Origin of the sequence: Rhodococcus sp. C-2 (assembly GCF_027854095.1) — a bacterium.
Classification (GTDB): domain Bacteria; phylum Actinomycetota; class Actinomycetes; order Mycobacteriales; family Mycobacteriaceae; genus Rhodococcus_F; species Rhodococcus_F qingshengii.
In genome coordinates this window covers 1-56,616 of sequence record NZ_JAQGFI010000016.1, presented here as the reverse complement: position 1 = coordinate 56,616, position 56,616 = coordinate 1, and the positions used below count along the sequence as shown (strand labels likewise).

Here is a 56,616-nt window from a genome sequence, read left to right as displayed (position 1 = left end):
CAGTGGAGCATCCAGTCGCCCGGGTTGTCGGCGATGAGATCGACAGCGACAGATTCCATCGGACGAACGATGACTGTGTCCTTACGAGGGCCGACACCGCCGTCACCTTTGACCACTTGGAACGTATGCCCGTGCAGATGCATGGGATGCCACATCATCGTCATGTTGGTGAACGTGAGCCGGGCTCGGTCCCCTTCTTTGACGGTCAGAGGTTCGGTTTGGTCGTAGTTCCGACCGTTGATCGTCCATTGGTAGCTCATCATGTCCCCCCCGAGGTCTGCCACGAGATCGACACCGGTGCCATCGCTTCGCGGCAGAACGACACTTTCGGCTGCAGTGAACGACTCGACCGTGCCCACTCGACCTGCCAATTCCCGAGGGAGGAACGACGCGTCGGGCGCAGCGCCCGAGCCTGTACGCAGCAGCGTCCGAGCCTGAGCGTTCTTACCCTCGGCCGCGGCGACGAGCGGGAATACACCGTCCTTGACCGTGACGATCACGTCGTAGCGCTCACCCATGCCGAGGAGAAGCGCATCGACTTCTGTCGGTACGACCGGAAAACCGTCCGTATGGGTCACGGACATCACGTGATCGGCAAGGGCGACTCGAAAAGCGGTATCCGCACCCGCGTTGATGATGCGAATACGCACACGCTGACCGGGAGCGGCCGAGAAAGTTGTCGGTGCAGAAGCTATCCGCCCGTTGATCAGATAGTACGGATAGCTGACGTCACCCGCGTCCCCACCGAGCAGAGCGCTTGATTCTACCGAGTTAGGGCCACCCGAGGTGGCGGGCAGCGTGGTTTCGGCCGACCCGTGGTTCATTCCACCCATGCCAGGCATGTTGCCCATCCCGGATCCGCCCATCGAACCCATGCCGTTTCCGGACTGAAGGTCGGAGAGGATCTGTTGCGGACTCGTGCCGACTCCATCCGTCCAGTCGTCGAGAACCACGATCCATTCGGCGTCGTAGTCGACGGGCTCGCGGGGGTCGTCGACGACGATGGGGAGATACAGGCCGTAGTCGGTGTCGAGACCGACATGCGGGTGAGCCCAATACGTTCCCGAATGAGGTACTGAGAACCGGTATGTGAAGTTCTGCCCCGATTCGATGTTCGGGCTTGCCGGCATGGCGCCGTCCATGTCGTTGCGAAGCGCGATGCCGTGCCAATGCACCGATGTCTGATGATCGAGTCCGTTGTTGACGGTGATCGCCAACTCGTCACCGACATTCGCGCGAATCAACGGACCGGGAACACTGTCGCCGTATGCCAGAGTGCGCACCGTGATGCCGCCGAGATCGATATCGGCACCCTGCGGATTGAGCGTGTAGTCCACGGTGCGACCGGTATGCGGGCGCGCTGCCTCAGCGGACGTGATGGCATTCTTGTCGAACGGCGGGGGGTTCGGGTTGGACGATCCGCTGGTGGTGCATGCGGTCAACGCCAGGCCACCCGCCCCCGCCGCCGTGGCGGCGAGAAACGTACGTCGACTGAAAGCCGATCCTGTGAACGGCGCAATAGCCATGATTGTGATTGTCCTTGTCTAGTCGTTGTGGAGAAACGGAACTGATACGCCACCGAGCCCGGGGCGCGCGTGCGGCAGAGGTCAACGACTCTCGTGTCGACGAGAGGATCGATCCAAAGCTTCACTGCGGGAGCGATACTCGTCATCGTCGATCTCGCCGCGGGCGTAGCGCTCATCCAACAGATGCTGCGCATTCGTACCACGGAGTTCGCTGCGGGTACTGCGCCTGGGACGAAACAAAGCAAGTAGGGCCGCAATGACCAACCCCCAAAATGCGATCATCGCCAGCGCCATCAGAATCCAGCTGACCCAACCCATTCCATAACCCGAATTCTCGCTCCACCACATCATGTCCGTTCACTCTCCTCACCTTCGACAGTGCTCGCCGAACCCTCTGGGATCGGTGTGCTTTCTATGAAGATTCGCTGAAGAGGTGACCGCATACCGTGTATCGCGTGCGCAGCGGCGACTGAGCAGTCCACGATGGTGGCATGGACAGTACGTCAACACGGTCAACCGACGGGTACGCAGGTTTTCGGGCACTGGTCGTCGACGACGAACGCCCACTGGCCTCGATCATCTCGAGTTACCTCGAACGAGAGTCATTCGAGGTGAGTGTGGCCTACAACGGTTTCGACGCTCTCGCCCTGGCACGTGAGGTCGATCCTGATGTGGTGGTCCTCGATCTCGGGTTGCCCGGTATCGACGGCATCGAGGTATGCCGGGAACTTCGTACATTTTCGGATGCATACGTGGTGATGCTGACTGCTCGCAGTGAGGAAGTGGACACCATCGTCGGGCTTTCTGTCGGTGCCGATGATTACATGAGCAAGCCGTTCAGCCCCCGAGAGTTGGTAGCGAGGATCCGCGCGATGATGCGCAGACCCCGCAGCGGAGTCGCGCACGGTACAACTGCGAGAGCGGTAACCCGAGACGAGGAGAGTCCGCCAATGACGTTCGGGGTGCTCAGGATCGACGTTGCCGGGCGAGAGGTCTCGGTCGCCGAGAAACCGGTTCTGCTGACTCGGACGGAATTCGACGTGTTGGCGGCATTGGCCGCTCGGCCGGGGATGGCGTTCAGCCGTCGGCAACTGATCGAAGCAGTGTGGGGTCCTGCGTGGACGGGGAACGAACATCTTGTCGATGTTCATATCGGTCATCTGCGCCGCAAACTCGGCGATGATCCCGCCGCGCCTTTGTATGTCAATACCGTGCGCGGCATCGGGTACCGAATGGGTTCCGGAAAATGACTACCCTGGAAGAACTTTCGTCTCATCAGGGGCGTACCCGCCGAGGACTCGGTGTCGGCGTGCGTTTGTTGATGGCCCAAACGCTGGTCTTGGTGGCAGGAGCGGCCACCTCATGGGTCGTTGCAGTCACTGTCGGTCCGAGTTTGTTCCGCGAGCATCTGCGCCGCGCGGGCGTGCCTCCGATGTCTGAGGAGCAAATGCATGCCGAGCAGGCATATCGCTCGGCAACTGCGGTCTCGTTGTCCGTGGCGATCGGCGCAGCTGCGTTGTGCGCGCTGGCTGTGACCTGGTATCTCAGTCGTCGGCTGCAGCGGTCGGTGACTGCGGTGTCAACTGCCGCCACGGCAGTCTCGGCGGGAAACTACGCGGCCAGAGTCCCGCCGCCGCAGCTCGGTGACGACTTCGACGCACTTGCGACGGCCTTCAACGAAATGGCGGTCCGTCTCGAGTCTGCCGAGTCGATGCGTCGACGGTTGCTGGCAGATCTCGCGCACGAGATCCGGACGCCGGTAGCTGTTCTCGAAGCATTCATGGAAGCGCTCGAAGACGGAGTGGAAGCTCTCGATGATCACACCATTGCGATGCTCAGAGATCAGACCCGACGTCTGGCACGGTTTTCCGGCGACGTCTCGGCGCTGTCCGATGCCGAGACGAATCGAGCTGCAATCGAACCGACATGGACCAGACCTGAGGTACTGGTGAGCTCAGCGGTAGCGGCGCACGAAGAACGATACGACACGAAAGCAGTCATTCTGAGCGTGGACGTCCCCGGAAATCTGCCGTCGGTGTGGCTGGACCCGGAGCGCATAGGGCAAGTGTTGAGCAATCTGCTCGACAACGCACTGCGCCACAGTCGATCACAGAGCACAGTGAAGGTGCGGGGACGGGTGAAAGGGGATCGGTTCATCCTCACACTCACCGACGAAGGCGATGGAGTCGCCGCCGAGCACCTCCCCTATCTGTTCGAGCGTTTCTATCGCGCCGACGCAGCACGCGATCGTGCTCACGGAGGGGCAGGGATCGGACTGTCCATCGCGAAAGCACTCGTCGAAGCACACGGTGGACAGATCACCGCCGCGAGTGACGGAGCCGGGCAAGGCACCACCTTCGTTATCGCGTTGCCAGTACATCGTCCGAAAGGGCGGCACATCGACTGCCGGGGAACTGTCGATGCGTGACATTCGACGCGACATTCGAGGTAATGGAAACGCTCCGGGAACACCCACTCACCCCGCCGCTACCGGCACACCTGGTCAAGAACTCGTGAGGTGAACCGATCAATGACGATTCAAGAGACCAGAGCGCAGAGGTGACCCGGCCCGGGGACTTACACTTCGATCGCTGTGACGTAGGCACTCGCGCACACCGAACCCGAGACCAGGAACCAACTACTCAGGCTCTCCCCTGAACTGTGATACCGCACGGTCACGTCGTTTCCCGCGGTGATGGGAGAGCGATATTCGAGAATCGCTCGGTAGGGGAGTGGATTTCGGGGTCCGGCCCAATCTCTGATCAGGTCTTCGACAGGCTGCCAATACGTGGCGTTGTTGACGTGGTTGAACGGATCGATATCGCTCGATCGTAAGACGAATGTCGTTTCCTCCCCATCGCCCGGATGAGCGGTGTGCCAGGGTTTCCACTTCAATCGGTGATCGTTGGCGGTCGAACCGAGTCCGGCCATGAAACTCTCTTCGATCCTGGAAGGCATCCCGTTGACCGGATTGAGATTTATCCAGAATCCTTCGGTCTCGATCAAGCCGCCGCCGTCGGATTCGATGCGGACACGCATCGTGCACCACCTGCTCGACAACCCCGAGCACCATCTGCGCATGCGCACACGAGCCGGCCAGCTGACCGGACGAATGACATCGATGACTGTGCGGCGCACGACCCACACCGGGTGGGCAGCCGCTGCGCCGCTCGCATCGAGATCGTCGAAACCGATGTCCTGCAGATAACGTGCAACGCCATCGAGTCGCACCGTCCCGGAGACGTCGATATCTCCCGTCCGTACCGGCCGAGAGGTTTCGAACACCGCGCCATTGGTCGGCAAATCCACCAGGCGGTGGTTGCGCATCGCGTCAGCTTCCATTTTGCAGATCCCTTAGATGTGATTGTTCGCTTCGATACTTTGCACACCCTTGCTGCAACGTAGTGCGATCCCTACGCCCAGTCCCGCATCAGCCGCCGGGTCTGCCGCAGTCGTACCCAGTAGTCCGTGCCCGGTCTCCGAACATGGTGAACAAGGAGCCTATCCAGTCTCGCAAACTACTACACTGTCCGCGCGATTGCCGGTTGACGTTCGATGTCCTTTCCAGGTCCTTCTTGAGTGTGCCCAAGATCGTTGCGGCACCATGGAATTCCCATATTCCTCGGCTCGGCCTCGAAGCGCCTCGTCTCGCCGCAGTGCCCACCCGCGCGTTCGCGCTCGACCTCTACCTACTATCCAGGTTCGTAGTTCAGCTACTATCGACCTTAGTAGTTCGGTGGGCATCCGCGCCAACCGAGAGATTGGGGCGACGGTGAGCAAAAAATCAACCAAAACCCGCGCGAAACAGCGGTCTACGACGCAGAGTCGAGCCCGACGCGCCACGTCACCGAAGCGGAACCCCACTTCACGACCGCACGACGAAGTCGGCACAACACCCCGTGCTAGGCCCAGTCCGGCCGGTAGTGCCGTGGAAGAACTGGCCGCAGCGGCCGCAGCGGCGTATCTGAGTAAAGCAGCGCCGACGCCAGCCTCGGCCTTGGCTCAAGCACCGCCGGCGCCGGCCATCGCCGAAAAGGCGATGCCCACCAAGCCATCGGGCACTGAACGCGTTGCCCGGCCATTGGGTGACGACGAGTCGACCGCTGCAACGGAACTCGCTGCGCCCGGCGGTGGGTGCGCTGAAGCGTTCACGCAGATAGAACCACAGGGGCTCGCAGCAACGTACTGGGGAGAATCGCCCGAGGTTACTTCCGATCTGTCGATTCTGTTCCGAGGAGCCCGCAACAGCCCGGGCAGCGAACCGGAACGTTTCGAGAGGGTCACCCACGTCAACGGTGTTCCAGCGGGGGAACGCTTCGCGGTGACTGCGAGAATCCGCGGAATCGCCACTGGTAGTTGGACTGTCAGTGCCGAGCGCATCGAAACTCCGGACGACACCACCGGGCAGTTCGACATCGCAGCTCCGCAGACCGCCACGGCCTGGACTACCGCAGCGCCATTGGTGCACGGGCCCGGCGTGCGACTCTGGACGTGGCCGCTGTTGGTCGGTTTGGGTGCAGTGTTCGCCATCGTCATGCAGGCACTGCTCTTGACCCGTATGAGCGAGAACGCCACTGCGGCAGTTCTCATTTCGATCCTCGGCTGCCTTCTCGGCTACGTGGGTGCGAAGCTCTGGTACTTGGCACTTCACCGCCAGAGCCTTCGAAAATTCGTCTCTGCCGGCGCATGCATACAAGGATTTTTGGTGGTGTCGCTCGCGGTATTGGTGCTCGGCGGAGCAGCCTTCGGTCTGGGCGTCGGTGTGTTACTGGACATGACAACGCCCGGGTTGTTTCTCGGGATTGCGATCGGGCGCCCGGGATGCTTTTTGACAGGATGCTGTTCGGGTCGACCTACCAGGTCGAGATGGGGAATGTGGGCTTCGGACCGGACTCTCGCGGTGCGCCGAATCCCCGTGCAACTGATCGAAGCGTTCGCAGGCTTGATCATCGGCCTCGCGACACTGATTTTCGTCCTCTACGGCACCGAAACGCCCTATGACGGAGCAGTATTCGTTGTCGCCGCGGCTATCTACACGTGGGTCCGTCAAGGGTTGTTCCCCTATCGTGCGGACCCTCATACACGGCGCGGGCGGCTTCTGACCAGCGCGGCATGCGGAATTGTCATCGTCGCGACGATTCTGCTGGGCGTGGTGTGATCGTGACCCAGAGTAGTAGCCTTTTGCGCTTTTCTGCCGATGCCACGTGCGCAGAAGGTGAGTCTCACGAAAATTGGGATGGCCACGAATCAAGTTTCGCGCGGGATCTGGCCAATTCGATTGGCGCCGCGTTCGGTGCATGAGGCCGGTTCAGTTCGAGGAGGGGGTGAACCGGCCTTGAGCACTGGCCCCCTGCGGGCCGGACTCCTTGTTCGTCCACGACCCGGTTTCGCACTGTTTCAAGCACCTGCTGCGCATGAAGCCATCGCCATCGCACCCAGTAGCGCCAGAAGAGGCGCCGCAGGTAGGACGATCGCCGTTCCGCAGGCAGCAAGGGTGCGGAGGTAGCGAATGGGCGCCGGGTGGTGGGTGCGGTGGGAGGACAGACGATCAAGTCGCAACGCCAGGCAATCCTGCGCTATTCCCAGAGCCGCCACGGGCACCTCGTGAGGTGTCATACTGCAGAGTGCGCGGTGCACGGATTCGCGCCCATGCTGACGAACGGCTCGGGAGTCGGCTTCGATTTCCACCAACGCACGGACCAATGGGGGCGAAGATCGCATGATCGGAAGCCACGGAAACGCGTAGGCGAGCGTTTGAGCTGCGCTGACGAGCAGATGGTGCCGCCCCGTGATGTGTGCTCGTTCATGTGCGAGTACTGCAGCAAGAGCCTCGGTGTCGAGTTGATCTCTCAATCCGTCGCTCGCAACTACAAGCGCGGGGCGCCCAGCGATACTGTAGGCGAAGGGCACAGAAACCGGGAGCCAGAGCAGTGACGAGGACCGTGCACCCCCCAGAATGCGCAGCAACCCGAGGTGCTGCTGGTGTAGCTCGCGGCGAGTGCGGGAGAAGCTGAACAGATGGACGGTGCCTCGCACCGCCCCGATGACCAGGGCTGACCCACCGAGTACACCCACCGCCGTCTCGAGCCTGGCCGGCGCGTCGTCGTGAAGGGCGAGCCAACAGCTGTGGGCGAATTCGATCAGCGACGAGACACCACCGTGACTGGGTAAAAGGCTCAAGATCACCGGGACACTGATACTCACTACAGTTCCGAGTGCCAGAGCGCCCCACAAGACGAGGACGACATGCGGATCAACGCCGCGACGCATCATCGATCCGAGGAACAGCGGGGAGAGTGCGGCAACGAGAAGGCCACCGACCGCCCACGCGAGGACGGCTGTCACTTCTTGCCTCGTTCACGCAATCCACGCGCCAGGATCTTCGATTCGACGTCGGATGTCCCGCGAACAAAATGCAACAGGACCCCGGTCGGGTCTCCGGTGGATTCGAGAAGTGCGCGCAACCCGTCAGCTGCCGCTTCCTCGCGGCTTCGCGTGGCTTCGTACCAGTACGCGCGCCCGTTTCGCTGACGATGCACCCAACCTTTGCGATGAAGATTGTCCATGACGGTCATCACCGTCGTGTACGCCGGTTCACGGTCGTCATCGAGGCCGTCGATGACGTCGCGCACACGGACCGGTTCGGTGGAGCGCCACAGCACATCCATCACCAGCGCCTCGAGCTCTCCCAGACCTTGCATTTTTCCTCCTCGTAGAGCTGCATTCGTCACCGCACCGTGCGAGTGCCCAACCTGCAACCTCCGTCGCTTTCGTACGGGGCCCAACCAGCGCTGTCGGTGATTCGTCGGTCACAGTGATGTGGGACCGCTCGATGAGGGTGTCGTGTCGACTCTGCACGCTGGAGGTTGCCGAGACGGCGAACCGAAGCCCTGTAGAAATACTATCTGTTCTGCTTCCCGTCGCCGCCCCGATACGGCGGCGGTGTCTGGCGACCTCCTCCCGTGACGATCTGCCGAACCCCTGTCAGCTCTGACAGTGTCAAAAGGTTTATCCAGCACTTTCGCGTCGACTACGGGAGAACGTCTCGCGCGGAGCTTCTGTTTGCGATTCAGCATCGTTTGCCGGCAGGGCGACAGGTCTTACAGCGCGCTGCCTTCCGACCATCGGTCCCACGGCACACTCCAGTCGCCGTTCTGCCACAATTCGAGAGGGGCGCCGCCGGTATTGCGTATCTCCACGACATCTCCGGGAAGCGAAAAATCATAGAACCATTGAGCATTGGCGCGACTGAGGTTCAAGCAGCCGTGTGAAACATTGGTATTGCCTTGCGCCCAGACTGTGTCTTCGAGTTCGTGAAGGTAAATTCCGTCGGTGCTTATTCGGGTGGCGTAGTTGATTTTTTCCTTGTACCCCAGCCGGGAATTGACGGGAAGTCCGTAGGTCGACGAGTCCATGATCACGGGGTTGGCCTGATCGAGGACGGTGTAAATGCCTGGTTGGGTCCAGAAGGAGATCGTTTGGCCGTTGACGAGCTCGGTTCCTCCCATGCCCATCGATGTCGGCATAGTGCGCACAGTTTTGCCGTTGCTCGTGACCGTCACTTGCTTGGTCGTATCGTCGGCGACGGCGATATGCGAGTCGCCGATGGTGAATGCAGTCGTGGCGTCTTCCTGTCCGAACAGTCCGCCACCGAGCGGGACGCCGAAGACCGCAGCCCGGACCGTGACCTCGGTGCCGGGGGGATAGTACGCACGAGGTCGCCAGTGAACATTCTGGTCATCCACCCAGTACCACGAGCCTTCGAGCGGCACCGACGTTTGCACAGTCAGGCTTTTCTCCGCCGCTGCACGATCGAGGATCGGCTCGTCGAAATGCGTGACAATAACGATCCCTACCCCGAAAGTGCCACCATCTGTGAGGAGGTTACCCCCGGCCGTCACGAAGGATGGTTTGGTCAGGTTCCGCGGCTTGACTGTGGAGAAGGTGCTGGACTGATCGAGACGTGAGCCATCGTTTTGGGTGGCTGACGCTGTCATCGTGTAGGTCTTCCCGTAGTCCAAGGACGCGCCGGGTTTCCACACCTGCCGGTCAGGGGTGAAGATGCCATCGACCACAGCCCCGCCCACTTCGGTGAGCACTACCGAGTCGAGCCTCCCGCCAACAGATTCCACCGTGACCGGATCAAGGGGGTTGACGGTATCTGTCCCCCCGGAAGGAGTCATCACCAGCGCGGAGACAGGAGAGTCGTTCTCGGCGGGCGCACCCGTGTCACTCGGTGCGGACTGCGGTGCTGTGGAGGTGCATCCTGTCAGCGTTGCGACCATAAGGACAAGGACGACTAACCCTGTATGCCGTGTTGAGGCCATAATTGTTCCTTCACGTCAGTGGGTGGGGAGCGCCGACGAAGACAGTGATTCGCAAGGGACGCAAGTAATCAGATGGAAGATCAGAGCGGACAACGAGAAGAGAGGCTTCGACGGACAGGCCTAGCCACTCGCCAGTTTCCGGATCAGTTCTGTTGCAAAAGTGCTTGCATCGCGGTGATCTCGGACTGCTGTGCGGCGATGATATCGGTAGCCAATTGCTTGGCGTCGGCGTTGTCGCCATCGGATAGTTCCGATTGGGCCGTCGCGATCGCGCCGGAGTGATGTTCGATCATCATCTTCAGCCACGCGGTGTCGAAGTCCCCATCGCGCAGTCCCTCCAATTGAGCGATCTGCTGCTGGGACATCATTCCTGAATCAACCCCGCCGTGGTCCATTTCATCCATGGAGTCCACAGGGGAGGTGGCGTCGGACGTAGGTTGACCCCATTGTTCGATGAGCGCTGCAATCTGATCCATTTCGGGCCCGCGAGCGGTTTGGATCGAAGCGGCGAGTTCGAGTATTCGAGGATTGGTGGTGCGACTGTCAACCATCTTTGCAATCTCGACGGCCTGTGCGTGATGTGGATACATCATCGCGACGAACTGCATATCCGCGCTGTTGGCGCCGTTGGGCTGCGAGGCCGCGGAGGAGTTGGACATGTTTCCGCTGTCGTTGCTCGACATTTGGCTCATGTCATGGCCGCCGCAGCCGGCGATCAGCATCAGACCGGCGGCAGACCCCGCTGAGACTGCGATACGTGTGGAAACAGCACGTGTAAGCATCATATTTTTCTCCTGGAATGTGTTGTTGTGCAAAAAATTCTTCTGGGGAGGGGCCGTCGACTCGGATGGTCAGTAGTTCCGCTATGAGCGTCTGTCGTATCCGCAGCGCCGACAGTTGGTTGTGTAGGGGCAAGGTGTCGTGCACGATGCACGTCTGCGGCAACAGGGGAACGTGCAACCCTCCACTCACGCGTGCCGGTATGATCCTTGTCTTCGCGCTCGATGACGACTGTCGCGGTGATCAGCGTGGTGTCGTGCGCGCCGGGCAGGACCAGCGAGGTGACGGTGGAACCTGCAATCAGAAGGTTGCGGTGATCAAGACAAGCGACAGCAGGGGATGAGTGGTTGAACAGACTGCAGGCCAGAGCCACCGCTACCGGTTCGTCACCCTGCGTATGCCGTAGGAATTTCGAAGGCCTGGGCGCGGCCAGTGCGCGGGTGCGACAGAACTGGCAGGGGTGAATGAACGAGTAAGGGGAGATCATCGCAGCTTCCGTTCCTATTGCACGGTGACAGTTCACTGGACGTGAATATCTCGTCAGTTCTCCCCCATCAGTTCACTTCGGGGTAGACGAAGGTGCGGGTGATGAGATGTTTTGCATCGCTTAGTGTTTCGGAAACTATTCGTCCAGTTTGGTCGAGGTCGAGCAGTACGTTCATACCCGCAGCCGGATAGCCCAATGCCAGACGGAGTTGCCGTCCGGCGCTGGGTAAGCGCACCGCGATGGGCGCAGTCCCGTCCGCATACGGCTCCTGGGCGAGGAAGAACTCGCTGGACAGACTTAGTTGCTGAGGTTCGGGTCCGACGTTTGCGGCATCACTGGTCACCGATTCGTAAAAGGTCAGATTCTTCTGAGTGCGGGTGATATCTACGGCTCGAGCGAGATCGGTGTCCCCGGACTGAACAGGCCATGGAATTAACATGCTGACCGTCCCGCCCAGCCACCCTGTCGCCGCGGCCTCGAGCGTGAGCATGCTTTCACCCAGTGGCCAATCGGCTTGCGCCACGAAGCATCCGGATCCGCACCCGCGCAAGGGAAGGGAAGTGTTCTGCCCGCTCGCCCGCAGTGCGCCGATCAAGGTGTATTCCTGGTCCGGTTCCTGAGCGTAGTAGTCGACGCGGCGCGGAGTCGACAGTCGAACCACCAGCTGCCCTTCGCTGGCGGCGACGCTCACCCCAATCTGTCCAGCCAATGTTCCCAGCGGCAGAACCGGACCGATGGCTGCAGGTGGTCCCGGCTGGGCGGGTGAATTGGCAGGCGCCGTCGAGACTAATGCAGCACTGATGGCGAGCACGGAGATCAGGAGGATGCTCTCGATACGAATCTGATTGCGCAGTTTGCCCACTTGTTCAGTTCTGCGCATCGTCCGCCGTGCAGATATCGCCACACCCGAGGCGGCGATGACGAAGAGTAGTTTGACCGTCAGAAGTTGCCCGTACGGGGTGGAAAACATTGCGGCAACGGGGATCAGCAACAATGCCGAGATCGTACCGGTGGTCACGACGACGATGAAGGTCCACAGCGCAAGTCGTGTGTAACCGGCCACGACCCACCGAACCGGGGCATGCTGACCCCGCCACGCGAATGCAGTGCGAACCGTGTGGAGCAAAGCGCCGACCCAGATTGCCGCTGCCGCGAGATGAACGGCGGTGAGAAACGCGCCCCATCCGGGAGCGACGACGTTTGCGTGCGAGCGCAGCCCTTCGGCGGCAATGACCAGCAGAAGGGCTGCGCTCGCAAGTCTGGGGCTCCCCGCGGCTTTCAGCGCCAAGGCCAACATGAGCCCACACGTCTCTACGAGCAAGATGATGCCCGCACGTTCTTGCCATAGCGCAGCAACGCTGGACGAAGCGGCGAGCGAAACCATAAGGCCTGCAACACCTACCAAAGCAATACAAGCGCCGGCCGGAAACCAGGTGCGCAACTTCTTCAACGAAGGGTTCTCGGCGTGCGGTACAGACGACAATCTCTCCGCGACAAGTGTCCCGAGCGCGAGGGCGAACCCGACGAACAGCAGCCACCGGAGCACGGTTTCCGTCCACGAGGTCGAGGCGCTGTCGTCGCCACCGCCACCGCCGCTGTCGGTCAAAGCGAGGCCGACGGCAAACCGAAAGTCTTCCTCGACGAGGTCACCATCTGCGCCGATCACTTGCCACCGGACGGTGTAGGTGCCCGGCGACGGAGCATCCGAGAGCCGGGAAGTGATTGCACGGCCACCTTTGGACGACTCTGCTGCCTCCATCGGGCTCTCACGGCCTGCGCCGTCCAGGACTTTGATCGCATCGGTCCCGGCGGTGACTTGTTCGTTGAAGATCAGGGTGATGGCTTGCGGAGGCTCGGAAACGGCAGTCTCCGAGCCAGGTTCGGTAAAGAGCAGCGTGGGGTGAGCGTTGGCGATGCCGGCGCCCAGAACCACAAGGACTCCCGCAACGAGCACAAGTGTGATGCTCTGGAACATTCGAACGAACAACGACATGTTCAGGTCAGTTCAAGGCATACAGAGACTGAGAAGTCGCCGCGTACGCGCTGTCGTAACTCGCCGCAGTCAACGCTTCGACTGCTCCGACATTAGCGCGCTTCTCCCAGCCTTTTCCCTCCCTGCTCCGCCAGGCGAATCCATCTTGATCGACCCCCCACAGTGCATCCGAGGAGCCCGCGATCAGCACCATGGACGGCGCTCCAGCGAACTTTGTGAAGGTGCGCCCGTCGTCGCTGCTGTACTGCAGCCCTGACGAGGTGACAGCCCATGTCCCACTCTCGGTGAGAGCGAGGGACGCCACACCCAGGGCACCGCCGGATTCCCACGACTTTCCCTGATCCTTCGACACCGTGACACCTCTGGCCCCGTCGAAGCCGACGAGTGTCGTGCCATCTGTAACCAGAGAATGAAAGTCGACCTGTCCCGCGAGCGAGCTATCCGTCCAGGTTCGGCCGCCGTCGTTGCTGGTGCGTAGGCCAAGTGGGTTGGCTGCGGTACTGGACGGTCCCGGGTGCCCTGAGGAAAAGAGCGTGTCACTGCCCGCCACGCCCGCCAACCCCATCAAATCGTCGTCGGAATCACCCACTCGCACTGTGTCGCCCGAATCTCCGATCGCGAACAGTCCGCGATGCGTACCCGCCAAGATGGTGCCATCGGCGTTGATATGCAACCCGTGCAGATGGTCAAGTTCGGGTGTGAGCTCCACCCCTGGTATGGGCGGGACGATGGACTGGCCGGCCTTGTCGTCGTTTCCCTGCGTCGAACAAGCCGCAAGAGAAACGGCGATGAGAGCGGCGCCGACGAGCCCCACGATTGGGGACGTTCGCGCACGACGACTATTGGGCATCTGGGTGTCTCGTCCTGTATTCGAAGGGATGGCAACATTTCCGGGCGACTGGTACCTTATCTACTAAGATGCATAGTAGATGAGGGTGTTGGCTGGCTGCGAATTCACCCCCTGCAATGGTCTAGTGCAAGGGAAATGCTCGCCGTCGAAGCCCCTGATCTGATACGGCAGGGAGGTGCAATTGGTCTGGTCCCACGCACGGGTCGACGGGATGACGGCGCATCGCGTCATTGGTGGCGCAACCGGCGGTGGGCAGGAAGTTTGAACACAGGGCGGGTGCAGCGGTACTGCCTAGCCCTGGTGGCAGGAATGATTGAGAGTTCTTCTCGTGTGGTCACTTACCCGGAGATCTTGCAGTTGGCGAAGCGCCCATACAGACGGGATGCTGCTCAACGTGCCTTCGTGTGTGCCACTGCTGCACTACACCGTAGCCAGGGCAGGTCCAATCGATTGTCGCCCACCATGGAGACGACGTGATTTCGCGTCTGGCCCACTACGGGCGACGAGACCAGGGGAATCTCGTGGGCACAACTAATCCGGTTGGTCCAGGCCGTCGTGACTATGCGACCCACGGATACATCAGCGCAAAGGACTTGTACCTCAAACGCCTCAAGCGTATTGAGGGTCAGTCGCGAGGGCTGCAGCGAATGGTTGAAGAAGAAAGGTGCTGCATTGACATCCTTACCCAAATATCGGCGATGAAAAAAGCGCTGCATGCAGTAGCTATGGAATTGCTCGAAGACCATCTCAGTCATTGTGTCGTCGATGCCGCCGCAAGAGGGGGCGCCGAATCCGACGCCAAGATCAGGGAGGCCGCCGAGGCGATCAGACGGCTCGTGAATTCGTGAGGACCCTCCCATCTGATGTCCGAAACGATCTACTAGTCGGTGGGGCGGAATTTCGATGCCGTTTTATCGAAAGTCATTTACTTAGAATGTAGTTACGATCGAATCATGTTTTTTGAATGCGGGAGCGGGCGGCACATAGGGAAGCACTCCGCATGTTCCGTATTCCGGAGCGATTTCTGCTCGCCACAACCGGGATCCGAGGTCCTCGACGGGAATCGAGTTCATGATGAGCGCGTGCGGTGGCAGTCCCCACCGGGTGGGGATCGCCGAAGCATCATGGTGGCGCACCCGGGCTTATCGTGGGCCTGGGGTATCTGACGGTGATGGGCTCGTCGTGGTGGTGCTCGGTGTCGAGGATCCGTCACTTATGTACAGGGTGATGGTGGAGCCCGGAAGTGCCGCTCCCGACGGAGCTGTCGCGGTTGCTGTCCCTCTCGCGCTCGGACTTGACGTGAGGGAGACCGTCACTTTGAACCCGGCGTTCTGCAACAGAGATGTTGCGGCGGACTCGGTCATCCCGACCACGTCGGGTACCTGATCCCCGGCCGAACCGCGAACATATTTCTGGTCCAGCGGGGGTAGCGTGATGGGTCCGAAGTTGCTCGCGATCGGTCCCATCGCGTTGTACCACGTTCGGGCAGGTTCATTGCCGCCGTACAAATCGTCATTGGTGAACTCGTTTCGCTTGTGCACTGGCACCGACACTGAATTACTATCATGCATAGTAATTCATGTTCTCGTTCTTTCACCCCGCCGAACCCGGTACATGCCTCTGAAGAGTGCCGAAGCGGCGAGAGAAAGCACGATCGCAGACAACGCGAGTTCCGGAATCGAACCCACACGTGTTGCCAACGTGAGATCGGAGCGAACGGCGATCTCGTCGGTCAATGCTTGTGCTGTGAAGATCTCGCTCTGTTGACGCACCACACCCGTTGGCGTGATGATTGCGCTGACACCGCTGGTTGCTGCGATCAGCACACTGCGGCCGTGTTCGACTGCCCGCACCCGCGACATGGCCAGCTGCTGAAAGGTCATCTCGGTCCGGCCGAAGGTCGCGTTGTTGGTGGGAACCGCGATGACGGTGGCTCCTGCCTTGACGGACTCGGTCACCAGATCGTCGAAGGCCACCTCGTAACACGTGGCAACAGCTACCTGAATTCCGTTGAGGTCGACGACGCCGTTCCCGTTCCCGGCAACGAAATTGCCCGCAGAATCGGCGTACGACGACACTGCACGAATGATCGATCGGAGCGGCAGGTACTCCCCGAAGGGCACAAGCTGCCGCTTGATGTGTTGCTGCCCAGGGCCGTCCGTCGGATCCCAGACCATGGCACTGTTGATCGATGTTCCTGGCTCGCCCTGCAGGACCGTACCGACCAGGATCGGGGCGCCGATAGAACGGGCTGCTCGGTCCAGTCGATCCGCCGCATCCCGATTCGTCAAAGGATCTATATCCGAAGCGTTTTCGGGCCAGATGACAAGTCGTGGCCGGGCTGCTCGGCCCGCTGTGACCTCAGCTGCGAGTTGTTCGGTGCGGGCAACATGATTGTCGAGCACAGCTCGGCGTTGGGCGTTGAAATCGAGGCCGAGTCGCGGCACGTTGCCCTGAACGACGGTCGCAGTGACGACCTCGTCAGGGGCGGCACCGGGAGAACCGGTCACCAATGCACTCACAAAGATGAGGACGATGCAAGCGCCACCTTTCGCCAATGCTTGCCATCGAACATTCAAGGGCCCAGCCAGTGACCAGGCGATGAGTGTTCCGATCAGTGCAGTCACGAAGGAAAGACCTGGCGCCCCCGCGATCGAAGCCAACGGCAGCAGCGGGCCGTCTGCCTGCCCGAAGGCCAAACGCCCCCACGGGAAACCGCCGAACGGAACTCGGCTACGAAGTGCTTCTGCGGTGACCCATGCACCCGCAATCCACACCGGGGAAAGCGGAGCGTGGCCGACGGCCACCGCCAGTACGCCGAACACTCCGAACGCGAGCGCTTCAATCGCCGCCAACGCCAACCAAGGCGTTGCACCCACGTACGCTCCGACCCATGGCAGCAAGGGAACGAAGAATCCCAGTCCCGCGGCATAGCCGAATCCGAAACCCGCACGGAGACTGCGCCCCTGGAGAACGACGGTCAGCAGGGCGATGGCTACAGGGGCGAGAAACCACAGCGTGCGCGGCGGAAAGCTGAGAAACAGCAGCCACCCAGCGCCCACCGAAAGAGCGAGACGCAAAGCGATCCCACCGTGGTGCCGTTTGGGGCGACCACTCTTCAGGCATGCATCTAATTCACTGTCGGCAGTGATCGCACGGTCGACCGAAAGGACCCTCACAGGCCCGCTCTCGTAGAAGGAGAACTGCGCTGGTCAGTCAACAATTTCTCACAGAGATCGTCGAATTCGCCGCCCCAGCCGGCATGATCGGTCCGCGCGAGTCCACCGAGTTCGAGATCAGCCTGCTCCGGTCCCGTCCCCGGGCGTAGGCGGATCCACACTCGCCGCCTCCTGATCACGAGCGAGATCAGAAGTCCGAGCATCATCGTGATCGCAAAGACGAGAACCCACTGTTGCGCAGGGTCGTACGACACCTGCAGATTGGCGAATTCCTTGGCGCCGTCGAACCGAACCTGTGTTCCATCGGTGAGAGTCCGCGTCTCTCCAGGGCGGAGGTTCACACGATCTTGTTTGACCAGCCTTCCTTGGTTGATCATTTCCTTGTTCAACGAGAAGATCGATTGCGGGATGCCGGTGTCCAGACCCGTATCGCCCTTGTAGATGTCGATCGCGACCGCAGGGTCACGCGCATCGGGAAACGACGAAGTCAGAAGCGTCCCGCTGAAGGAAGCGGTCGGCGCGAAGAGTCCCTCGATGGCGATCTGATTCTTCCGGCGCTCGTCCGGATTCGGAAACGATCCACCTGGCGGATCGAACCGCAACGCCCCACTGCTCAGGAACGTGACCGCATCGTCCGGTTGAAACTGCATCGTCTCGGTACGGGACTGTCCGTCGGGAAAAGTGACGGTGAACTGCGGCGCGTACCCATGGCCGGTCAGATAAACACGGGCACCGTCGGTACGCAGCGGTTCGTTGACCCGAAGACGATAGTCTTTCCAGGTATTGGTCGCGATATCCTGCCCGCTCTGATACGAAATGTTGGAGGTGAACATTTCGGCCTGACCAGTATCGAGATAATCTGCGGAAAAGTCGTTGACCTTGATGCAAAAGGGCGCGAGACCCGTGCCGTCAGTAGCACTTCCCGCGCGGAACGAGTCGTACACGGCAGGTGACGTATTACAGAAACCGGGGCCGCCGTCGGCAATGACGATCACCGAACCCTCGTACCCCACCAACTTGCCGATCGCGACGGTGACGAGCAACCCGATCAGCGAGAAGTGGAACACCAGATTCCCGGCCTCACGCAGATACCCCTTTTCCGCGGAAACCGATACCTCGGAATCCTTTTCGGACCTGACGGCTACCCGCCAGCCCTTGAGCGACTGCCGCACTCTGGTGAGGGCCTCGTCATGCGAGATGTCAACTACGCCGTGGAAATGGTGCGGCAACCTGGACAGATTCCGAGGTGCTCGTACAGGTTGGCTCCGAAGCGCGCCGAGATGCGCCTGCAGGCGTGGAACAAGACAGCCGATGAGAGAGAGAAACAGCAGGACGTAGATCGCAGTGAACCAGAAGCTGGAAAAGACGTCGAACAACTCCAGCTTGTCGAATAGCGGGCCGAGGGTTGGCTGCGCCGCGATGTACTGGGAAACTTTCTGTACGTTGAGATTTCGCTGAGGCAACATAGCACCGGGAAGTGCTGCGAGTGCCAAGAGGAACAGGAGCACGAGCGCGGTGCTCATCGACGTCAACCGGCGCCAATTGTGGCGCAGTAGTCGAACGCTTTCTCGGATAATCAGTCTCGGTAGGCGGCGGATGCGACCTCCCGCGGTGGCGTTATCTGTCATATCGGCAGCACGACCGAACTGACGAATTCGTTGCGTAACCAGCCGACGAACATGCCCCACACGCCGGTGACCAGTGCGAGCCCGACAGCGACGAGCATTATTCCGCCGACGATCTGAATCGTCCGTGAATGGCGTTTGAGCCACCCGACGCCGCGGAGAGCTTTCGCCGACCCGAACGCAAGCACGATGAACGGCAGTCCCAATCCCAGACAGTAGGCGACAATCAGTATCACGCCCCGCGCTGCTGTCGTGCCTTCAGTTCCGGCCGCCACCGAAATAACTCCGGCGAGGGTGGGGCCGAGACATGGTGTCCAACCCAACGCGAACACGCCCCCCAACAAGGGCGCGCCGGCAAGGGAGGAGATACGCCGCGGGGCGAACCGTGTGTCTTTCTGCAAGGCAGGAATCAAGCCGATGAAGGTCAACCCCATCACGATGGTGATCACACCACCCACCCGTTGGAGCAGGTCTTCGTTGATGCGCAGGGTTCCGATCACCCCGAACACCGACGCGGTGGCGAGAACGAACACCACGGTGAATCCGGCAACGAACATCGTTGCCGCGCCGGTAACCCGCCATCTGCCTGCAGGTTCCGAGGTCTCGTCGCCACGGGTCACCGCTGGAGAATCAGCTCCGGAAATGCCGGCCAGATACGACAGATATCCGGGAACGAGCGGCACCACACACGGCGATGCGAACGACACCAGACCGGCCAGAATGCACGCTGCTACGGCGAGCAGTAACGGGCCGCTCGCGGCGGCGGTCTGGAAGCTGGAGCCGACACCTTGGGCGAGTTCGTTCACCGCTCGGCCGCCACGCGCTCGATGACCGGTTGCAGATCCTCGGTGAGAAGTGCGCGAAGAAACACAGCGGCGACGCGCTGTCTGCGATCCAACACCAAGGTGGAGGGAATCACGCTTGTCGGATAGTTTCCGCCGAGCGCTGTCAAAGTTCTCATCGACGGGTCGTAGATCGAGGGGTAGCTGACGTTGTTGTCGACGACGAAGTCCTGGGCCTTGTCTCGTTGAGGATCTCGAACGTTGATCCCGAGAAACTGAACACCGAGACTTTCGGTTGCTTCGTACGCGCGCTCGAGATCGTCGGCCTCGGACCGGCACGGGGCGCACCATTGCCCCCACAGATTGATCACGACGACCTGACCGGCGTAATCAGTGAGTGAAATATCGCTACCGTCGGCCATGAGGTCAGGTCCGGCCAATACACCGATCATGTTTCGCGATTCGGGCGGGTCGTACAAAATATCGGTTTGTCCTCCCGGTGACACGAAATCGAAATTCGCACCCGAAGCGACTGCATCGGTGCCGGTTGCACATCCACTCGCGGCGACGACGATCGCAGTGAGAATAGCGACCAGTGGGAGGATGCGGGTCGGTTTTCCGAGTACGCGTTGTCTCGATTTGCGAGGGAGTGCGGGGGCATTCATTTCATCAACTCACTTACAGCGGAGCGTATTTGGTCAGTGTTTTCGAAAACCATGGGGGTTGTAATCTGTTCGACGGACCCGTCTTGTTGGACGAGAAAGCTCAGCGGCAGAACTGGCGGCGCCGATAGCGCAATTCCGATGTCGTCGACCGCAGCGAACGAGGGATAGTGCACGCCTGCAGCGGTGAGAAGCGCTAGTGCTGTGGACATGTCGTCCTGGACGTTGATCCCGACTACTCGGATGGAGCCCGGAGTACCTGCATAGTCATTCAGGACCGGGATTTCCGATCGGCACGGCCCGCACCACGAGGCCCAGAGGTTGATCAGGGTCGGCTCCCCGGACAGCGCTGCACCGAGGTCGACCACAGTATTCTCGCCAAGACACGTCGCTTTGATTCCCAGGAGTTCTCCTCCAGCGGGCGGTACTGCCGGGGCCGCAGGACAGGGAACCGCTGCTGCCGCGGACTTCGAGGAAAACCCCGAGTCGACGCGATCTTCATCTGCCTGGGCGGCCGGAGGCACTTGAGGCCGGGTCGAGGAATGGGTCTCGGTTGACGTTGATCGAGGCCAGATCGCCACGACGAGAAGACCGATCACAACCAGGAAGAGCAGGAACCACCGAGACTGTGCCTGCATGCACTTCCTCCAAGCGTGGTGCGGTGAACCGGGACAACACTGAACTACTATTGTGCATAGTAGACATATGGTTCGTTCTGTCGCCCCCGCCAACCAGAGGCGGGATCCGAACCCGAGAATCGAGCATCGTGAAACGCCAGTCCGCTCCGAAGGGCCGTATCAATCCACCAGTCAGCCCAGAAATTGCGGCACTGGGTGCCCATCAAGCACCGCAGACGCGCGTGGCGCGGATCAACCGTGTAGCACGGTCAAAGCTCGTGCGTCTGGTGATGTACTACACCGCGGTTCGACTCGCCCTGATCGCCGGCCTCGCAGTGATCATCATGGGAATCAACGCCATACTCGAACTCGAAATCCCCGGTGTGTTAGCACTGTTCGGGGCGGTGCTGCTCGGATTCGCCATCTCTGCGATCGCGTTCCGGTCATTGCGCCGCCGGATCAATGAAGAAGTGATGGTCGTAGATGAAAAACGGCGTGCAATGCGCACCCGGTGAAGGGTTCCCTCCGGTTAGGTGCGCGTGAAAGCTCCAGTAACGAAAATGCCCAGCATCGGTGCCACAACCTGTCTTTTTTGGACGTATGACCGCTCAAAGCTGCCTTCCTGGGTGATGCCGAGGGCGCGCGATCATGCATTGATTGGCATTGGGATGAAGATGTCAGGTGACGGGATCAGGTGCGGAGTCGGCGGTATCCGTGGTGGTCTCGAGTTTCGGAATCGGTACAAGCTGCGGGATCAGGCGGACGAGACTCGAGCAGGCGCAGTACGGAGGACCGTTGAGTCAGCTCGCCCTTGTGAGGAACCCCGGGGCTGCTGCTGGAGACGACCCTGTTGGGACCACCGGTGGGTGGCCGATACTTTCACTCATCGCCCTCTACATCAGCTGTGGGCGCAGCCATACCGAACGCACCCCTCAGTGCAGCAACGGTAGGAGCGCCACCGACCTCGCCCGTGGAATCTCGATAGAGCCTGCATGACACGTTGGGGACCTGGTCCGGTTCGGCAAACGGATCGCGGCCGTCGACGAGCAACGTCGGCGATCCGGTCATGCCCGCAAGCCTTGCGGATCGAGGATCGTCGACGATTACGTGGCGCAGTTCCCAATCGATGGACTCCTCCGCGAGAACGTGCTCGATCCGTTGTTCGAGGAGCTGCACGTTCGGGCAGTCCGGGACTTGCAAAATTTCAAGGTGCATCATGGTGTTCCTCCGTCGGCGTGTGGTTTCGAGTATGCGGCAGTGCAGGACAGCTCGCGGTAAACGAAACCCAGGACTGGTAGGTCTGCATTTTCTCGGCAAGATCGTCAGGTATCGGCATCGGTGTCATAAGACCGGCACGAGTTCGTTCGGTGTTGCCCTCCGGATAGCGGCCCAGTGCGGATCCCGGGGCGGCGACGACGATGATGCGAAGAACCTGCCCGACGGCTTCGCGGCAGTCACGCTGATGTAAGGCCAGGGGAGCATGGCGAGGTGGTTTGTGTGGCCATGGACAGGGCTGGGAGAGGACATGTGTGCGTTCGAGGTGATGCCAACGCTGGGTGTCATCGCTGGTGCGGCCGGCTGCGGTCCTCTTTGCGGGCCGAAACGCGACGGCGCTGTGTCGGTCGTGCAAGCGATGCGCTTCGTGTAGACACTGCGCAATTGTGCGAGCATTCGGTTCATCGGATGCAGAGCCGGCGGCAGGTGCTGCAGGTCTTCGCCCATCAGAGCAACATCGGCGGTCTCGATGGCCACGTCGGAACCCATCGCGCCCATGGCAATGCCCAAGTCGGCGGTGGCCAGGGCGGGGGCGTCGTTGACACCGTCCCCGACCATTGCCGTCGGGCGGTTCGCACGCAAGGTTTCCACGATCCGTGCCTTGTCCTCCGGGCGCAGGTCGGCGTGCACGTCGTCGATCCCGACGTCGGCGGCCAGCGCCTGGGCGGTGCGTTCGTTGTCGCCGGTGAGCATCGCGACGGTGTACCCGCCGCGTCGTAGCCCGGCGATCACCTCATGTGCTTCCGGTCGGAGCTCGTCTCGTACGGCGACTGCCCCGATGACGGTTCCGGCGCGCTCGATCCACGCCACGAGTTCCCGAGACCTCTCACCGATGGCGTGGCCGCCGCACCCGGACTGAGTCGTCTCGACGGATGCGCCGACGTGTGCGTCGGCTACCCAGAAAGCGGTACCTCGCCTGGGCACTCGACGACCCGGACGGCCCACCCCCTCGGGTGGGCGCCCGAGAGGAGCGAACGGCCTACCCGAGCGTATACCCCCAGGGGTACTTGCATACCCCCCTGGGTATATGCAACAGTGGGTAGACGCTCGTCAGAAAGGACTGTCTATGTGTTACCCCGTCCCGTGCCCGATATGCGACAAGATCGCGTGGGCAGGTTGCGATCGACATGTCGACGACGTCACGAAGGATGTTTCACGGCCTCGGCAGTGCACCTGCTCTGCTGAGACCGTTGGTCCTATCGATCGGCGCCAGCGCCTCGCGATCGCTGTTTCGCCGCCAATCCCGGTCGCGAGTGCAAGGGCCTAACCTTCCAATTGGGTCAGGTTTACCGAGGTCTAGCTCGCTCATTTGAATACCCCAGCCCGTATTTTAGGAGAAGTTATGTCTGTGCCCGACACCGTGACGGCCACCGGTCGTGACGATCGTGATCGCGTATCTACACCCGGCATACTCGGACGCCTGGGAAGCGCGATGGTCGCACGCCGCCGATGGGTGTTCGGTGTCTGGCTGATCGCGCTTGTCGCGCTCGGATCTGCAGCGCCGTCGGTTTTTTCGTCACTGGCGGGTGCTGGGTGGCAAGCCAACGGATCCGAATCGGTCCAGGTCCGTGAACTCGCGCAACAGCATTTCGGCGGGAACTCCTCGGCCGCGGTTCAGGTGGTGGTCCATTCGGACACCGCGTCGATCGACGATCCCACCGTGCAGCAGAGACTCATCGACGTCACAGCTGTGTTCGACGGTGACACCCGGTTCGGTGCCGTCATCGCCCCACAGCCTGGTATGACCATCAGCCCCGACGGCCACACCGGCATCCTCATCGCCGGCGCCAACGCAAACGCGGACGACATGGTCAAAGCCGTCGACGATGTCAAAGACGAGCTGACCGCACTCTCCGGCGACGGTATCGAGGTCTATCCCACCGGATCCTCCGCGTTGTGGTCCGACTTCAACAAAGCCAACCACGATGCGATGATTCAGGCTGAACTATTCTCTTGGCCAGTCACTTTGGCGATCATGGTGCTCGCATTCGGCTCCCTCGTCGCTGCCGGGCTGCCGCTGTTGCTCACAGTGGCCGGACTCGTCGCCTCCGCCGGCGGTTTGGTGCTGCTCAACGAGGTCACACCGATCTCGGTATGGGCGATGAATTTCGCGATGATGTTCGCCCTCGCTCTCGGCATCGACTACGCCTTGTTCATCGTCGCCCGCTTCCGCGACGCCCTCCGTACGGCCGATCCACGAGCAGCCGTTGCCGAAACCATGGACACCGCAGGCAAAGCGGTGCTCCTGTCCGGACTTACCGTCCTGGTCAGCCTCTCGGCAGTGCTGCTCGTTCCCGCACCGGCCGTGCGCACCATGGCCGTAGGCATCATGCTGGCCGTCACGTTCGTTCTGATCGCCACCATGACACTTCTTCCGGCCACGCTGGGCGCACTCGGCCCCAAGGTCAACGCAGCATCCCTGCCTTACGCGAAACGCCAACAGCACCGATCCCCGAAGTTCGCTGCGTGGGGCGAATTGCTTCACAAGTACCCATGGCCGTTCGCGCTGGTCTCCGTCGGCATCCTCGTCGCCCTGGCCTTACCTGTCCTGGGACTGAAGGTGGCAATGCCGTCCATCGCTGTCGTTCCCGACGATGCGCCCGTTCGGCAAGGTTACGAGTTGGTTCAGGCCCAGTTCGGTGACGGGGCACCCGGCGCGCTGCAGATAGTTGTCCCGTCTTCCGATGCGGCTGCTACCGCCGCGGCAGCGAGCAGCGTCGACGGGATCTCGATGGTCACCCCGCCCACACCATCAACAGACGATTCGAACTACACACTGCTGCAAGCGTTTCCTGCCGTGGACCCTTCCGCAGAGGCCATGGGCACGATCCTCGGTGACCTACGCGCACAACTACCGGAGTCCGCGCTCGTCGGCGGCGCGCCAGCGGAGAACCTCGACCTGCAGCAAGCCCTGAACGACTACCTACCGTTGGTTATCGGGATCATCCTCGCCCTCGGCTTCATCCTGCTGCTCGTCGCTCTGCAGGCACCACTGATCGCGATCCTCGGCACCGCCGTCAGTTTGCTGTCGACCGCCGCAGCGTTCGGGGTTGCGAAGCTGATCTTCCAAGACGGACACGGATCGTCGCTGCTCGGCTTCACCCCTCAAGGTTTCCTCGACGGCTGGGGGCCGGTGTTCTTCTTCGCGATGATCTTTGCCATCGCCATGGACTACACCGTGTTCCTGCTCGCCACCGCGAAAGAACACTACGAGAAGACCGGGGACCCGAAGGCTGCTCAGGTCGACGGCCTCGCGCACTCCGGACGCGTCATCTTCGCCGCTGCGGCGGTCATGGTCGCCGTGTTCTTCACCTTCGCGCTCTCCGATCCGCTCCCACCCAAGGAAATGGGCATCATCCTCGGCGTCGCGGTGTTGCTCGACGCCTTCCTGATCAGGCTGATCCTGCTCCCGGTCCTGCTCCGGCTGAGCGGTCACGCTGCATGGTGGGCACCGGGCTGGCTGCGCAGAATGTTGCCGTCGATCCGCTTCTCGCACTGACCATTACAACACCTCACGGAGGAATCATGACCGATCCGAACATCACGCATTCGAGCACGTCTGCCGGGTGGCCGATCGAACGTATCGTCCCCGCACTGGCCGCCGGCGTCACCGCGACGGGCCTGACCCTCGGCGAACTCCACGCACCACGGTGGAGGCTGCTCAGCGCCTTCGCCGCCGCGAACCTCGCCCTCTACGCCGCGGTCGGCTGGTGCCCGGCAAGTGCGCTTCTCACCAGAGCGGGCGTACCAAGTCTTCGCCACCCCCGAAGCGGATAGGCACACAATTGCCGCAGTTCGACGAACGGAAGGAATTCTCCACCATGACCATCGCACTCTCGACCACCTTGACCGACACCGACTTCGAGACGGCGGTCACCGCCACCAAAGCAGCACTGTCCGAGCAAGGCTTCGGTGTGCTGACCGAAATTGACATGCAGGCCACCCTGAAAGCCAAACTTGGCACAGACATGGAGAAGTATCTGATCCTAGGCGCGTGCAATCCCACGCTTGCACACCGCGCCGTAGGAATCGTGCGTGAGATCGGCCTGCTACTGCCCTGCAACGTCGTCGTCCGTGCCGACACCACCGCCGGATCGGTCATCGTCGAGGCGATGAACCCGGACCTCATGGTCCAAGTGACGGGCGAACCAGCACTGTCAGATGTCGCGGCCGAGGCCACCACCAAACTCCAAGCCGCCCTGGACACGCTCGGCAGTCGGGATGCAGTGCGCAGTTGATGACGTTGACCCTGGCGCTGGCGCTCGGCCTCACCGTCGGAATCCTGCTCGGTCTCCTCGGAGGCGGTGGATCGATCCTCGCTGTCCCGATCCTCGTGTACGCTCTCGGGTTCCCCCTGCCGGAGGCGATACCGACTTCGCTGTTGGTGATCGGTGTCGCCTCCGCGGTCGGGGTCATCTCCAAGGTGCGGGCGCGGCTCATCGAATGGCGACTCGCGGCAATCTTCGCCGCCACCGGAGTCCTCGGCACCCTGGCCGGCACTGCCCTTGGCAAGCATCTACCTGAAACTGCCGTGATGATCGGCTTTGCGATCGTCATGATCCTCGCGGGGGCACGCATGCTGCGCAGCCCCGACAATCCCGGAACCGCCTGCAGGACGAGCAATTCCGGGATCAACTGGCGCCGATGCGCACCTCGGTCCATACCGACCGGATTCGGCGTCGGTGTCCTTACCGGACTGTTCGGCGTCGGCGGGGGCTTCTTGATCATCCCCGCATTGGTTCTGCTGCTGGGAATCGAGATGAGTGTCGCCGTCGGAACCTCTTTGGTGGTCATCGTCGCCAACTCCGCCGCCGGACTCATCGCTCAGGCCGACGGCCTAGGTGGAAACTGGCCCTTGACGGCAGCGTTCGCAGGTTCAGCCATTGCGGGTTCGTTGGTGGCCGGACGATTCGGTACACGCATCGCCACGGACTCACTTCGGCAGTGGTTCGCCTACCTGGTGTTTGTCGTGGCAGGTTACGTCCTCATCGACACTCTCGTTCTCGGATGATCTACCGTGCACCCCGTTGGATGCCCCCGGGGGTAATCTGGCAATTTCTGGCATCATCATGCATCTGAAGGAGACCCCATGATCGGCGACGAAGACAGCATCGCATTGGTCCTCAACCGCCTCCGCCGCGCACACGGCCAACTCTCGGGAGTGATCGGCATGATCGAGAACGGACGCGATTGCAAAGACGTTGTCACCCAGCTCGCCGCTGTTTCCAGGGCCCTCGACAAAGCTGGCTTCAAGATCGTCGCTACCGGTCTCCGAGAGTGCATGACAGGCGAAGCGGCAGACAACAAAGAACCCATGACCGAAGCAGAACTGGAAAAGCTCTTCCTGGCGCTGGCCTGAACGCCCGCTTCACATCAGGAACGAGGCCGACCGACAACATGTAGGAGCTCCCCATGAGCACGACCGACCCGGACATCGCCATCATTGAAACTTCCAGCCTCGGCGACCGCAGCTATCTGATCAGCCACGACGGTATCGCCGTGGTGATCGATCCACAACGCGACATCGACCGCGTCCGGGCGCTGGCAGCAGAAAAGAACGCTGTCATCACCCACGTGCTGGAAACTCACATCCACAACGACTACGTCACTGGCGGCCTGGAACTTGCGCGCGCCACGGGTGCCGAATACGTCGTCCCGGACGGCGATCCGGTCGAATACGAGCGCCGAGCAGTCGTCGACGGCGATGTCGTCGACGCGGGATCGACGACGTTCGAGGTCATGCACACCCCAGGGCATACTCATCACCACGTCAGTTACGTTCTGCACCGGCGCGGCGAGCCGATCGCAATCTTCACCGGCGGCTCCATGCTCTACGGGTCCACCGGGCGCACTGACCTGCTCGGCTCCGAGCACACTGATGAACTGACCCACGCGCAGTACCATTCGGTCCGCCGTATCGCGGCCGAACTGGCCGCTGAGGTGGAGGTCTACCCCACACATGGGTTCGGTAGCTTCTGTGCCGCAACTCCGACCAGCGGGGACTCATCCACCATCGGTGAACAGCAGCAGTCCAACCCCGCACTGACTCAGGACGAACACACCTATGTCGACGAGCTGATCGCGGGCCTGTCTGCATATCCCGCGTACTACGCCCATATGGGCGTCATCAACACCAAAGGGCCGGCCCCGATCGACCTGTCCATGCCCGAGCCCGTCGATCCAGACGAACTACGTCGCCGCATCGACGCCGGGCAATGGGTCGTTGACCTACGAGCACGCACCGCTTTCGCCGCCGGCCACGTCGATGGCTCTCTCGGGTTCGAACTGTCGACCAGCTTCGTCACCTATCTCGGATGGCTTTATCAGTGGGGCGTGCCGTTGACGCTGATCGGTGAAACAACCGACCAGATCGCCGAGGCGACCCGCGAGCTGGCTCGGATCGGCATCGACAGTCCCTCCGGATCCGCCGTCGGTGAGATTCACTCGCTCGTCGGCGACGGAAAGGTCCGCTCCTACGATGTATCCGACTTCGCCGGACTCGCGGCGGCCACCGGCGAACGTGAGATAAGCGTCCTCGATGCGCGTCAACAGTCCGAGTACGCGGACAGCCACCTTCCTGGTGCCGTGAACATCCCCCTCCACGAGCTACCACACCGACTCGAGGAAGTTTCCGCGGCCGAAGTGTGGGTGCACTGCGCATCCGGTTACCGCGCATCGATCGCCGCTTCACTTCTCGACCGCGAACACCGCACAGTGGTCCTCATCGACGATGACTACGAGCATGCCGTGCAGCTCGGCCTCCACACATCGCCCGCCTGACGAATGCGCCGCCGCTGCGCAAGCCGCACGATGCGAGTGGTTCACGGGGCTGATCTCCCCGATTTCAGCAAACGGCCATCGGATAATTCCGACAGAGGGCAGGAAGCCCAACCCCTGCCCGTGCCGACGTCCGAGAAGGCGGCCACCGCTGGTCCAACGATCATTCGGGCGCCGTCCGAGTTTGTCGTTCTGCCAATTCGCACTGGATCTTCCGCTCGCCTTTGCTTCGGTGGCCGGACCGTTGTGACGCGCCATGCACGGTTCCGGCCGGGATGCGGTGCGCGGAGTCGCAGACATCCGCGTGCCCCGGCGACCGCGAGGAGCCGGGACGGATCAAGGTGCCACCGTGCCAGCAGTGTCGGTCATGCCGCGGCGGCGATCAGGCGGCCGATCACACCGGATTCGAGCAGGATGATGACGCCCAGCCCGATGAAGACTGTGGGCACGAGCCAGTGCTCGACGCGCTCGAGGGTGTCGATGACCTTCTTGTGGGTGCCGAGCATTCTGCCGGCGGCGCACCAGAGTCCGACACAGATCAGGAACACGGCGATGGTAACGATGGTCTGGGGCGCACCGAGAGTGCGGAAGACCGGGGTGTAGACGGCGATGTTGTCGGCGCCGTTGGCGATGGTGATGGCGGCGACGCTGATCGTCCCGGCCGCGACCACTACGGGTTCACCGTCTCCGTCGCTGCGTAAGCCCTGGATCAGTCCCCAGATTCCTAGCGACAGGGGAAGTAATCCGAGTAGTCCAACCCAGTCCTCGGGCACGATCACCAACCCGAGGGCGGCGACCACACTGATCGCGACGAGGGTGATCAGGCCGAGGTACTGGCCGGCAACGATCTGCCATGCCCGCGGCCGTCCTTGACTGGCGGAGGCGACGAACAGGACGGTCAGTACGACGATGTCGTCGATGTTGGTGCCGGCGAACATCGCTACCGCCGCGGCGATGGTGCCGATCATCCTCGCATCCGGCGGCTGCCGCGGCGCGGCCTGATCTCGGGTATTGCTGTCATTTCGAACTCTCCTGTGCGGGCGGGGGATCGGCCGGGTCGTGGGTGGACTCAAAGATCAGTGATGCGACGAGCAGCACGACGCCGCAGGTGATGTAGGTGTCGGCGAGGTTGAAGGTGGGCCACCAGCCGGTGTGGAAATAGTCGGTGACCTTTCCGTCGACGGCACGATCGATCACGTTGGCGGCAGCTCCGGCGAGGATCGCCGACCAACCCACCGTCCCCACCAGTGAAGCGGTGGGGACGGTGCGCCAGGCGTAAATTCCGACGCCGAGAGTGATGGCGGCGGTGACCGCGAGGATGATCCAGGCCGGAAGCTGTTGGCCGATGCTGAACGCGACACCGCTGTTGTACGCCAACTTCAGTTGCAGCAATCCCATATCGACGGTGCGTGCACCGGAAAGGGTACGGCGCGCAACGGGTTCGGCCGACAGTGCGATCGCGATGAGAGCGAGACCGACGACCACGAGAATCACCCGCCGCGTGCTACCTGTGCGGATTGATCGAGCCGCTAATTCGCTCACGTGCGGGCCTCGACCTTCCCCGCCGGTGCGGGTACCGATCCGGTGGGGAAGGCTTGCGCGCGGCCGGCCCGGACACCGTTGGCGATGACCACGATCTCAGCGACCTCGTGCACCAGGACCACGGCGGCCAGGCCGAGGACCCCGAACAAGGCCAACGGCATCAGGACGGTGATGATCGCCAGCGACAGTCCGACGTTCTGCAGCATGATGGTCCGGGAGCGGCGCGCGTGCGCCAACGCCTGCGGCAGGTGCCGCAGGTCTTCGCCCATCAGAGCAACATCGGCGGTCTCGATGGCCACGTCGGATCCCATCGCGCCCATGGCAATGCCCAAGTCGGCGGTGGCCAGGGCGGGGGCGTCGTTGACACCGTCCCCGACCATTGCCGTCGGGCGGCGCGCACGCAAGGTTTCCACGATCCGTGCCTTGTCCTCCGGGCGCAGGTCGGCGTGCACGTCGTCGATGCCGACGTCGGCGGCCAGCGCTTGGGCGGTGCGTTCGTTGTCGCCGGTGAGCATCGCGACGGTGTACCCGCCGCGTCGTAGCCCGGCAACCACCTCACGTGCTTCCGGTCGGAGCTCGTCACGGACGGCGACCGCCCCGATGACCGTTCCGGCGCGCTCGATCAGCACCGCAGTGGCGCCGGCATGCTGCATCCGCTCGATATCCCCTGCCAGCGGACCCGGGTCGATCCAGCCCGGTCGACCGAGGCGCACAGGTATGCCGTCGATGTAGCCGGTCAAGCCCGCCCCTGTGACCGCGTCCACGTCGTCGGCAGGCACATAGTCCTCGACGGCGGCGAGAATCGCGCGAGCGAGAGGGTGCTCGCTACGCGCTTCCAACGCTGCGGCCACCGCGAGAACGTCCCCGCGGTCGGCGCCGTTCGCGGTCGCGACGTCGATCACGGCGGGTTGGTTGCGGGTAAGGGTGCCGGTCTTGTCCAACGCGACGGTGCGGATCCGGCCGAGCGCTTCGAGGGCAGCGCCGCCCTTGACCAGGACGCCGAGCTTGGATGCTGCGCCGATTGCGGCGACAACGGTGACGGGGATCGCGATGGCCAGCGCGCACGGCGACGCGGCGACCAGTACCACCAGGGCTCGTTCGATCCACACCAGCGGATCACCGAGCATGCTACCGACCGCGGCGATAGCCGCGGCGACGATCATCACGCCCGGAACCAGCGGCTTGGCGATCTTGTCGGCGAGGCGTTGCGCCTCGCCCTTGCGGGACTGCTCGGCCTCGACGATCCGCACGATCTTGGCCAGCGAATTGTCCTGCGCATCTGCGGTGACCTCGACTTCGAGGACGCCGGTGCCGTTGATCGACCCGGCGAACACCTCGTCGCCGGGACCGGCTTCGACGGGCATCGACTCTCCGGTGATCGCGGAGGTATCCAGGGCGGTGCGCCCGCTGCGAATGATGCCGTCGGTGGCGATCCGTTCCCCGGGCTTGACGATCATGACCTCACCGAGCTCGAGCTCCGAGGGCGGGACGGTTTCCTCCCGGCCGCCGCGGAGCACTGTCGCGGTGTCCGGGACCAGGGACAGCAGGGCGCGCAGGCCACGGCGAGTGCGGGTGACGGCATACTCTTCGAGTCCCTCGCTGATCGCGAACAAGAATGCGAGCATGGCTGCTTCGCCGACCTCGCCGAGCAGTACCGCGCCGACGGCCGCGATCGTCATCAGGGTGCCGACGCCGATCTTGCCCTTGGCCAGGCGTGTGAGAGTGGACGGGACGAAGGTGTAGCCGGCAATGATCAGCGCGCCCGCTTCGAAGCCGATCCCGAGAGCATCAGGCCCGCCGGCCAGCCGGACTGTCAGGGCCGCGATCAGCAGCACGCCCGCTGCTGCGGCCGCCCGGATCTCGGTAACCTGCCACCACTTTTCGATCTCGTGTTCTTCCTCGCCCTCGGCGCGGGGTTCGTCGTGGCCGCAGCCGCACGCGTCACTCACGGCTATCTCCGGTGTCGGTGCCGTAATTCGGGCACAGGGCAACCGCGTTCCCTGTCGCGGCAAGCAGCGTCTCCGCCGAGGCGAGTAGGTCCATCAACTCCGGTCGGGCCAGCGAGTAGAACACCTGCCGACCTTCTGGTCTGCCGTCGACCAGACCGCAATCACGTAGGCATGCGACATGTGCGGACACCGTCGACTGGGCGAGGCCGAGTTCACCGATCAAATCCGCAACCCGCGCTTCTCCTTCGGCGAGACGGCGCACGATCGACAACCGGGTGCCATCCGAGAGACTGTGGAACAGTGCCACTGCCGCATCCAGACTGGACCCGCTGCCGGTTGCAGCGAGGCATCCCGACTCGTTATTCATCGTCATAAAACGATGATAGCAATGTAGGGCGATTCGAGGAAGGGTGATGCACCGGACTTGGAAGTGAATGCGGTACGCCAGCCGAACGGTGGCCGGCCGACGTACCTCACCAGGAACGGCGAAGTGACATCGGTAGATTCCGAGTTGCTCGCCACGGCATCACATGGGGGGACAGCAAGGACCCATCGCTCGACACAGCCAGTCGCACAACATCTCCAGTGGGTTCATTTCACACCTCCTTCTGAGCGTTCGCCGTCAGCGCGACGACGAGCGGTCCGAGTCACCTGCGGTTCCCGAACGTCATCCATAATGGACATTCCAGTGCGATGGAAGGTCAAGGATCTCGTGAAAATTGGTGAACTGGCCGCTCGGAGTGGCGTTGCCCCGAAGACGCTGCGTTTCTACGAGGACAGTGGGGTGATTCCCGTCCCGGTCCGAAAGTCCAACGGCTACCGGGATTTCGGTCCGGAATCTCTTTCGCGTTTGCGGTTCGTCCGCAGCGCCCAGTCTGCAGGTCTCACCTTGCGAGAGATCCGCCAGATCCTCACCACCCATGACCGCGGGGCGGCTCCTTGTGAGCAGGTCGTGGAGATGCTCTCGGAGCATCTCTCCCAGGTTCGTGGCAAGATCCGCGAACTTGCCACCCTCGAAACAAACCTTGTTGCGCTGCTGGGTCGAGCGGAAAGTGGGATTCCGCCGGAAACCGACGATGTCGGTGTGTGCTGGATCCTGGAATCTGAGCCTCAGGACGGTGTTGCTGAATCGTGAAATCGATTGCGGGTGCACCCCCCTGTTTCAGCAGGTTCGGCGCTCAGCAATGTGATGAGGTGAGCGAAGCGGTTGTAGCGGTGTTGCCGGTGTGTTGATCAGTCCGGTGCAGAAGTAGTGGTGTCGGGATCTGTCGGGAACATCGATTCGGCGGATTCTCCGGGTGCGGGAATTGACAGGCGCCGCCACTCGGGGGCCGAGGTCACCATTGAGCGTTTCCGGAACTTTCGTTCCCAGGGAGCCATGTGCACTTCGCCTTGCCTTGGAAAGCAGGAATCCTCTGCGAAACCTGCATCGCTGTGATCCAAGGTTGCTGGCGAGCATGAGTGGGGTTGTCTTGCGACGGTTCACTTGCCGGGTTTACTCGTGCTGTTTGTCGTCGATCCAGCGCCAACCTGGAAGTTGTTCGAGTCGTGCGGAGCGGGCGTCGGACAGAATTCCTCGGTGGTGGTGTTTTCGTTGGGTGCTGACCCATTCGCCGAGGGGATAAGTTCCGGTGACCGCGCTCTTGGATGGTCGAGCATGACCGGAGTTCGCGACGAACTGAGTCAATACGGAAAACCCTCTCTCCCATTGTGTTTGGAAAGGATCCCAGTCCCAGCCGGGCAGCGCTTCGAGGGCGGCGATTTTCTCGATCGCCAGGGTGCCGGTTTTGTAGTCGCGGCGCCGGTGGTGGACCCACTGTCCGAGGGAGAACCCGTCGAGGATCTCTGATTGTCGGGGGGAGGCTGTTCCGTGGATGGCGGTGTAGGCCTTAAGGGCCGAGATCCCCTGTATCCACGCGTCGCTCTCGCGGCCCCATCGCCACCCTGGGAGCTTGTTCAGTTCGGCGATACGATCCGGGGGCAGGGTGCCGGCGCGATGCTCTTCTCGGCAGCGGAACACCCATTTGCCCACGTCGAAGCTGTTGGCGCGCGCTGAGCGAGGGACATCGGCACCATCGTGCTCTCGGAGGTACATCTCGAGTGCAGAGCGCCCGGTTTCCCAACGAACGGTGTCGTTGTCCCACATCCAGGCGGGTAGGGCTTCGAGCATGAGAATCTGGGTGTCGGTGAGCTCGCCATTCTGGTGGGCTGTGCGCTGGGCGTTCGCCCATGCGACCAGATCGATACCATCGATCACGAGAGTCGACGACAGGTCCGTGTCGGGGCGCGCGGCGAGCTCGTCCGATAATGCGGACAGTGCTGCTCGCCAACTTTTGCGTCGCGGTTTCCCCCAGGTCCAGCCGGGTAGGTTTTCGAGGAGGTCGGCTTCACCGGCGGAGAGTGTGCCGTCCCAGTATGCGATCCGTCGACGTGCCACCCACCCGCCGAGGTCGATTCCGAACGCATGGACTCGACCTGCGGGGCCGGCATGACCTTTGAGTTCGACGAACTTCGTCAGCGCTCGGAATCCTGATTCCCAGTCGTCTGTGGGTGCGCCCATCACACGACCTGGGAGTTCTTCCGGGTTCTGCTACCGCAGAGAGCTGATGGGTTCATGCACATAAGGAAGGAGCGAGGCGGTAGCCGGCGCCGCGGATGGTGCGAATGAACTGTCCGTGCTGCGCATCCGAGCCGAGTTTTTCACGTAGCCGCTTCACGTGCACCGCGACGGTGTTCGTTTCGGCGCTGTGACCCCATACTGCGAGGCTGATCTCGCTTTGGCTGGCGACGTGGCCGCGGCGTTTGATCAGGTAGACGAGCAGTTCGAGTTCCCGCTGAGTCAACTGTACTTCGCGGTTTCCGACGCGGGTCTCGTAGCCACTGGGGTTGACCCGGATCGGTCCGGCGGTGACGACACTGTCTTCGGCGGGTGAGAGTGTGGTGATGCCGGCGAACGGAGCAATGGTGGTGATGTCGTACGGGCGGGCAACGACCGCCGAGGCGCCCGCGGCGAGGACTTCGCGCACGATGCGCTCGTCGCCCGACTTGGCTGCACCGACCAGGATCGGAACATCGGACCGGCTTCGAATCGTGGCCACCACTCGTGCGGCGTCGACGTTGTCGGTGTGAGCAGCCAAGATCAGGACGGTCGGCACCTCCGCACCCACCGCCAGTAGAGTCTCGGCACCGTCACGGCACCAGTCGGTGCGAATCCCCATGTGGTCGGCGGCCGCCATGAACTGCGCAGCGGTGGCTGGGTCCGGCTCCGCCAGAAGCAGACGCGTATGCGAATCGGCCAAGGAGTAGCCGTAATGCGCTCCCGCAGCGACCTCCCGGTCCGGCTGACGCAATTCGATAGTCAACTGTCGACCCCCTATTTCAGAACGTACCCATTGTCTCACCTGAAGTAGCCGGTGAGGAGGAGGTCGACTGCCCACACAGCCACAGTGTCGCTCAGCCGAAGCGGCCGGAGATGTAGTCCTCGGTAGCTTTTTGTGTCGGGTTCGAGAAGATCTTCTCGGTGTCGTCGATCTCGACGAGTCGACCGGGCTTACCGGTTGCCTCGAGGTTGAAGAATGCCGTCTGGTCACTCACACGCGCAGCCTGCTGCATGTTGTGCGTGACGATGACGATCGTGAAGTCCTTCTTCAGCTCGGTGATCAGGTCCTCGATCGCGAGAGTCGAGATCGGGTCGAGCGCGGAGCACGGCTCGTCCATGAGCAGGACGTCGGGCGAGACGGCGATGGCACGCGCGATGCACAGACGCTGCTGCTGACCGCCTGAGAGGCCGCCACCGGGCTTGTCGAGGCGATCCTTGACCTCGTTCCACAGGTTGGCGCCGCGCAGCGAACGCTCGGCTACCTCGTCGAGCTTTTTCCTGTTGCGTTCACCGCTCAGTTTCAGGCCGGCGACGACGTTGTCCTTGATGGACATGGTCGGGAAGGGGTTGGGTCGCTGGAAGACCATGCCGATGGTCTTGCGGACGCCGACCGAATCGACGCTGGAATCGTAGATGTCCTCGCCGTCGAGCAGGACCGAACCCTCGACGCGCGCACCGGGGATTACTTCGTGCATGCGGTTGAGGGTGCGCAGGACCGTCGACTTTCCGCAGCCGGACGGGCCGATGAAGGCGGTGACGCTCCGGGGCGGGACGGACAGGCCCACATCGGCGACAGCGTGAAACTTGCCGTAGTAGATGTTGAGATCTTTGATGTCGAGGCGCTTGGCCATGTCTGGTGTTCCTGTCCGTTTCTAGCGCTTGTTGGTGAGGAAGCGGGTCGCGAGCGCCGCCAGAAGGTTGAGGAGTGCCATGACGATGATCAGCGTCAGGGCTGCGCCCCACACTCGGAGCTGGCCTGCAGGCTGCGGGTTGATCAGCTCGGTGTAGATCAGCAGCGGGAGCGAGGCCATGTTGCCTTCGAAGACGTCGAAATTGATCGAGCGGGAATAGCCGACGAGCACGAGGACCGGAGCTGTTTCACCCATGACTCGGGCGATGGAGAGCAAGACTCCGCTGATAATGCCCGGCATCGCGGTCGGGATGACGATGCGCATGATCGTCTTCCACTTCGGGACGCCCAGTGCATAGGAGGCTTCCCGAAGCTCGTCCGGGACGAGCTTGAGCATTTCCTCGGTGTTGCGTACGACGACCGGCAGCATCAGCAGCACCAGCGCCAGCGAGACGGCAAAAGCGCTCTGTTCGAATCCGAGAGTTGCGATCCACAGGCTGAAAACGAACAACGCCGCAACGATCGAGGGCACACCTGCGAGAACGTCGACCATGAAGGTCACTGTGCGAGCAAAGGCTCCGCGCCCGTATTCGACCAGGTAGATCGCGGCCATGATGCCGAGCGGGACGGAGATGAGCGCTGCGATCGCTGCTTGGATCAAGGTGCCGTACAGCGCATGGTAGATGCCGCCGGCGAACTGTTCCGGAAGCACACCCTGCAGAGAATTCGTCCACCAGCCGGAGGAGGTGATGGCGCGCCATCCCTTTTCGATGACGGTGAACAGCACCCAGACCAAAGGAATCAGCGCGATACCGAAGGCAGCATAGAACAGTACGGTGGCGATACCGTTCTTGGCTTTGCGGCTGGTGCTGATGCTTTGGAACGTCGGCGCCTTGGCCGGCGCATCGAGGAGATCGGCGCTCATCCGTTGACCTTGCCTTTCGCGACCATGCGAGCGAGTGCGTTGACGACGAAGGTCAATGCGAAGAGGACGAAACCAGCGGCGATGTACGCGCCGGTCGGAAGGGGAGCACTGAACTCTGCCGCTGCAGAGGCGATCTTCGAGGCGAAGGTGTAACCGCCGTCGAACAGCGACCAGCTCGAGGCATTGGCAGCCGAACGCAAGATGATCAGCACGGCCACTGTTTCACCGAGAGCGCGCCCCAGGCCGAGCATCGACGCGGCAATGATGCCGCTGCGCCCGAAAGGCAGCACGGTCATACGCACGACTTCCCATTTGGTGGCACCGAGCGCCTGTGCCGCTTCGATCTGCGAGCGCGGCGTCTGGCGGAATACCTCACGGGTGACCGAGGTGATGATCGGCAAAATCATCACCGCGAGAACAATTCCCGCAGTGAAAATGGTTCCGCCTCCGGTCAAGGAGACGTTGCCTTCGCTGAAGAGGAAGAACCAGCCGAGGTTGTCGTTGAGGAACTCCGCGACCGGGCTGAGCTTGGGGGCGAGGATGAAAATTCCCCAGAGACCGAACACGATCGAGGGCACCGCGGCGAGGAGATCGACGATCGAGCCGAAAGCGTGAGAGAGACGCGCTGGCGCGTACTGCGTCAAGAACACAGCGATACCCAGTGCGATCGGCACCGCAATCGCCAGAGCGAACACCGAACTGAGCACGGTGACCGTCAGGAGGTCACGGATACCGAAACGCAGATTCGATGCATCGCTGGTGACGAATTCGGTGCTGGTGAAGAAATTCGCGTTGTTCGCTTGCAGCGACGGGATGGCGCGAATGAGCAGGAAGATGGCGATCAGGCCGATGGAGACGACGATCGTGGCACCGGCACCGGTGGCCAGCCACCGGAAGACCTTGTCACCGAACTGGTGTTTTCCGGTCGAAAGAGACGAGGGAATCGTCAGGGAAGTCTTGCCGCTGTGATCAGGCATGCCGGGTATCTTTCCGCCCGCCCCCGGAGCCGCCGCAGTGGGCGTCTCCGGGGAGCGGGTTACGTCGTCGGGGTGCAGAGCCATCGCTGATCAGGCAATCAGGAGATCGCGTTGACTGCGGTGGTCAGCTTCTGCTGGAACGCGCTCGGGAGCGGGATGTACCCGTTTTCCTCGAGACCGTTCTGGCCGGCGCCGATCGTGGACTGCAGGAACGCGCGGACAGCGGTGCCGACCTCGGCGTCGGGGTACTTCGAGCACACGATCTCGTAGGTAGCCAGCACGATCGGGTACGCGCCGGTCTCCGCAGGCTTGTAGAAGGTGGACGTGTCGAGCACGAGGTCGTTGCCCTCACCCTTGATGGTGGCCCCGGCGATGGTCTTGCCGACGGTCTCGGTGCTGATCTCGACCGGTTCGGGACCGGCGGAGGTCACGATCTTGGCGGTCTGCAGGTTCTGAGCCTTGGCGAAGGACCACTCGTTGTAGGTGATCGCGCCTTCGGTGCTCTTGATGGCGGCGGAGGTGCCCTCGTTGCCCTTGGCGCCCTCACCGACGCCACCGACGAACGACTTGCCCGCGCCTTTGCCCCAAGCACCGTCCGAGGCTGCGTCGAGGTACTTCTGGAAGTTGTCGGTGGTGCCCGACTCGTCGTTGCGGTAGATCACGTTGATCTTCTCCGACGGCAGCGAAGCGCCCTCGTTGAGAGCCTTGATCGCCGGATCGTCCCAGGTGGTGATCGCACCATTGAAGATCTTGGCAGAGGTGGGGCCGTCGAGCACGAGGTCGTCGACACCCTTGACGTTGTAGGTCACCGCGAGCGGGCCGAAGACGACGGGAAGGTTCCAGGCGTCGCTGGTGCAGCGTTCTTTCGCGCGGTCGTACTCGCCCTTGTCCTTGCTGAGCGGAGAATCGGAACCACCGATGTCGGTCTGGTTTCCGATGAACTCACTCACACCGGCGCCCGAGCCGTTGGAGGTGTAGTTGAGGGTCTGTCCGCTGCACGCCTGCTCGAACGCATTCACGAAACGCGTCATAGCGTTGGCCTGGGCGGTGGAACCACTGCCCTTGAGTGCCGACTTGCCGCCGCACTCGACATTCGAGGTCGAGCCCGCGCCAGTAGCTCCGGTCGAACCCGTCGCGCCGGTGTTGTTGTCGCTGCCGCACGCTGAAAGCAGGAGGGTGCTGGCCGCCAGCACACTGAGGGCGGCGCCAGATCGCTTGAGCTTCACGTAGTTCCTTCGAAGTATCGGGGTTGCTCGCGCGGCGCGCGGCCACCGAGATCGAGTGACACTGAGCAGCGCTGATTGCCGCTCGGGTGATGAACCTAGAGGCCGGGGATGAACGGATATCGCTGCGAAAATGAACGGAACATGAATCCATGGGCGAAAGTTGAATGAACAGCCCGACTACCGGCAGGTATTGCTTGACAATCTCAAATTAACTCAGTGATTATTGACTCAATGAGTATTGAGCAAAAGTTCTCGCTGGAACAGCGGTCCGCCTTCTACGGCGCCCTGGCCGATCCGGCACGGTTGTCGATCGTGGACATGCTCGTCCTCGGCGACGCATCGCCGTCGGAACTGCAACGCCGACTCTCCATCTCCTCGAATCTGCTCGCCCACCACCTCGGGGTCCTCGAACGCGCTGGTCTCGTGCACCGATCGAGATCCGAAGGCGACAAGCGCCGTACCTACCTACGACTCGAGCCCACCGCGCTGGAGGTGCTCGTTCCTACCTCGTCGCCCTTGGCTGTGACGCGGATCGTGTTCGTGTGCACCCACAATTCCGCGCGCTCGCAACTGGCCGCGGCGTTGTGGAACAAGCAATCCCACATCCCGGCAGCATCGGCCGGCACCCACCCCGCTCCCCGAGTTCACAGTGGAGCCCTCGCCGCCGCCCGCCGCCACGACCTACCTCTCGACGCCACGCGCCCGGCCGATGTCGCCGATGTCCTCGCGCCCGGGGACATGGTCATCGCCGTGTGCGACAACGCCCACGAAGAAATGCGCGAAAACCCGAACTCTCTTCACTGGTCGATTCCGGACCCTGCCCGCACCGGTAGTGCCGCAGCGTTCGACCGAGCCTTCGACGACATCGACCACCGAGTCGCTCGACTCGCCCCCCATTGCCTCCCGAACGGAGAACTCTCATGACCGACAACCTCAGCACCACAACACATCACCGCGACGACCTGACCATCGATCAACGGTTAGCCCTCAAAAGCGCCGCCGCACACCTGGCCACGGAATTCACCGACGTCTTCAACACCGAAACCATCGAGCGTTTCCTGCATTCTTCCTACGACCAGTTCGCCGGCCGCGCCTCCGTCGTCAACTACCTCCCTCTCCTGGCCGAACGCTTCGCCCGGCAGCGACTACGCGCCCTGGCCAAGGTCGAAGGACTCTCCAACGACGGCAAACCCACCGTGTTGTTCTTGTGCACGCACAACGCCGGACGCTCCCAGATGGCCATGGGATTCTTCGAAAAACTCGCCGGGGAACGTGCCGTCGCATGGTCCGGCGGATCCGAACCCGGCACCAGCGTCAACGAAGCTGCCATCGAAGCAATGGCCGAACGTGGCATCGACATCAGCGGTGAATACCCCAAGCCATGGACTGACGAAGTGGTCCGCGCAGCGGACGTCGTCATCACGATGGGCTGCGGAGATGCATGCCCGATCTTCCCCGGACGCCGCTACGAAGAATGGGTCCTTCCCGACCCCGCAGGTCTCGGGGTCGACGCGATCCGCCCGATCCGTGACGAGATCGAACGGCGAGTACTCACATTGCTCGACGAGATCGACATCGCCGCCCAGCACTGATGCTCGTCGATGAATTCCTTGCGAAGAAGGTCTCTCATGTTCATTCCGGCAGTGGTCACCGCTTTTGTGCACTGGCTTCGCAGCGGCTACCCGCAGGACGCACCGAGATACGGTCACAGCCCGCTACTGGCTCTGATGGATCAACGGTTCTCACCTGCGCAGATCAGTGAGATCGTGATCGCGCTCGACTGGGAGCCGGCCACCGAGGCCATCGACATCCAAGTGGCCATCACGGCTGTCGCACGGCGGATGCCCTCACCCGCCGATCTGAGTGCCGTATGCGCGGCCATCGAGAAATCCGCGTCCAGGGAAGGGGCCTTCCCGTGCTGCAGAACCAGAGGCGTGCCCCATGTTGCGAACTGATTTGATCGATGTCAATATTGATGTATGTCGAATCAAGATGTGGCGGAGACCGGCGCCTGTTGTTCGCCACTCAACCGTGAACCGTTGACCGAAGACTGGGCTGGTGATCTGGCCCGGATGTTCAAAGCGCTCGGCGATCCCGTCCGGCTGCGACTGCTGAGCCTGGTGGCCAGCCACGAGGGCGGTGAAGCCTGCGTCTGCGACATCTCCGACACCTTCGACTTGTCCCAGCCGACGATTTCGCATCACCTCAAGGTGTTGCGCCAGGCCGGACTCCTCGACTGCGAACGTCGCGGGACCTGGGTGTACTACTGGGTGATACCCGCAGCCCTGCAACAACTTTCCGCCGTTCTGCTCGTGGAAGCATCATCCACTGCCGCCGACGTCCCACAGGAGACCGCCGTATGAGCGCCCCGTCCAGTACCGAACACCCCGAAGTCGTCGGAAAACTCTCCACCCTCGACCGCTATCTGGCGGTCTGGATCGGCGTGGCCATGGTCGTCGGCCTGCTGGTTGGACGCTGGATCCCCGGCGTGAACACTGCCCTGGACAAGGTGCAGATCGACGGCATCTCGTTACCGATCGCCCTCGGCCTGCTGATCATGATGTACCCGGTGTTGGCGAAAGTTCGCTACGACCGCCTCGACACTGTCACCGGGGACAAGAAACTCCTCGCCGGCTCCCTGTTCCTGAACTGGGTTCTCGGCCCGGCGCTGATGTTCGCCCTCGCCTGGCTGTTTCTGCCTGACCTGCCGGAATACCGAACCGGTTTGATCATCGTCGGCATCGCTCGCTGCATCGCGATGGTGATCATCTGGAACGACCTGGCCTGCGGAGACCGCGAAGCCGCCGCGGTGCTGGTCGCCATCAACTCGGTGTTCCAGGTGATCATGTTCGCCGTGCTCGGTTGGTTCTACCTCTCGGTCCTGCCCGGGTGGCTCGGCCTCGAACAGACCACCATCGACACCTCGCCCTGGCAGATCGCGAAATCGGTCCTGATCTTCCTCGGTATCCCGCTGCTGGCAGGTTTTCTGTCCCGCTTCTTCGGTGAACGCGCCAAAGACCGCGACTGGTACGACAACAAGTTCATCCCCAAGATCAGCCCCTGGGCGCTCTACGGTCTGCTGTTCACCATCGTCGTGCTCTTCTCGATGCAGGGCGAACAGATCACCTCCCAGCCCTGGGACGTCGTCCGGATCGCGCTGCCCTTGCTCGCGTACTTCGCGCTCATGTGGGGCGGAGGCTACGTCCTCGGCGCCGCAATCGGATTGGGCTATGAACGCACGACGACCCTGGCGTTCACCGCCGCGGGCAACAACTTCGAACTCGCGATCGCCGTAGCCATCGCCACCTACGGCGCCACCTCGGGGCAAGCTCTTGCCGGCGTAGTCGGCCCGCTGATCGAGGTACCGGTGCTCGTCGGGCTGGTCTATGTCTCCCTTGCTCTACGCAAACGCTTCACACCCACTGACGGAAAGGTTTCAGCCCCATGACCGACAAGCCCAGCGTCCTGTTCGTCTGTGTCCACAACGCCGGCCGATCGCAGATGGCCGCGGGATTCCTGAGCCACCTCGCCGGCGATGCCATCGAGGTCCGCTCCGCCGGATCTGCCCCCGCGGAGACCATCAACTCCGCCGCGGTCGAGGCGATGGCCGAGCTCGGAATCGACATCTCTGCCCAGACCCCGAAGATCCTCACCACCGACGCCGTGCAGGATTCGGATGTCGTGATCACGATGGGATGCGGCGACACCTGCCCGATCTTCCCCGGCAAGAGCTACCGCGACTGGGTCCTCGACGATCCCGCCGGCCAAGGCATCGACGCGGTTCGCCCGATCCGCGACGAGATCAAAACCCGCGTCCAAGCCTTGATCAGCGAACTCACCGCCCCGTCGGTATCGCGCTGACCGCTCGTACTGCCCGTATTCGATCCCGTGAAAGAGACACTATGACCATCCCGTCCGCGGTCCATGACGTCATCATTGTCGGTTCCGGACCGGCCGGCTACACCGCTGGTGTCTACACCGCGCGCGCTGAGCTCGCGCCCCTGCTCTTCGAGGGAACCCAGTTCGGTGGCGCCCTCATGACCACCACCGAGGTCGAGAACTTCCCCGGATTCCGCGAAGGAATCATGGGCCCCGATCTGATGGAACAGATGCGCGAGCAGGCACTGCGCTTCGACACCGACATCCGCACCGAGGACGTCGAGGAGATCGATCTCAGCGGCCCGATCAAGACGGTCGTCGCGAACGGCGAAACCTACGCCGCGCACGCGATCATCCTCGCCATGGGCGCAGCAGCCCGCTACCTGGGCATTCCCGGTGAAGAACGCCTCCTCGGCCGCGGCGTCAGCGCCTGCGCCACCTGCGACGGCTTCTTCTTCCGTGACCAGGACATCGTCGTGGTCGGCGGCGGCGATTCCGCGATGGAAGAAGCAACCTTCCTCACCCGCTTCGCTCGCTCGGTCACCCTGGTGCACCGCCGCGAGGAGTTCCGCGCCTCACGGATCATGCTCGAGCGCGCCAAGGCCAACGAGAAGATCCGCTTCCTGACCAACGCAGAGCCCGTCGAGGTGCTCGGTGAGAACAGCGTCACCGGCCTCGTCGTGCGCGACACCGTCACCGGCGAAACTTCCACACTCGAGATCACCGGCATGTTCGTCGCCATCGGCCACGACCCGCGCAGTGAGCTCGTCAAGGACCAGGTCGATCTCGACGACGCCGGATACGTGCGCGTCGCTCCCGGTTCCACCGCGACCTCCGTCGACGGCGTCTTCGCTGCCGGTGACCTGGTCGATCACACGTACCGTCAGGCGATCACCGCTGCCGGCACCGGATGCTCCGCAGCAATCGACGCCGAACGCTGGCTGGCCGACCGCGGCGACATCACCGCCAACACGCTCGACGCAGCCGGCCACACCGTAGACGCCGTCTGACTCCCACACCCAGCGAAAGGAACTTCGATGAGCAAGCCTTCAGTGCTGTTCGTGTGCGTCAAGAACGGCGGCAAATCCCAGATGGCCGCCGGCCTCATGCGCAAAGCCGCCGGCGACCAGGTGGACGTGTACTCGGCCGGCACCAAACCCGGCGACGCGGTCAACGCCCTGTCCGCCGAAACGCTCCTCGAGGTCGGGGTGGACATCTCCGGTGAGACCCCGACGTTGATCGATCCGCAACTGGTGCGCAATGTCGACCTCGTCGTCACCCTGGGCAGCGAAGCGAAGGTCGATCCCGTCGCCGGTACCGACTTCGAGAACTGGGACACCGACGAGCCGTCCGAACGCGGCATCGACGGAATCGAACGAATGCGGCTGGTCCGCGACGACATCGCTGCCCGCGTCGACGCCCTGGCCGGGCGTCTGACCACGTAATCGACGTATCACCCCGGCTGTCAGCAGAAGATCTGGATAAGGAAAGGACACTCGTGCACTCGCAAGGGACACCGATCACGGTCGACGTTGTCGTGATCGGTGGTGGTCAAGCCGGAATGGCCGCCGGGTACTACCTGCGCCGCTCCGGCCGCGACTTCGTCATCCTCGACGCCGAAACAGCGCCCGGTGGATCCTGGCAGCACTACTGGGACTCACTGCACCTGTTCTCACCAGCCGAATACTCCTCGCTGCCCGGCTGGCCGATGCCGGGCTGGAGTCCCGGTTTCCCGCCCGCCTCACACGTCGTGGATTACCTCACCGCCTACGAGACCCGATACGACCTACCGGTCCGCCGCCCGGTCCGCGTCACGTCCGTGACCCGCTCCGGTGACGGGTATCTCGTCGAATCCGATCACGGCAGCTGGTCCGCGCGGGCCGTCGTCAACACCACCGGGACGTGGCGGCAACCATTCTGGCCGATCTACCCCGGTATCCGCGAGTTCACCGGCACCCAAATCCATACCACCAGCTACCGTTCGCCGACCCCGTTCGCCGGTAGCAAGGTCGCCGTGGTCGGCGGCGGAAACTCTGCCGCGCAGATCGTCGCCGAAGTCTCCACCGTCGCCGAGACACTCTGGCTGACGAGCCGGGAACCGCGGTTCCTGCCCGACGACGTCGACGGCCGGATCCTTTTCGACGTCGCCCGTGAACATGCCCGTGAAATCGCTTCAGGTGAAACCGATTCCGGTGGCATCGCCGGCCTCGGCGACATCGTGATGGTGCCCCCGGTCCAAGCCGCCCGCGAGCGCGGCGTGATGGTGGCGCACCCGATGTTCGACCGCCTCACCGCCACCGGATTGGGATTCGGCGATCACGTCGAACAGGTGGACGCCATTATCTGGTGCACCGGATTCCGCCCCGCGCTACGGCACCTTCAGCCCCTTGGACTCCGAGACGGCGACACCGGACGCATCGAACTCGACGGAGCGCACGTCGCCGGTGAACCCGGATTGATTTTCCTCGGATACGGCGACTGGACCGGTCCCGCATCGGCCACCCTGATCGGAGTCGGCCGCACCGCCCGCGACGCCATCACCGCACTCGACGACGACCTCTTCACAGTCCCGGCCATCTGAGCAACATCCGAAACAAAACAGAGGACACATCATGAGCACCATCGAAGTATTCGAACCCGCCCTGTGCTGCAACACCGGCGTCTGCGGCGACGACGTCGACCAAGCGCTGATCACCTTCACCGCCGACCTCGACTGGGTCGCGAGCAACGGCGGCACCATCACCCGTCACAACCTCGCCAACGACCCCCTTGCCTTCGCCGGAAACGACACCGTCGCAGCATTCCTCAAAATCTCAGGCTCCGAAGGACTCCCGCTGGCGATCGTCGACGGAGTCACCGCCCTGACCGGTACTTATCCCACCCGCAACCAGCTCGCGAAATGGGCCGGCATCACCGAAGCCGGAGCCGCGGACGCGCCGGCCGGGATCGCCATGCTCGGACTCGCCGACGGCTCAGCATGCTGCTCCACCGACGACGCCGACTCCACCACCTGCTGCTGAAAGCACCCACAACGCAATGAAGTTCCTGAACGATGCACCCCGATTCCTGTTCTTCACCGGCAAAGGCGGTGTCGGAAAGACCTCCATCGCCTGCGCGAGCGCGATCACCCTCGCCCGCGCCGGGAAGAAAGTGCTGCTCGTGAGCACCGATCCCGCCTCCAACGTCGGGCAGGTCTTCGGCGTGAGCATCGGCAACACCATCACCGACATTCCCGCCGCTCCCGGATTGTCGGCGCTCGAGATCAACCCGGAACAAGCCGCCGCCGCCTATCGCGAGCGGATCATCGGCCCCGTCCGCGGACTGCTCCCCGAGAAGGAGATCGCGGCGATCGCCGAACAGCTCTCTGGGTCCTGCACCACCGAAATAGCGTCGTTCAACGAGTTCACCGGACTGCTCTCCTGCCAAGGCGACATCACCGCCGACTTCGACCATGTCCTCTTCGACACCGCTCCGACGGGGCACACCATCCGGCTGCTGCAGCTTCCCGGATCGTGGACCGAGTTCCTCGACGACGGTAGGGGCGACGCATCGTGCCTGGGGCCGCTGTCCGGGCTCGAGAAGCAGCGAGCCATCTACGCTGACGCTGTTGCCGCGCTCGCAGATCCGCAGCGGACCCGCCTCGTCCTGGTCTCGCGCGCCCAGCGTTCGACGCTCGCCGAAATTACCCGCACCCACCGCGAACTCGCCGACATCGGACTGACCCATCAGCATGTCGTGATCAACGGTGTCCTCCCGGCACCGGGCGACGACACCGATCCACTCGCGACCGCGATCTACCGGCGTGAACAAGCCGCGATAGCCGGCCTGCCCGACGAATTGGCGCAGCTGCCCACCGATCAGGTCCCGCTCAAAGCGACCAATATCGTCGGCATCGACGCACTCGAAAGCCTCTTCACCCCCGACCTCAGCCCGGTATCCGCCGCCTCAGCGGACCCGGCCCTGCAGCTACCCAGTGCTCCGCTCTCATCCCTGATCGACGAACTCGACACCGACGATCACGGCCTGATCATGTGCATGGGCAAAGGCGGAGTCGGCAAGACCACCATCGCAGCCGCCATCGCTGTCGCCCTCGCCGAACGCGGCCACCAGGTGCACCTGACCACCACCGACCCGGCCGCACATCTGACAGAAACCTTGAACGGGGAACTCGACAACCTCCAGGTCTCCCGAATCGACCCCGCCGAAGCCACCGAGCAGTACCGCACCCGGGTTCTGACCACCAAAGGCAAGAACCTCGACGAACGCGGACGCGCGAACCTCGCCGAAGACCTCCGATCACCCTGCACCGAGGAAGTGGCGGTCTTTCAGGCGTTTTCGCGGGTGATTCACGAATCGAGCCGCAAATTCGTCGTCGTCGACACCGCCCCGACCGGGCACACTTTGTTGTTGCTCGACGCCACCGGCTCCTACCACCGGGAAATCGCCCGCCAAATGGGTGAGAACACGAACTTCACCACCCCGCTCATGCGGCTCCAGGACCCGAACGCCACGAAAGTCCTACTCGTGACCCTCGCTGAAACCACACCTGTCCTCGAGGCCGCCGGTCTGCAAGCCGACCTGCAACGCGCAGGCATTCACCCTTGGGCGTGGGTGGTCAACAACTCCCTCGCGGCAGCCGAACCGACCTCGACGCTCCTGCAGCAACGCGCAGCCGGAGAGATCACCGAAATCGACAGCATCACAAACAAATACAGCCAGCGAACCGCCATCGTCCCGATGCTCGCCGAAGAACCCGTCGGCACAGATGCATTGGCGGCGTTGAGTAAGGCCTGACGGGAGTAGGAATCGACTTCTGGCTGGTCATTTTCGTTGGCTGGATATGGTGGCGACGGCTTCTCTCGCCGCGCTCCGGTATGCCGTGATCCGGGGTCGGACCACACGACTCTCGGTGATACACACTCGCCAGGAAGACAACAGCATCTCGGTTTCCCCTCTGCGGTCAATGACCGACGGTACACAAGCTCGCCGGAGTAACCGTGCGCGTCACCGATGCCGGCGGAACCAATGTTGTTGAGATCGACATGCTGGTGACCGCTGATGCTATCGCCGAAGCCCGGGATTGAAGTGACCCGAACTCCCGGGGCTTTGCTTTGCGATGTGCGACTATAAGTTCATGCTCGATCCGGGCGCAAAGGGCAGTGACGTAGTGGTGATACCGCAACGAACTTTATGGTGGGCGGTCGACGAGCTCTGCCGTGCGTTGCCGCACGAGGTGCTTCGAAAACTGAAAGTGAGATCGGGCGAGGACCTAGCCGCCATTTCAACGACTGCATTCCTAGCCTGTGCGCCGACTAGCGTTGATTGTGCTGGCGAACCAGACTTGATCTTCGATCTTTCGCATTCGAAATCGGAGCGCAGCCCCATATCGTCGATGGGTTTGGCGAATAAGAGGTTTGCGGACTTCGAAGTGAAATCGATTGGTCTTTGGTACCGAAAGTTTGACGCCACGATTGATCAATCCCTTGGGCGTGGCGAAATTCCGATGGTGACGACGTTCACCGCAGCTGTTACGACTGTAAACGAGGTCCTGGCAGGTGAAGGCCTCAATCAGATTGATCGCGCGCTCCGCCAACTAAACAAGAAAGTGAGGGTTGCGCACTCGAAGAACATATTTCTGATTGCCCATCCCTTTGACTATCCCGTCGTTGAAATGGACGTTGCTCCTATCGTGGCACACCTTCTGAACCCACTGGACGGGATTGTTGGCGTAGACACCGTCTGGGTGATGTGGCCGGATGTCTTCTTTGTGATGTGGTCATCCCACAATGCCCGGTGGGTGAATCTGTTGTTTGACTCTCGAGAACAGAGCAAGGATCACTCATCTGCTTGGGACGACCTCGAGTTGCTGCAGCAAGTCCAAGTTGAGTTTCAGCGTCGTATCGACGGTGAAACGAACTCTCCGTACATATTTCGACTTGAGTAACGGGTTGTTTGAGGTGTTGTGGGTCGGCGAGCTCAAGAGCTGACAGCCAAGCCCGGACATCGTTTGCGGTCTATCCGCTTTTTAGCGTGGCGTTTCGCAGGTTTGACTTCTTGTGTGCAGATGCCGGCCCGAAAAGATGTCGTAGAGGTCGGCATGCTGGGGACCGCTGATCGGAGGTCGAAATCGCGGTCTTGTAGCCACCTTTCCTTCGCCTGTCTGCGGTGGTGCCGGCGGCCGGTGAGGTAGTGGTTTCTCACGTCCCCGGCACAGGGTGCGCCGGGGACGTGAGAAACGATTCTAGCGCCTATTTGTGCAGGTCAACCTATATAATTGGGGAGTCTAATTCGGTAGCGGACCTGACCAGTTCGCTCGATTCTGGAGGATTCCTGTGGCTGATTTGGCTACTGCTGTGACTGTGTTGGATGCGAATGGGCGGGCGGGTGTGCCGTCGTTGTTGATTTCGGGTCCGGGTATGGGCAAGTCGAGTTTGGTTCGTGGGTTGGCTGCGGCGGATGGGGTGTTGTGCAAGACGGTGTTGGGGTCGTTGCGTGAGCCGTCGGATTTCGCGGGGTTGCCGGTGGTGCGGGAGCACGGTGTGGCGTTGGAGGCTCCGGCGTGGGCGAAGGAGTTGGTTGCCGGTGGTGGTGGGTATCTGTTTTTGGACGAGTTGACGACGAGTCCGCCTGCTGTGCAGGCGGCGATGTTGGCGGTGGCGTTGGATTTGACTGTCGGTGATGTGCAGTTGCCGAAGGGGACTCGGGTGATTGCGGGGGCGAATCCTCCGGATTGCGCTGCTGGTGGGTACGAGTTGGAAGCGCCGTTGGCGAATCGGTTCTGCCATGTGGAGTTCACGCCGTCTGTGGATGAGTGGTTGGACGGTATGGCGACGGGGTGGGGTGCGCCGCCTGCCTCGCGTGCGGTGGCCACCGATGAGCAGCGGGTTGCGTTGGTGCGCAGTTCGATCACCGGCTTTGTGCAGCGCAATCCTGATGCGTTGGATGCGTTTCCGTCGTCGGCTGCGCAGACCGGTGGTGCGTGGCCGTCGCGTCGTACGTGGTCGATGTTGGCGGCGGTGTTGCCGCATTTGCGGGAGGACGACAACGCGGCGATCAACACGGCGGTGTTCGGGTTGATCGGTGAGGGCGCGGGCGTGGAGTTCTTGGAGTGGCGGCGTAGCGCGGATCTTCCCGATCCGGTTGCGGTGGTGGAGAATCCCGATTCGGCGTTCGATTGGCAGTCGCGTCCTGATCTGGTGTGGGCGGTGCTGTCCGGTGTCACGGCGTGGGCGGTGGGACGGGGCACGGTGGAGGCCTGGCGCAGTGCGTGGGGTCCGCTGATCGCGGCTGCGGAGGCGGGCGCACCGGACGTGGCGGGCGCGGCGGCGCGCACGCTGGCGAAGGCGCGACCGGCGAAGGCGACTGTCCCGGCGTCTGCTCGTCGGTTCGCGCCGATGTTGACCGCTGCGGGTCTGATGGAGGCGGCAGCATGAGCGGGGTTCGGGCGCTCGCGCCGGATGAGTTGCGGGCGTTTCGCCTGGCACGACTGGTTTCTGCCGAGCAGATGCCGTATTTCATGCGGGCGTTGTTCGCGGCGCAGCCTGTTGCTGCACCGGGGTTGGGCACGTTCGCGGTGGATGCGCAGTGGCGGCTGTATCTAGATCCGGCGTTGTTGGTGGGGGCGGGTGCGTGGCCGGTGCCGGTGGCGGGTGCGGTGTTGTTGCACGAGGTCGGGCACTTGCTGCGGGCGCACGGTGTGCGGGGGCAGTCCTTGCCGAAGCCGGTGCAGCACGTGGCGTGGAATTACGCGGCGGACGCGGAAATCAACGACGACTTGCTGGCGGCGGGCGTCGGGTTACCGGACGGGGTGATCACTCCACAATCGTTCGGGTGCGAGGACGGCGGAATCGCAGAGGACTACTACACGCACCTGATCGATCCGGCTACGGGACAACAGTTTCCAGACGACGACGACGTGGGTTGCGGATCCGGTGCGGGATGCGCGCCGGTGCCGGGGGAGTTGGGCGCGGCAGCGGGGGAGGTCGCGGACGGGTTGGACGGCGCGGAAGCGGATCTGGTTCGCCGTCATGTGGCGCGGGCGGTGCAGGCGGCGCAGGGGAAGGGGCGCGGGATGCCGCCGCAAGGGTTGGCGCGTTGGGCTGGTGAGGTTCTCACGCCGCCGACCGTGCCGTGGGATCGGGTGTTGCGTGCGGTGATCCGGCGAGCGCTGGCGGATCAGTCGGGGCGGACGAACTACAGCTATGCGCGTCCGTCGCGGCGCAGCCTGCCGGGGATCGTGGCCCCGGCGATGCGGGGTCCGTCGATCACGGTGTCGATTGTGATCGACACGTCGGGGTCCATGTCGGCGGGTGATCTGTCGGCGGCGATGGGTGAGGTGGCGGGTGTGCTGCGGGCGGGCGGTGTGGCGCGGGAGCGGGTACGGATTCTCTCGTGCGATGCGGCATCGACGTCTGCGCAGGCGGTGCGGTCGGTGGCCGATGTGGTGTTGGTGGGCGGCGGCGGTACGGATATGCGCGTCGGGATCGATGCGGCGAACGCGGCCCGTCCTGCCCCGCACGTGGTGATCGTGTTGACGGACGGGGATACGCCGTGGCCGGATCGGCCGTCGCGGGCGTATCTGGTGTGCGCGGTGATCGGCAACGACGCCGCACTGTCTCGGACCCCGGACTGGGCGTCGAGTGTGCAGATCCCGGTCGGTGCGTTGTGAACGCGGTGAGCGGTGATCTGTTGCGGTACGCGCAGCAGGTGTTGACGGGTACCGGTCACGAGCCCGCTCAGGTGGCGAGCGTGGTCGTCGGTACCGGCGAGGATGCGGCGGCGCGGGCCTTGCGTGCGGGGTGGGAGTGCGCTGCGAATCCGGTGGTCCTGGCGTGCGAACAGGCGGAGGACGTGTCGTGAGCGTGGAATGGTTCGATCTGGCTCAGCGTCTCTATGCCGCCGAAACGGGGCGCCCCGTTGCTCGGCTCGCACACACTACGTTCACCCCGTCAGCGTCGGCGCTGGCGGTGCGGGCGACGGTACGCGGCGGCAGTGTGAGCGTGTCCGCTGCGGCGTTCGGTGGAGGTGAGGAAACCGCGTGCGACGAGGCAGGGTTGGCGTTGCTGGCACGGTTGGGCGGCACGCTGGCGGCGGATACCCCGGCGATGTTGCTCACCGACGACGGCGGCACGATTCCGGCGCTGGTGGGGTTGGCGCGGGCGCACGCTCACCACAGTGACCCGAACATCTCTGGTAGTGCCGCGATGGTGGGGTGGTGGGCGGATCGGGCGGATCATCCCGGCACGTCGGCGGCGGTGAATCTTCCGGCCGCGTCCAGTGCCCGCTACGTGCTCGGAGTGGTGCCGGAAGCGCAGCGGTCGGCGCGGGTGTGGCGGACGTGGTTGCAGATCGCGGACGAGAGTGTCGCCGGGATGCACGAGTGGGCGCGTGCGATCGGCAGTGGCCGGTTGTTGCCGCTGCTCGCTGCGATCGGTGAAGACGACGCGTATTCGTTTTCTCGGGCGCAGTCTGCACTGGTGGACGGTCACGACTGGTCGCGTCCCGACAACACGGCTAGCGCCGCGATGGGCCTGCGAAGTCGTTGTGACGCAGCAGATGTGATGTCATCAGCCTTGCTCGATGATCCGATGTGGCGCGAGCGCGCACTGCACACCGGTCACGTCGCGGTGGGTGTGGCATCGATGACGCCGCCACCGAAAGGTTCACGTCGGCGCAACGGGTCGCTGTCGGTGACGTGTGAGCGTCTGGATTCACGGCTGCGGGTCGGATCTGCTGTCACCGGGTGGGTCGGTACACCGCGACGGCGTCCGTTCGAGCAGTTCACTGTCGAGGTCACTAAGGCCGAGGTTGTCGGCGGGAAGTTGGTGCTCGGACTCGGTTCGGTGGGGATGTATGCGCCGCCGAGTGGGGCGTCGGTGGTGTTGATGCCGCGAGCGGCGTCGCCGCACACGATGCGCGCTGGTCGTGGCCGGTACTGGCGGCTCTACCGAGGGCGGCGGTCCTGGCTTTCGACGGGGCAGACACCCGTCCCTTCCCGGCGTGAAGTGCCGTTGGACGTGCTCATAGCGGGCGCAGAGGAATAGCACCGGCAGCATACCTGCCTTAGGTAAATAGCCAGTTCAGAGACTTTTTTCAGGAAAGGTTTGATTCGTCATGCGCATTACTGCCTCGTCGTCGGATATTGCTGCCCCCTCCGGCCCGGTGCCGTCGTCGTCCCGTATGTCCGTCCCGTCGCTGGCGGGGTGGCCGGGGTCGGAGATCATGGCCGACCCGATCACGGCGCGTGTGCTGTTTTCGGTGTGGTCGGGTGATCCTGCGGTGGTGGTGCCGTCCCCTCCCGGTGCGGGCAAGACCCGATTGGTTGCACTGCTGGCTGCGGCGTTGGCGCACCGGGCGGATCTGCGGGTGGGGATCGCGGCGCAGACCCGCGAACAGGCGGTGGAGATTGCACGCCGTTTGGGAGCACTCACCGATCGCGCCGCCTTGATGTGGAAGGCGAAGGCACCGGCACCGGATAGCGGCGGCACGCCGGTGGTGTCGGGGCAGAAAGTGCGCTGGCAGGGCGACGTTGGGGCAATTCTGATCGGTACGACGGCGCGATGGTTGTTCTCGGACCCGGACCGAGTCGGTGCGGACGTGTTGATCGTGGACGAGTCGTGGCAATGCACCTACGCCGATCTGGGAGCGCTGGGAGCCATGGCGAAACAGGTGGTGTGCGTCGGTGATCCCGGACAGATCGACCCGGTGGTGACCGGCGATGTATCTCGTTGGGAGGGAAGCGAAACCGCACCCGATCTACCCGCCCCGATTGCACTGTTGGCTGCGCACGGCGATGCGGTGGGGATGGTGCGGTTGGCGCACACCTGGCGACTCGGACCCGACACCACAGCGCTGATTGCGCCACTGTTCTACCCCGATCTGCCGTTCACCTCCAAGCGGCCCCCGGAACACCTCACCGATTCGAGCGGCGCTGTGTGGCCCGAATTGGCGCACCGCCCGATCACAGCCTGCGGAGGCCCGTCCGATCCGGCCCTGGTGACCGCATGCGCTGCGCGGGTGCGGGAACTACTGGCAGCGGATCTGGTCACCACCACAGGCCAGCGGTCAATGACGGCCGCCGACGTGGCCGTGGTGGTCCCGCACGTGACTCAGGCTGCGGCAATCCGTGCCCTACTGAGCGAGCACCCCGACGTACTGGTCGGCACCGCCAACTCATTGCAAGGCCTCGAGCGTCCTGCCGTCGTGGTGCTGCACCCGTTGGCGGGATACCGGACCGCCGAACCCTTCAACCTCGATGCGGGCCGCGCCTGCGTGATGCTCTCGCGTCACCGCGCCCACATGTCCGTCGTCATCGACGACACGACCCTGAGCGTCCTTGCACACGGTGCGCCGTCGCCCGCGCTCGAGGTCCAGACCGGCCTGTTGGCCGCGCTGCACAGCACCCCCGCTGTGTAGTTCAACCGAAAAAGAAAGGGACACAACAAATGTCCGAAACAACGAAGATCGAATACCGTGCACGCGTCTGGGAAGGAATAGACACATTCGATGCAGTCGCGGCATCGACAGCGGGCGGCAGCAAGCGCGATGACTTCCGCTACGAGCAAGACCCAGAGTCGCAGATCCACGACAACGGCGTCCGCGCTGTGCGGGCAGCAGACGGCATGATCGCGTATGCCCGCCGCTGCGGCACCGGCACCGAAGAATTGCCCACCGTGTTCGCGGACTTCCTCTCCGATGCACACCACCTGGCCGACGCGTTGGGCGTCGATTGGGATGAAGCCACACGCAATGGGGAGGGGCATTACACCGCCGAGTTGTACGGCACCGAGTAATCGGGGCACTGACGGTCGGACAGTCCACGGACGTTCGGCCGGCAGTCCCCGGCACCGGGAGTGCCAGGGACTTGGAGAGCAGCTCTCCCTTGCTATTTGCCCTTCCGTCTGGTTTCCAAAGACGTTGTTATGCAGACTATTTCGGGTTTCGCGAAGGTGAAAAGTCTGATAGATTCGACCTTGTCCAAAGCGCAACATTTCGGGCTGGTCTGACCATCTAGCCCGCTCATCCCGTGAAGGGGAGTTTCCAACATGTCTGTTATTGATTCTGTCGCGGCCATCGCACAATTGGGTGCCGACCACTCGTCTCGGCCCGGAGCCTTTGTAGATTTGCTCGACAAGGCACTATGCCCGGATTTCGGAGATGAGGCTCTTGCCGATCCGTTGGTTCCAGGCTTCCCCCCGGAGGGTGCCTGGGTAGAAGTCAGCGCTGAGAGTGGCACTGTGCGTAGAGGATGGTTCTCCGTGGACCCGAATATATCCACAGAGGATCAGGCGCACGTGAGTGTCATCTGGGTTGGTGCAGAGGAAGGGCAAGGGGTAATCGAGAGCTGGTCGGGTACCGCTACTTCTGAGCAGGTAGTCCAGTTCGGCCAGCCGTTCGAGGCCCCTCCTTTGTGGTTGAGGGCGTATGTGGGGCTGCTACGCGAGCGGGCTGCAGTGAGTGCGGAGATAGAATCGGCACAGAAAGTCACGGAAGAATTACGAAATGATCTGGCGAACCAGCGCGCAGCGCTACAGCGCGAGCGAGAGGAGCGGAGCCGTTGGGTTGATTCGCTGGTAGAAGATGCTTGCGAATGGGCAGACAGCAATAGCTTATGCGGAGAGTTCGAAAACTTCATGAGCGAGCACGATCTTCCGGGTCGTGAACGTGACCACGAAGTTGAAGTGACTGTGACCGCCAGCGTGACCGTGACCGTATCGGCGCGCAGCGCTGACGGTGCCCGAGAATCGTTGGATACCAGTGATGTTCGTGACGCAATTTCGAACGACCTCGGATACATCAATTTTGACTGGGAACTCGCTGACTGATTCTTTGATCGAAGGGTGGTGGTCGGGCAGCGCGCAGCGCGGCCCGGCACCGCCGGTCAAACTGATCGGCGTGAGTGGGAAAGCGAACCGGGCGCGCAGCGCCGGTTGTGTTCTGTCAACTGCCCGCCCTGGCGGGCAGGCTTTTCTGGAATGCGGGCGCAGCCCGCATTGGAGGCGCAGACGGG

The 56,616-nt window shown here is 62.7% G+C and carries 58 protein-coding genes and 1 pseudogene (1 of these 59 only partly in view); 31 read left to right on the top strand and 28 right to left on the bottom strand.

Annotated elements, in window-relative coordinates; translation table 11 throughout:
- Together PCS43_RS28470 and PCS43_RS28465 are read right to left on the bottom strand one after the other, a co-directional pair.
- Positions 1-1,526, bottom strand: partial view of a multicopper oxidase family protein gene (locus PCS43_RS28470; protein ID WP_030537787.1) — the 5' portion only. It extends 58 nt beyond the left edge of the window; only the first 1,526 of its 1,584 coding nucleotides appear in the window; its start codon is at positions 1,524-1,526; its stop codon lies beyond the left edge, outside the window.
- Between the two features lie 81 nt (positions 1,527-1,607).
- Positions 1,608-1,877 carry an SHOCT domain-containing protein gene (locus PCS43_RS28465; RefSeq protein WP_030537786.1) on the bottom strand — a complete coding sequence of 90 codons (270 nt, stop codon included), beginning with the start codon at positions 1,875-1,877 and terminating at the stop codon, positions 1,608-1,610.
- 140 nt (positions 1,878-2,017) lie between these two features.
- Between PCS43_RS28465 and PCS43_RS28460 the strand changes: the two genes are divergently transcribed.
- A complete protein-coding gene (locus PCS43_RS28460; protein ID WP_030537785.1) occupies positions 2,018-2,776 on the top strand; it encodes a response regulator transcription factor in 759 nt (252 codons plus the stop codon).
- Entirely contained in the window at positions 2,773-3,954 is a 1,182-nt protein-coding gene (locus tag PCS43_RS28455; RefSeq protein WP_030537784.1) for a HAMP domain-containing sensor histidine kinase, read from the top strand. The genes PCS43_RS28460 and PCS43_RS28455 overlap by 4 nt, the downstream gene beginning before the upstream one ends.
- A gap of 149 nt (positions 3,955-4,103) precedes the next feature.
- Here PCS43_RS28455 and PCS43_RS28450 read toward each other — a convergent pair whose 3' ends face one another.
- Entirely contained in the window at positions 4,104-4,868 is a 765-nt protein-coding gene (locus tag PCS43_RS28450) for an acyl-[acyl-carrier-protein] thioesterase (protein WP_030537783.1), read from the bottom strand.
- Between the two features lie 586 nt (positions 4,869-5,454).
- On the opposite strand from PCS43_RS28450, the gene PCS43_RS28445 reads away from it, so the two are divergent.
- Positions 5,455-6,684, top strand: coding sequence for a prolipoprotein diacylglyceryl transferase family protein (locus tag PCS43_RS28445; RefSeq protein WP_051720982.1), 1,230 nt, complete (start codon positions 5,455-5,457; stop codon positions 6,682-6,684).
- Positions 6,685-6,923: 239 nt separating this feature from the next.
- On the opposite strand, the gene PCS43_RS28440 is transcribed toward PCS43_RS28445, so the two are convergent.
- From PCS43_RS28440 to PCS43_RS28415, 6 genes are all read right to left on the bottom strand, one after another.
- Positions 6,924-7,871, bottom strand: coding sequence for a M56 family metallopeptidase (locus PCS43_RS28440; protein WP_019747376.1), 948 nt, complete (start codon positions 7,869-7,871; stop codon positions 6,924-6,926).
- Positions 7,868-8,227, bottom strand: coding sequence for a BlaI/MecI/CopY family transcriptional regulator (locus tag PCS43_RS28435; RefSeq protein ID WP_019747377.1), 360 nt, complete (start codon positions 8,225-8,227; stop codon positions 7,868-7,870). Before PCS43_RS28435 ends, PCS43_RS28440 begins: the two co-directional genes overlap by 4 nt.
- Positions 8,228-8,626: 399 nt before the next feature.
- Positions 8,627-9,811, bottom strand: coding sequence for a L,D-transpeptidase (locus tag PCS43_RS28430; RefSeq protein ID WP_019747378.1), 1,185 nt, complete (start codon positions 9,809-9,811; stop codon positions 8,627-8,629).
- A 185-nt stretch (positions 9,812-9,996) separates the two neighbouring features.
- Positions 9,997-10,668 (bottom strand): DUF305 domain-containing protein, encoded by a 672-nt coding sequence (locus tag PCS43_RS28425; RefSeq protein WP_231917494.1) that lies wholly within the window; start codon positions 10,666-10,668, stop codon positions 9,997-9,999.
- A 519-nt stretch (positions 10,669-11,187) separates the two neighbouring features.
- A complete protein-coding gene (locus PCS43_RS28420; protein ID WP_030537779.1) occupies positions 11,188-13,113 on the bottom strand; it encodes a copper resistance CopC/CopD family protein in 1,926 nt (641 codons plus the stop codon).
- A gap of 7 nt (positions 13,114-13,120) precedes the next feature.
- Complete coding sequence (locus tag PCS43_RS28415; protein ID WP_030537778.1) at positions 13,121-13,963, bottom strand: F510_1955 family glycosylhydrolase; 843 nt, start codon at positions 13,961-13,963, stop codon at positions 13,121-13,123.
- A 521-nt stretch (positions 13,964-14,484) separates the two neighbouring features.
- Here PCS43_RS28415 and PCS43_RS28410 point away from each other — a divergent pair.
- The gene (locus tag PCS43_RS28410) at positions 14,485-14,811 is read left to right on the top strand and encodes a metal-sensitive transcriptional regulator (protein WP_051720984.1); all 327 of its coding nucleotides are present in this window, start codon (positions 14,485-14,487) and stop codon (positions 14,809-14,811) included.
- A gap of 294 nt (positions 14,812-15,105) precedes the next feature.
- Here PCS43_RS28410 and PCS43_RS28405 read toward each other — a convergent pair whose 3' ends face one another.
- The 6 genes from PCS43_RS28405 to PCS43_RS28380 all read right to left on the bottom strand — a co-directional run bounded on the left by PCS43_RS28405 (position 15,106) and on the right by PCS43_RS28380 (position 20,849).
- Complete coding sequence (locus tag PCS43_RS28405) at positions 15,106-15,516, bottom strand: PASTA domain-containing protein (protein ID WP_058228112.1); 411 nt, start codon at positions 15,514-15,516, stop codon at positions 15,106-15,108.
- 24 nt (positions 15,517-15,540) lie between these two features.
- The gene (gene lnt, locus PCS43_RS28400) at positions 15,541-17,049 is read right to left on the bottom strand and encodes an apolipoprotein N-acyltransferase (RefSeq protein ID WP_442972514.1); all 1,509 of its coding nucleotides are present in this window, start codon (positions 17,047-17,049) and stop codon (positions 15,541-15,543) included.
- Between the two features lie 89 nt (positions 17,050-17,138).
- A complete protein-coding gene (gene resB, locus PCS43_RS28395) occupies positions 17,139-18,770 on the bottom strand; it encodes a cytochrome c biogenesis protein ResB (RefSeq protein ID WP_058228113.1) in 1,632 nt (543 codons plus the stop codon).
- Positions 18,767-19,573: a cytochrome c biogenesis CcdA family protein gene (locus PCS43_RS28390; RefSeq protein WP_003944619.1), complete on the bottom strand. Its 807-nt coding sequence runs from the start codon at positions 19,571-19,573 to the stop codon at positions 18,767-18,769. The genes resB and PCS43_RS28390 overlap by 4 nt, the downstream gene beginning before the upstream one ends.
- Positions 19,570-20,214 (bottom strand): TlpA disulfide reductase family protein, encoded by a 645-nt coding sequence (locus PCS43_RS28385; protein WP_003944594.1) that lies wholly within the window; start codon positions 20,212-20,214, stop codon positions 19,570-19,572. The genes PCS43_RS28390 and PCS43_RS28385 overlap by 4 nt, the downstream gene beginning before the upstream one ends.
- Entirely contained in the window at positions 20,211-20,849 is a 639-nt protein-coding gene (locus PCS43_RS28380; RefSeq protein WP_270923154.1) for a TlpA family protein disulfide reductase, read from the bottom strand. The genes PCS43_RS28385 and PCS43_RS28380 overlap by 4 nt, the downstream gene beginning before the upstream one ends.
- 128 nt (positions 20,850-20,977) lie before the next feature.
- Here PCS43_RS28380 and PCS43_RS28375 point away from each other — a divergent pair, with 128 nt between their 5' ends.
- The gene (locus tag PCS43_RS28375; RefSeq protein ID WP_019747393.1) at positions 20,978-21,343 is read left to right on the top strand and encodes a DUF4229 domain-containing protein; all 366 of its coding nucleotides are present in this window, start codon (positions 20,978-20,980) and stop codon (positions 21,341-21,343) included.
- Positions 21,344-21,707: 364 nt separating this feature from the next.
- On the opposite strand, the gene PCS43_RS28370 is transcribed toward PCS43_RS28375, so the two are convergent.
- The 3 genes and pseudogenes from PCS43_RS28370 to PCS43_RS28360 all read right to left on the bottom strand — a co-directional run.
- On the bottom strand, positions 21,708-22,046 hold the full coding sequence (locus tag PCS43_RS28370; RefSeq protein ID WP_003944633.1) for a hypothetical protein: 339 nt from the start codon (positions 22,044-22,046) through the stop codon (positions 21,708-21,710).
- Positions 22,033-22,458 (bottom strand): DUF3703 domain-containing protein, encoded by a 426-nt coding sequence (locus tag PCS43_RS28365; protein ID WP_087503898.1) that lies wholly within the window; start codon positions 22,456-22,458, stop codon positions 22,033-22,035. The genes PCS43_RS28370 and PCS43_RS28365 overlap by 14 nt, the downstream gene beginning before the upstream one ends.
- A 56-nt stretch (positions 22,459-22,514) precedes the next feature.
- Positions 22,515-22,901: pseudogene (locus tag PCS43_RS28360) on the bottom strand (HAD-IC family P-type ATPase); the annotation flags it as partial.
- A 544-nt stretch (positions 22,902-23,445) separates the two neighbouring features.
- Between PCS43_RS28360 and PCS43_RS28355 the strand changes: the two are divergent.
- The 6 genes from PCS43_RS28355 to PCS43_RS28330 all read left to right on the top strand — a co-directional run bounded on the left by PCS43_RS28355 (position 23,446) and on the right by PCS43_RS28330 (position 28,883).
- Positions 23,446-25,602 carry an MMPL family transporter gene (locus PCS43_RS28355; protein WP_030538075.1) on the top strand — a complete coding sequence of 719 codons (2,157 nt, stop codon included), beginning with the start codon at positions 23,446-23,448 and terminating at the stop codon, positions 25,600-25,602.
- 26 nt (positions 25,603-25,628) lie between these two features.
- Positions 25,629-25,880 carry a YgaP-like transmembrane domain gene (locus PCS43_RS28350; RefSeq protein ID WP_003944652.1) on the top strand — a complete coding sequence of 84 codons (252 nt, stop codon included), beginning with the start codon at positions 25,629-25,631 and terminating at the stop codon, positions 25,878-25,880.
- Between the two features lie 44 nt (positions 25,881-25,924).
- Complete coding sequence (locus PCS43_RS28345; RefSeq protein WP_011133463.1) at positions 25,925-26,341, top strand: DUF302 domain-containing protein; 417 nt, start codon at positions 25,925-25,927, stop codon at positions 26,339-26,341.
- Positions 26,341-27,114 carry a sulfite exporter TauE/SafE family protein gene (locus PCS43_RS28340; RefSeq protein ID WP_003944622.1) on the top strand — a complete coding sequence of 258 codons (774 nt, stop codon included), beginning with the start codon at positions 26,341-26,343 and terminating at the stop codon, positions 27,112-27,114. The genes PCS43_RS28345 and PCS43_RS28340 overlap by 1 nt, the downstream gene beginning before the upstream one ends.
- Positions 27,115-27,192: 78 nt before the next feature.
- Positions 27,193-27,462 carry a metal-sensitive transcriptional regulator gene (locus PCS43_RS28335; protein WP_003944639.1) on the top strand — a complete coding sequence of 90 codons (270 nt, stop codon included), beginning with the start codon at positions 27,193-27,195 and terminating at the stop codon, positions 27,460-27,462.
- A 53-nt stretch (positions 27,463-27,515) separates the two neighbouring features.
- Positions 27,516-28,883: an MBL fold metallo-hydrolase gene (locus tag PCS43_RS28330; RefSeq protein WP_003944677.1), complete on the top strand. Its 1,368-nt coding sequence runs from the start codon at positions 27,516-27,518 to the stop codon at positions 28,881-28,883.
- Positions 28,884-29,245: 362 nt separating this feature from the next.
- Here the strand turns inward: PCS43_RS28330 and PCS43_RS28325 are convergent, their stop codons facing one another.
- Genes PCS43_RS28325 through PCS43_RS28310 form a run of 4 tightly spaced genes read right to left on the bottom strand, consistent with a single transcriptional unit; the run spans position 29,246 to position 32,744 of the window.
- Positions 29,246-29,848: a cadmium resistance transporter gene (locus PCS43_RS28325; RefSeq protein ID WP_003944587.1), complete on the bottom strand. Its 603-nt coding sequence runs from the start codon at positions 29,846-29,848 to the stop codon at positions 29,246-29,248.
- 49 nt (positions 29,849-29,897) lie between these two features.
- Positions 29,898-30,422 (bottom strand): signal peptidase II, encoded by a 525-nt coding sequence (gene lspA, locus PCS43_RS28320; RefSeq protein ID WP_011133466.1) that lies wholly within the window; start codon positions 30,420-30,422, stop codon positions 29,898-29,900.
- Positions 30,419-32,371 (bottom strand): heavy metal translocating P-type ATPase, encoded by a 1,953-nt coding sequence (locus PCS43_RS28315; RefSeq protein WP_003944623.1) that lies wholly within the window; start codon positions 32,369-32,371, stop codon positions 30,419-30,421. Before PCS43_RS28315 ends, lspA begins: the two co-directional genes overlap by 4 nt.
- Complete coding sequence (locus PCS43_RS28310; protein WP_003944657.1) at positions 32,364-32,744, bottom strand: ArsR/SmtB family transcription factor; 381 nt, start codon at positions 32,742-32,744, stop codon at positions 32,364-32,366. Before PCS43_RS28310 ends, PCS43_RS28315 begins: the two co-directional genes overlap by 8 nt.
- 339 nt (positions 32,745-33,083) lie before the next feature.
- Here PCS43_RS28310 and PCS43_RS28305 point away from each other — a divergent pair, with 339 nt between their 5' ends.
- On the top strand, positions 33,084-33,506 hold the full coding sequence (locus PCS43_RS28305) for a heavy metal-responsive transcriptional regulator (protein WP_011331632.1): 423 nt from the start codon (positions 33,084-33,086) through the stop codon (positions 33,504-33,506).
- A gap of 360 nt (positions 33,507-33,866) precedes the next feature.
- Here PCS43_RS28305 and PCS43_RS28300 read toward each other — a convergent pair whose 3' ends face one another.
- From PCS43_RS28300 to pstS, 6 genes are all read right to left on the bottom strand, one after another.
- Positions 33,867-34,931: a helicase associated domain-containing protein gene (locus PCS43_RS28300; RefSeq protein WP_011331631.1), complete on the bottom strand. Its 1,065-nt coding sequence runs from the start codon at positions 34,929-34,931 to the stop codon at positions 33,867-33,869.
- A gap of 52 nt (positions 34,932-34,983) precedes the next feature.
- Positions 34,984-35,733 (bottom strand): winged helix-turn-helix transcriptional regulator, encoded by a 750-nt coding sequence (locus PCS43_RS28295; RefSeq protein ID WP_054186436.1) that lies wholly within the window; start codon positions 35,731-35,733, stop codon positions 34,984-34,986.
- Positions 35,734-35,824: 91 nt separating this feature from the next.
- Complete coding sequence (gene pstB, locus PCS43_RS28290; protein ID WP_118606089.1) at positions 35,825-36,601, bottom strand: phosphate ABC transporter ATP-binding protein PstB; 777 nt, start codon at positions 36,599-36,601, stop codon at positions 35,825-35,827.
- Between the two features lie 21 nt (positions 36,602-36,622).
- Positions 36,623-37,525, bottom strand: a complete 903-nt coding sequence (pstA, locus tag PCS43_RS28285) for a phosphate ABC transporter permease PstA (protein WP_003944617.1) — start codon at positions 37,523-37,525, stop codon at positions 36,623-36,625.
- A complete protein-coding gene (gene pstC / locus PCS43_RS28280; protein WP_270923153.1) occupies positions 37,522-38,502 on the bottom strand; it encodes a phosphate ABC transporter permease subunit PstC in 981 nt (326 codons plus the stop codon). The genes pstA and pstC overlap by 4 nt, the downstream gene beginning before the upstream one ends.
- 98 nt (positions 38,503-38,600) lie before the next feature.
- Positions 38,601-39,728 carry a phosphate ABC transporter substrate-binding protein PstS gene (pstS, locus tag PCS43_RS28275; protein ID WP_270923152.1) on the bottom strand — a complete coding sequence of 376 codons (1,128 nt, stop codon included), beginning with the start codon at positions 39,726-39,728 and terminating at the stop codon, positions 38,601-38,603.
- Between the two features lie 231 nt (positions 39,729-39,959).
- On the opposite strand from pstS, the gene PCS43_RS28270 reads away from it, so the two are divergent.
- The 19 genes from PCS43_RS28270 to PCS43_RS28180 all read left to right on the top strand — a co-directional run bounded on the left by PCS43_RS28270 (position 39,960) and on the right by PCS43_RS28180 (position 56,431).
- On the top strand, positions 39,960-40,652 hold the full coding sequence (locus PCS43_RS28270) for an arsenate reductase/protein-tyrosine-phosphatase family protein (RefSeq protein ID WP_270923151.1): 693 nt from the start codon (positions 39,960-39,962) through the stop codon (positions 40,650-40,652).
- Positions 40,649-41,320: an arsenate reductase ArsC gene (locus PCS43_RS28265; RefSeq protein ID WP_011331629.1), complete on the top strand. Its 672-nt coding sequence runs from the start codon at positions 40,649-40,651 to the stop codon at positions 41,318-41,320. The genes PCS43_RS28270 and PCS43_RS28265 overlap by 4 nt, the downstream gene beginning before the upstream one ends.
- A 36-nt stretch (positions 41,321-41,356) precedes the next feature.
- Positions 41,357-41,683, top strand: coding sequence for a DUF3349 domain-containing protein (locus PCS43_RS28260; protein WP_270923150.1), 327 nt, complete (start codon positions 41,357-41,359; stop codon positions 41,681-41,683).
- Between the two features lie 24 nt (positions 41,684-41,707).
- Complete coding sequence (locus PCS43_RS28255; RefSeq protein WP_037131620.1) at positions 41,708-42,091, top strand: ArsR/SmtB family transcription factor; 384 nt, start codon at positions 41,708-41,710, stop codon at positions 42,089-42,091.
- A complete protein-coding gene (arsB, locus tag PCS43_RS28250; protein ID WP_003944591.1) occupies positions 42,088-43,176 on the top strand; it encodes an ACR3 family arsenite efflux transporter in 1,089 nt (362 codons plus the stop codon). Before PCS43_RS28255 ends, arsB begins: the two co-directional genes overlap by 4 nt.
- A complete protein-coding gene (locus PCS43_RS28245) occupies positions 43,173-43,589 on the top strand; it encodes an arsenate reductase ArsC (RefSeq protein ID WP_003944644.1) in 417 nt (138 codons plus the stop codon). The genes arsB and PCS43_RS28245 overlap by 4 nt, the downstream gene beginning before the upstream one ends.
- A 41-nt stretch (positions 43,590-43,630) precedes the next feature.
- Positions 43,631-44,617 (top strand): thioredoxin-disulfide reductase, encoded by a 987-nt coding sequence (gene trxB, locus PCS43_RS28240; protein ID WP_003944628.1) that lies wholly within the window; start codon positions 43,631-43,633, stop codon positions 44,615-44,617.
- Positions 44,618-44,644: 27 nt separating this feature from the next.
- Positions 44,645-45,052 carry an arsenate-mycothiol transferase ArsC gene (locus PCS43_RS28235; RefSeq protein ID WP_003944607.1) on the top strand — a complete coding sequence of 136 codons (408 nt, stop codon included), beginning with the start codon at positions 44,645-44,647 and terminating at the stop codon, positions 45,050-45,052.
- A 53-nt stretch (positions 45,053-45,105) separates the two neighbouring features.
- Complete coding sequence (locus PCS43_RS28230; protein WP_003944597.1) at positions 45,106-46,188, top strand: ArsO family NAD(P)H-dependent flavin-containing monooxygenase; 1,083 nt, start codon at positions 45,106-45,108, stop codon at positions 46,186-46,188.
- 31 nt (positions 46,189-46,219) lie between these two features.
- Entirely contained in the window at positions 46,220-46,627 is a 408-nt protein-coding gene (arsD, locus tag PCS43_RS28225) for an arsenite efflux transporter metallochaperone ArsD (RefSeq protein ID WP_003944649.1), read from the top strand.
- A 16-nt stretch (positions 46,628-46,643) separates the two neighbouring features.
- Positions 46,644-48,401 carry an arsenical pump-driving ATPase gene (gene arsA / locus PCS43_RS28220; protein ID WP_003944661.1) on the top strand — a complete coding sequence of 586 codons (1,758 nt, stop codon included), beginning with the start codon at positions 46,644-46,646 and terminating at the stop codon, positions 48,399-48,401.
- Positions 48,402-48,741: 340 nt separating this feature from the next.
- Positions 48,742-49,551, top strand: coding sequence for a hypothetical protein (locus tag PCS43_RS28215; protein ID WP_128638076.1), 810 nt, complete (start codon positions 48,742-48,744; stop codon positions 49,549-49,551).
- Between the two features lie 388 nt (positions 49,552-49,939).
- Positions 49,940-51,040 carry an ATPase AAA gene (locus PCS43_RS28210; RefSeq protein WP_042926277.1) on the top strand — a complete coding sequence of 367 codons (1,101 nt, stop codon included), beginning with the start codon at positions 49,940-49,942 and terminating at the stop codon, positions 51,038-51,040.
- Positions 51,037-52,275 (top strand): vWA domain-containing protein, encoded by a 1,239-nt coding sequence (locus PCS43_RS28205; RefSeq protein ID WP_270923149.1) that lies wholly within the window; start codon positions 51,037-51,039, stop codon positions 52,273-52,275. The genes PCS43_RS28210 and PCS43_RS28205 overlap by 4 nt, the downstream gene beginning before the upstream one ends.
- Entirely contained in the window at positions 52,272-52,466 is a 195-nt protein-coding gene (locus PCS43_RS28200) for a hypothetical protein (RefSeq protein WP_270923148.1), read from the top strand. Before PCS43_RS28205 ends, PCS43_RS28200 begins: the two co-directional genes overlap by 4 nt.
- Complete coding sequence (locus PCS43_RS28195; protein ID WP_270923147.1) at positions 52,463-53,650, top strand: hypothetical protein; 1,188 nt, start codon at positions 52,463-52,465, stop codon at positions 53,648-53,650. Before PCS43_RS28200 ends, PCS43_RS28195 begins: the two co-directional genes overlap by 4 nt.
- Positions 53,651-53,720: 70 nt before the next feature.
- The gene (locus PCS43_RS28190; RefSeq protein WP_270923146.1) at positions 53,721-55,022 is read left to right on the top strand and encodes an AAA family ATPase; all 1,302 of its coding nucleotides are present in this window, start codon (positions 53,721-53,723) and stop codon (positions 55,020-55,022) included.
- Positions 55,023-55,051: 29 nt separating this feature from the next.
- A complete protein-coding gene (locus PCS43_RS28185) occupies positions 55,052-55,399 on the top strand; it encodes a hypothetical protein (protein WP_270923145.1) in 348 nt (115 codons plus the stop codon).
- A 252-nt stretch (positions 55,400-55,651) separates the two neighbouring features.
- The gene (locus PCS43_RS28180) at positions 55,652-56,431 is read left to right on the top strand and encodes a hypothetical protein (protein WP_270923144.1); all 780 of its coding nucleotides are present in this window, start codon (positions 55,652-55,654) and stop codon (positions 56,429-56,431) included.
- Positions 56,432-56,616: the final 185 nt, after the last annotated feature.

Bases quoted from the DNA above. Each gene is read 5' to 3' on its own strand.
- PCS43_RS28465 (WP_030537786.1), bottom strand. From the start codon at position 1,877: ATGATGTGGTGGAGCGAGAATTCGGGTTATGGAATGGGTTGGGTCAGC.
- PCS43_RS28460 (WP_030537785.1), top strand. From the start codon at position 2,018: ATGGACAGTACGTCAACACGGTCAACCGACGGGTACGCAGGTTTTCGG.
- PCS43_RS28455 (WP_030537784.1), top strand. From the start codon at position 2,773: ATGACTACCCTGGAAGAACTTTCGTCTCATCAGGGGCGTACCCGCCGA.
- PCS43_RS28450 (WP_030537783.1), bottom strand. From the start codon at position 4,868: ATGGAAGCTGACGCGATGCGCAACCACCGCCTGGTGGATTTGCCGACC.
- PCS43_RS28435 (WP_019747377.1), bottom strand. From the start codon at position 8,227: ATGCAAGGTCTGGGAGAGCTCGAGGCGCTGGTGATGGATGTGCTGTGG.
- PCS43_RS28430 (WP_019747378.1), bottom strand. From the start codon at position 9,811: ATGGTCGCAACGCTGACAGGATGCACCTCCACAGCACCGCAGTCCGCA.
- PCS43_RS28420 (WP_030537779.1), bottom strand. From the start codon at position 13,113: ATGTCGTTGTTCGTTCGAATGTTCCAGAGCATCACACTTGTGCTCGTT.
- PCS43_RS28415 (WP_030537778.1), bottom strand. From the start codon at position 13,963: ATGCCCAATAGTCGTCGTGCGCGAACGTCCCCAATCGTGGGGCTCGTC.
- resB (WP_058228113.1), bottom strand. From the start codon at position 18,770: ATGACAGATAACGCCACCGCGGGAGGTCGCATCCGCCGCCTACCGAGA.
- PCS43_RS28385 (WP_003944594.1), bottom strand. From the start codon at position 20,214: ATGAATGCCCCCGCACTCCCTCGCAAATCGAGACAACGCGTACTCGGA.
- PCS43_RS28380 (WP_270923154.1), bottom strand. From the start codon at position 20,849: ATGCAGGCACAGTCTCGGTGGTTCCTGCTCTTCCTGGTTGTGATCGGT.
- PCS43_RS28370 (WP_003944633.1), bottom strand. From the start codon at position 22,046: ATGATGCACCTTGAAATTTTGCAAGTCCCGGACTGCCCGAACGTGCAG.
- PCS43_RS28355 (WP_030538075.1), top strand. From the start codon at position 23,446: ATGTCTGTGCCCGACACCGTGACGGCCACCGGTCGTGACGATCGTGAT.
- PCS43_RS28350 (WP_003944652.1), top strand. From the start codon at position 25,629: ATGACCGATCCGAACATCACGCATTCGAGCACGTCTGCCGGGTGGCCG.
- PCS43_RS28345 (WP_011133463.1), top strand. From the start codon at position 25,925: ATGACCATCGCACTCTCGACCACCTTGACCGACACCGACTTCGAGACG.
- PCS43_RS28340 (WP_003944622.1), top strand. From the start codon at position 26,341: ATGACGTTGACCCTGGCGCTGGCGCTCGGCCTCACCGTCGGAATCCTG.
- PCS43_RS28335 (WP_003944639.1), top strand. From the start codon at position 27,193: ATGATCGGCGACGAAGACAGCATCGCATTGGTCCTCAACCGCCTCCGC.
- PCS43_RS28330 (WP_003944677.1), top strand. From the start codon at position 27,516: ATGAGCACGACCGACCCGGACATCGCCATCATTGAAACTTCCAGCCTC.
- PCS43_RS28325 (WP_003944587.1), bottom strand. From the start codon at position 29,848: ATGATCGGCACCATCGCCGCGGCGGTAGCGATGTTCGCCGGCACCAAC.
- PCS43_RS28310 (WP_003944657.1), bottom strand. From the start codon at position 32,744: ATGACGATGAATAACGAGTCGGGATGCCTCGCTGCAACCGGCAGCGGG.
- PCS43_RS28300 (WP_011331631.1), bottom strand. From the start codon at position 34,931: ATGGGCGCACCCACAGACGACTGGGAATCAGGATTCCGAGCGCTGACG.
- pstB (WP_118606089.1), bottom strand. From the start codon at position 36,601: ATGGCCAAGCGCCTCGACATCAAAGATCTCAACATCTACTACGGCAAG.
- pstA (WP_003944617.1), bottom strand. From the start codon at position 37,525: ATGAGCGCCGATCTCCTCGATGCGCCGGCCAAGGCGCCGACGTTCCAA.
- pstC (WP_270923153.1), bottom strand. From the start codon at position 38,502: ATGCCTGATCACAGCGGCAAGACTTCCCTGACGATTCCCTCGTCTCTT.
- PCS43_RS28270 (WP_270923151.1), top strand. From the start codon at position 39,960: ATGAGTATTGAGCAAAAGTTCTCGCTGGAACAGCGGTCCGCCTTCTAC.
- PCS43_RS28265 (WP_011331629.1), top strand. From the start codon at position 40,649: ATGACCGACAACCTCAGCACCACAACACATCACCGCGACGACCTGACC.
- PCS43_RS28260 (WP_270923150.1), top strand. From the start codon at position 41,357: ATGTTCATTCCGGCAGTGGTCACCGCTTTTGTGCACTGGCTTCGCAGC.
- PCS43_RS28255 (WP_037131620.1), top strand. From the start codon at position 41,708: ATGTCGAATCAAGATGTGGCGGAGACCGGCGCCTGTTGTTCGCCACTC.
- arsB (WP_003944591.1), top strand. From the start codon at position 42,088: ATGAGCGCCCCGTCCAGTACCGAACACCCCGAAGTCGTCGGAAAACTC.
- PCS43_RS28245 (WP_003944644.1), top strand. From the start codon at position 43,173: ATGACCGACAAGCCCAGCGTCCTGTTCGTCTGTGTCCACAACGCCGGC.
- trxB (WP_003944628.1), top strand. From the start codon at position 43,631: ATGACCATCCCGTCCGCGGTCCATGACGTCATCATTGTCGGTTCCGGA.
- PCS43_RS28235 (WP_003944607.1), top strand. From the start codon at position 44,645: ATGAGCAAGCCTTCAGTGCTGTTCGTGTGCGTCAAGAACGGCGGCAAA.
- arsD (WP_003944649.1), top strand. From the start codon at position 46,220: ATGAGCACCATCGAAGTATTCGAACCCGCCCTGTGCTGCAACACCGGC.
- arsA (WP_003944661.1), top strand. From the start codon at position 46,644: ATGAAGTTCCTGAACGATGCACCCCGATTCCTGTTCTTCACCGGCAAA.
- PCS43_RS28215 (WP_128638076.1), top strand. From the start codon at position 48,742: ATGCTCGATCCGGGCGCAAAGGGCAGTGACGTAGTGGTGATACCGCAA.
- PCS43_RS28205 (WP_270923149.1), top strand. From the start codon at position 51,037: ATGAGCGGGGTTCGGGCGCTCGCGCCGGATGAGTTGCGGGCGTTTCGC.
- PCS43_RS28190 (WP_270923146.1), top strand. From the start codon at position 53,721: ATGCGCATTACTGCCTCGTCGTCGGATATTGCTGCCCCCTCCGGCCCG.
- PCS43_RS28185 (WP_270923145.1), top strand. From the start codon at position 55,052: ATGTCCGAAACAACGAAGATCGAATACCGTGCACGCGTCTGGGAAGGA.
- PCS43_RS28180 (WP_270923144.1), top strand. From the start codon at position 55,652: ATGTCTGTTATTGATTCTGTCGCGGCCATCGCACAATTGGGTGCCGAC.